49 protein-coding genes and 4 pseudogenes (2 of these 53 running past the window's edge) are annotated in these 56,111 nt (G+C 72.6%); 26 read left to right on the top strand and 27 right to left on the bottom strand.

Annotation, left to right across the window (positions count from 1 at the left end):
* The 4 genes from ABZ386_RS10710 to ABZ386_RS10695 form a co-directional block, all read left to right on the top strand.
* Positions 1-308, top strand: partial view of a MarR family transcriptional regulator gene (locus ABZ386_RS10710; RefSeq protein ID WP_356670404.1) — the 3' portion only. It extends 118 nt beyond the left edge of the window; the window shows 308 of its 426 coding nt (coding positions 119-426); the start codon falls outside the window, past its left edge; the stop codon is at positions 306-308.
* Between the two features lie 79 nt (positions 309-387).
* Complete coding sequence (locus ABZ386_RS10705) at positions 388-1,734, top strand: MFS transporter (RefSeq protein WP_351334056.1); 1,347 nt, start codon at positions 388-390, stop codon at positions 1,732-1,734.
* On the top strand, positions 1,731-3,104 hold the full coding sequence (locus ABZ386_RS10700; RefSeq protein ID WP_358964583.1) for a prolyl oligopeptidase family serine peptidase: 1,374 nt from the start codon (positions 1,731-1,733) through the stop codon (positions 3,102-3,104). The genes ABZ386_RS10705 and ABZ386_RS10700 overlap by 4 nt, the downstream gene beginning before the upstream one ends.
* Positions 3,101-3,868: an IclR family transcriptional regulator gene (locus ABZ386_RS10695; RefSeq protein ID WP_358964581.1), complete on the top strand. Its 768-nt coding sequence runs from the start codon at positions 3,101-3,103 to the stop codon at positions 3,866-3,868. Before ABZ386_RS10700 ends, ABZ386_RS10695 begins: the two co-directional genes overlap by 4 nt.
* Before the next feature lie 58 nt (positions 3,869-3,926).
* Here ABZ386_RS10695 and ABZ386_RS10690 read toward each other — a convergent pair whose 3' ends face one another.
* Positions 3,927-4,382, bottom strand: a complete 456-nt coding sequence (locus ABZ386_RS10690; RefSeq protein WP_355716461.1) for a VOC family protein — start codon at positions 4,380-4,382, stop codon at positions 3,927-3,929.
* Positions 4,383-4,526: 144 nt separating this feature from the next.
* Here ABZ386_RS10690 and ABZ386_RS10685 point away from each other — a divergent pair, with 144 nt between their 5' ends.
* Complete coding sequence (locus tag ABZ386_RS10685) at positions 4,527-4,760, top strand: hypothetical protein (protein ID WP_351334063.1); 234 nt, start codon at positions 4,527-4,529, stop codon at positions 4,758-4,760.
* Positions 4,761-4,930: 170 nt separating this feature from the next.
* Positions 4,931-6,328: a glycoside hydrolase family 16 protein gene (locus tag ABZ386_RS10680; RefSeq protein WP_358964579.1), complete on the top strand. Its 1,398-nt coding sequence runs from the start codon at positions 4,931-4,933 to the stop codon at positions 6,326-6,328.
* Between the two features lie 50 nt (positions 6,329-6,378).
* Here ABZ386_RS10680 and ABZ386_RS10675 read toward each other — a convergent pair whose 3' ends face one another.
* The gene (locus tag ABZ386_RS10675) at positions 6,379-7,281 is read right to left on the bottom strand and encodes an AraC family transcriptional regulator (protein ID WP_351334069.1); all 903 of its coding nucleotides are present in this window, start codon (positions 7,279-7,281) and stop codon (positions 6,379-6,381) included.
* A 157-nt stretch (positions 7,282-7,438) separates the two neighbouring features.
* Here ABZ386_RS10675 and tkt point away from each other — a divergent pair, with 157 nt between their 5' ends.
* From tkt to ABZ386_RS10635, 8 genes are read left to right on the top strand one after another with little or no spacing between them, the layout of a single operon-like run.
* Positions 7,439-9,514 carry a transketolase gene (gene tkt / locus ABZ386_RS10670; RefSeq protein ID WP_356501650.1) on the top strand — a complete coding sequence of 692 codons (2,076 nt, stop codon included), beginning with the start codon at positions 7,439-7,441 and terminating at the stop codon, positions 9,512-9,514.
* Between the two features lie 19 nt (positions 9,515-9,533).
* Positions 9,534-10,679, top strand: a complete 1,146-nt coding sequence (gene tal, locus ABZ386_RS10665; RefSeq protein WP_356615588.1) for a transaldolase — start codon at positions 9,534-9,536, stop codon at positions 10,677-10,679.
* A complete protein-coding gene (zwf, locus tag ABZ386_RS10660) occupies positions 10,676-12,391 on the top strand; it encodes a glucose-6-phosphate dehydrogenase (RefSeq protein ID WP_358964578.1) in 1,716 nt (571 codons plus the stop codon). Before tal ends, zwf begins: the two co-directional genes overlap by 4 nt.
* Complete coding sequence (gene opcA / locus ABZ386_RS10655) at positions 12,388-13,323, top strand: glucose-6-phosphate dehydrogenase assembly protein OpcA (RefSeq protein ID WP_355716476.1); 936 nt, start codon at positions 12,388-12,390, stop codon at positions 13,321-13,323. The genes zwf and opcA overlap by 4 nt, the downstream gene beginning before the upstream one ends.
* Positions 13,316-14,980 (top strand): glucose-6-phosphate isomerase, encoded by a 1,665-nt coding sequence (gene pgi, locus ABZ386_RS10650; RefSeq protein ID WP_356501648.1) that lies wholly within the window; start codon positions 13,316-13,318, stop codon positions 14,978-14,980. Before opcA ends, pgi begins: the two co-directional genes overlap by 8 nt.
* A 1-nt stretch (position 14,981) precedes the next feature.
* Positions 14,982-15,866, top strand: coding sequence for a phosphogluconate dehydrogenase (NAD(+)-dependent, decarboxylating) (gene gnd / locus ABZ386_RS10645; RefSeq protein WP_351334086.1), 885 nt, complete (start codon positions 14,982-14,984; stop codon positions 15,864-15,866).
* A gap of 3 nt (positions 15,867-15,869) precedes the next feature.
* Positions 15,870-16,457, top strand: a complete 588-nt coding sequence (locus tag ABZ386_RS10640; protein WP_351334090.1) for a histidine phosphatase family protein — start codon at positions 15,870-15,872, stop codon at positions 16,455-16,457.
* 58 nt (positions 16,458-16,515) lie between these two features.
* On the top strand, positions 16,516-17,982 hold the full coding sequence (locus ABZ386_RS10635; protein ID WP_356501646.1) for a membrane-associated oxidoreductase: 1,467 nt from the start codon (positions 16,516-16,518) through the stop codon (positions 17,980-17,982).
* Here the strand turns inward: ABZ386_RS10635 and ABZ386_RS10630 are convergent.
* Positions 17,969-19,768: a TIM barrel protein gene (locus tag ABZ386_RS10630; RefSeq protein ID WP_351334096.1), complete on the bottom strand. Its 1,800-nt coding sequence runs from the start codon at positions 19,766-19,768 to the stop codon at positions 17,969-17,971. The genes ABZ386_RS10635 and ABZ386_RS10630 overlap by 14 nt on opposite strands.
* 15 nt (positions 19,769-19,783) lie before the next feature.
* On the bottom strand, positions 19,784-20,659 hold the full coding sequence (locus tag ABZ386_RS10625) for a shikimate dehydrogenase (RefSeq protein ID WP_356501645.1): 876 nt from the start codon (positions 20,657-20,659) through the stop codon (positions 19,784-19,786).
* Between the two features lie 139 nt (positions 20,660-20,798).
* Here ABZ386_RS10625 and ABZ386_RS10620 point away from each other — a divergent pair, with 139 nt between their 5' ends.
* From ABZ386_RS10620 to ABZ386_RS10610, 3 genes and pseudogenes are all read left to right on the top strand, one after another.
* A complete protein-coding gene (locus ABZ386_RS10620) occupies positions 20,799-21,464 on the top strand; it encodes a TetR/AcrR family transcriptional regulator (protein WP_114256441.1) in 666 nt (221 codons plus the stop codon).
* A gap of 162 nt (positions 21,465-21,626) precedes the next feature.
* Positions 21,627-22,985, top strand: coding sequence for an MFS transporter (locus ABZ386_RS10615; RefSeq protein WP_351334103.1), 1,359 nt, complete (start codon positions 21,627-21,629; stop codon positions 22,983-22,985).
* Between the two features lie 57 nt (positions 22,986-23,042).
* Positions 23,043-23,129 (top strand): annotated as a pseudogene (locus ABZ386_RS10610) (VOC family protein); the annotation flags it as partial.
* Here the strand turns inward: ABZ386_RS10610 and ABZ386_RS10605 are convergent.
* The 3 genes and pseudogenes from ABZ386_RS10605 to ABZ386_RS10595 all read right to left on the bottom strand — a co-directional run.
* Positions 23,128-23,223: pseudogene (locus ABZ386_RS10605) on the bottom strand (VOC family protein); the annotation flags it as partial. The pseudogenes ABZ386_RS10610 and ABZ386_RS10605 overlap by 2 nt on opposite strands.
* Positions 23,224-23,238: 15 nt before the next feature.
* Entirely contained in the window at positions 23,239-23,628 is a 390-nt protein-coding gene (locus ABZ386_RS10600) for a VOC family protein (RefSeq protein ID WP_351334106.1), read from the bottom strand.
* Positions 23,625-23,918, bottom strand: coding sequence for a metalloregulator ArsR/SmtB family transcription factor (locus ABZ386_RS10595; RefSeq protein ID WP_114256437.1), 294 nt, complete (start codon positions 23,916-23,918; stop codon positions 23,625-23,627). The genes ABZ386_RS10600 and ABZ386_RS10595 overlap by 4 nt, the downstream gene beginning before the upstream one ends.
* A gap of 173 nt (positions 23,919-24,091) precedes the next feature.
* On the opposite strand from ABZ386_RS10595, the gene ABZ386_RS10590 reads away from it, so the two are divergent.
* Positions 24,092-25,321: a serine hydrolase domain-containing protein gene (locus ABZ386_RS10590; RefSeq protein WP_358964575.1), complete on the top strand. Its 1,230-nt coding sequence runs from the start codon at positions 24,092-24,094 to the stop codon at positions 25,319-25,321.
* Between the two features lie 7 nt (positions 25,322-25,328).
* Here the strand turns inward: ABZ386_RS10590 and ABZ386_RS10585 are convergent, their stop codons facing one another.
* From ABZ386_RS10585 to ribA, 3 genes are all read right to left on the bottom strand, one after another.
* Positions 25,329-26,486, bottom strand: a complete 1,158-nt coding sequence (locus ABZ386_RS10585) for a saccharopine dehydrogenase family protein (RefSeq protein WP_358964574.1) — start codon at positions 26,484-26,486, stop codon at positions 25,329-25,331.
* Positions 26,476-27,537, bottom strand: coding sequence for a saccharopine dehydrogenase (locus tag ABZ386_RS10580; RefSeq protein ID WP_351334116.1), 1,062 nt, complete (start codon positions 27,535-27,537; stop codon positions 26,476-26,478). Before ABZ386_RS10580 ends, ABZ386_RS10585 begins: the two co-directional genes overlap by 11 nt.
* Before the next feature lie 159 nt (positions 27,538-27,696).
* Complete coding sequence (ribA, locus tag ABZ386_RS10575; protein ID WP_114256433.1) at positions 27,697-28,356, bottom strand: GTP cyclohydrolase II; 660 nt, start codon at positions 28,354-28,356, stop codon at positions 27,697-27,699.
* Positions 28,357-28,397: 41 nt separating this feature from the next.
* On the opposite strand from ribA, the gene ABZ386_RS10570 reads away from it, so the two are divergent.
* Positions 28,398-29,126 carry a creatininase family protein gene (locus ABZ386_RS10570; RefSeq protein ID WP_351334119.1) on the top strand — a complete coding sequence of 243 codons (729 nt, stop codon included), beginning with the start codon at positions 28,398-28,400 and terminating at the stop codon, positions 29,124-29,126.
* Positions 29,127-29,281: 155 nt separating this feature from the next.
* On the opposite strand, the pseudogene ABZ386_RS10565 reads toward ABZ386_RS10570, so the two are convergent.
* The 5 genes and pseudogenes from ABZ386_RS10565 to ABZ386_RS10545 all read right to left on the bottom strand — a co-directional run.
* Positions 29,282-30,526 (bottom strand): annotated as a pseudogene (locus ABZ386_RS10565) (lysylphosphatidylglycerol synthase transmembrane domain-containing protein); the annotation flags it as partial.
* Complete coding sequence (locus ABZ386_RS10560) at positions 30,523-31,491, bottom strand: class I SAM-dependent methyltransferase (protein ID WP_351334235.1); 969 nt, start codon at positions 31,489-31,491, stop codon at positions 30,523-30,525. The gene ABZ386_RS10560 and the pseudogene ABZ386_RS10565, both read right to left, overlap by 4 nt.
* A gap of 251 nt (positions 31,492-31,742) precedes the next feature.
* Positions 31,743-32,948, bottom strand: a complete 1,206-nt coding sequence (locus ABZ386_RS10555) for a glycosyltransferase family 4 protein (RefSeq protein ID WP_358839184.1) — start codon at positions 32,946-32,948, stop codon at positions 31,743-31,745.
* Positions 32,945-33,343: a 6-carboxytetrahydropterin synthase gene (locus ABZ386_RS10550; protein ID WP_010043117.1), complete on the bottom strand. Its 399-nt coding sequence runs from the start codon at positions 33,341-33,343 to the stop codon at positions 32,945-32,947. Before ABZ386_RS10550 ends, ABZ386_RS10555 begins: the two co-directional genes overlap by 4 nt.
* Before the next feature lie 173 nt (positions 33,344-33,516).
* Positions 33,517-34,497: a zinc-binding alcohol dehydrogenase gene (locus ABZ386_RS10545; protein WP_351334122.1), complete on the bottom strand. Its 981-nt coding sequence runs from the start codon at positions 34,495-34,497 to the stop codon at positions 33,517-33,519.
* A 108-nt stretch (positions 34,498-34,605) separates the two neighbouring features.
* On the opposite strand from ABZ386_RS10545, the gene ABZ386_RS10540 reads away from it, so the two are divergent.
* On the top strand, positions 34,606-35,367 hold the full coding sequence (locus tag ABZ386_RS10540) for a CDP-alcohol phosphatidyltransferase family protein (protein ID WP_351334124.1): 762 nt from the start codon (positions 34,606-34,608) through the stop codon (positions 35,365-35,367).
* Between the two features lie 12 nt (positions 35,368-35,379).
* Here ABZ386_RS10540 and ABZ386_RS10535 read toward each other — a convergent pair whose 3' ends face one another.
* Entirely contained in the window at positions 35,380-35,760 is a 381-nt protein-coding gene (locus ABZ386_RS10535; protein WP_031118543.1) for a helix-turn-helix domain-containing protein, read from the bottom strand.
* Between the two features lie 113 nt (positions 35,761-35,873).
* Here ABZ386_RS10535 and ABZ386_RS10530 point away from each other — a divergent pair, with 113 nt between their 5' ends.
* Positions 35,874-36,275, top strand: a complete 402-nt coding sequence (locus ABZ386_RS10530; RefSeq protein ID WP_351334128.1) for a RidA family protein — start codon at positions 35,874-35,876, stop codon at positions 36,273-36,275.
* 9 nt (positions 36,276-36,284) lie between these two features.
* On the opposite strand, the gene ABZ386_RS10525 is transcribed toward ABZ386_RS10530, so the two are convergent.
* Complete coding sequence (locus tag ABZ386_RS10525) at positions 36,285-37,799, bottom strand: ABC transporter substrate-binding protein (protein WP_358964572.1); 1,515 nt, start codon at positions 37,797-37,799, stop codon at positions 36,285-36,287.
* A 152-nt stretch (positions 37,800-37,951) separates the two neighbouring features.
* Here ABZ386_RS10525 and ABZ386_RS10520 point away from each other — a divergent pair.
* Both ABZ386_RS10520 and ABZ386_RS10515 read left to right on the top strand, forming a co-directional pair.
* A pseudogene (locus ABZ386_RS10520) lies at positions 37,952-38,892 on the top strand (ATP-binding protein).
* A gap of 68 nt (positions 38,893-38,960) precedes the next feature.
* Positions 38,961-39,353 carry an SCO5389 family protein gene (locus ABZ386_RS10515; protein WP_351334136.1) on the top strand — a complete coding sequence of 131 codons (393 nt, stop codon included), beginning with the start codon at positions 38,961-38,963 and terminating at the stop codon, positions 39,351-39,353.
* Here the strand turns inward: ABZ386_RS10515 and ABZ386_RS10510 are convergent.
* Positions 39,340-40,194 carry an alpha/beta hydrolase gene (locus ABZ386_RS10510; RefSeq protein WP_358964570.1) on the bottom strand — a complete coding sequence of 285 codons (855 nt, stop codon included), beginning with the start codon at positions 40,192-40,194 and terminating at the stop codon, positions 39,340-39,342. The two genes, ABZ386_RS10515 and ABZ386_RS10510, sit on opposite strands and share 14 nt — an antisense overlap.
* A gap of 280 nt (positions 40,195-40,474) precedes the next feature.
* Between ABZ386_RS10510 and ABZ386_RS10505 the strand changes: the two genes are divergently transcribed.
* Positions 40,475-40,603 (top strand): DUF6408 family protein, encoded by a 129-nt coding sequence (locus ABZ386_RS10505; RefSeq protein ID WP_232840675.1) that lies wholly within the window; start codon positions 40,475-40,477, stop codon positions 40,601-40,603.
* A 79-nt stretch (positions 40,604-40,682) separates the two neighbouring features.
* On the opposite strand, the gene ABZ386_RS10500 is transcribed toward ABZ386_RS10505, so the two are convergent.
* The 8 genes from ABZ386_RS10500 to ABZ386_RS10465 form a co-directional block, all read right to left on the bottom strand.
* A complete protein-coding gene (locus tag ABZ386_RS10500; protein ID WP_358964720.1) occupies positions 40,683-42,812 on the bottom strand; it encodes a DUF2075 domain-containing protein in 2,130 nt (709 codons plus the stop codon).
* Positions 42,813-43,004: 192 nt separating this feature from the next.
* Positions 43,005-44,891, bottom strand: coding sequence for a DUF2075 domain-containing protein (locus ABZ386_RS10495; RefSeq protein ID WP_358964569.1), 1,887 nt, complete (start codon positions 44,889-44,891; stop codon positions 43,005-43,007).
* A 370-nt stretch (positions 44,892-45,261) separates the two neighbouring features.
* Positions 45,262-47,304, bottom strand: coding sequence for an elongation factor G (gene fusA / locus ABZ386_RS10490; RefSeq protein WP_358964567.1), 2,043 nt, complete (start codon positions 47,302-47,304; stop codon positions 45,262-45,264).
* A 362-nt stretch (positions 47,305-47,666) separates the two neighbouring features.
* Positions 47,667-48,581, bottom strand: coding sequence for a YceI family protein (locus ABZ386_RS10485; RefSeq protein ID WP_351334154.1), 915 nt, complete (start codon positions 48,579-48,581; stop codon positions 47,667-47,669).
* Positions 48,582-48,719: 138 nt separating this feature from the next.
* Positions 48,720-49,562, bottom strand: coding sequence for an NAD(P)H-binding protein (locus tag ABZ386_RS10480; RefSeq protein WP_358964565.1), 843 nt, complete (start codon positions 49,560-49,562; stop codon positions 48,720-48,722).
* A 46-nt stretch (positions 49,563-49,608) separates the two neighbouring features.
* Positions 49,609-50,700 (bottom strand): maleylacetate reductase, encoded by a 1,092-nt coding sequence (locus ABZ386_RS10475; RefSeq protein WP_358964563.1) that lies wholly within the window; start codon positions 50,698-50,700, stop codon positions 49,609-49,611.
* Positions 50,697-51,566, bottom strand: a complete 870-nt coding sequence (locus tag ABZ386_RS10470) for an intradiol ring-cleavage dioxygenase (RefSeq protein ID WP_351334163.1) — start codon at positions 51,564-51,566, stop codon at positions 50,697-50,699. Before ABZ386_RS10470 ends, ABZ386_RS10475 begins: the two co-directional genes overlap by 4 nt.
* A 45-nt stretch (positions 51,567-51,611) precedes the next feature.
* A complete protein-coding gene (locus tag ABZ386_RS10465; protein ID WP_358964562.1) occupies positions 51,612-53,375 on the bottom strand; it encodes an FAD-dependent monooxygenase in 1,764 nt (587 codons plus the stop codon).
* 130 nt (positions 53,376-53,505) lie between these two features.
* On the opposite strand from ABZ386_RS10465, the gene ABZ386_RS10460 reads away from it, so the two are divergent.
* A complete protein-coding gene (locus tag ABZ386_RS10460; protein ID WP_358964560.1) occupies positions 53,506-55,278 on the top strand; it encodes a helix-turn-helix domain-containing protein in 1,773 nt (590 codons plus the stop codon).
* A 19-nt stretch (positions 55,279-55,297) separates the two neighbouring features.
* Here the strand turns inward: ABZ386_RS10460 and ABZ386_RS10455 are convergent, their stop codons facing one another.
* The gene (locus ABZ386_RS10455) at positions 55,298-55,807 is read right to left on the bottom strand and encodes a MarR family transcriptional regulator (protein WP_358964558.1); all 510 of its coding nucleotides are present in this window, start codon (positions 55,805-55,807) and stop codon (positions 55,298-55,300) included.
* Between the two features lie 157 nt (positions 55,808-55,964).
* Between ABZ386_RS10455 and ABZ386_RS10450 the strand changes: the two genes are divergently transcribed.
* A protein-coding gene (locus ABZ386_RS10450; protein ID WP_358964557.1) for an ABC transporter ATP-binding protein crosses the window boundary here: on the top strand, positions 55,965-56,111 show its beginning. The gene runs 1,578 nt beyond the window's last position; the window shows 147 of its 1,725 coding nt (coding positions 1-147); its start codon is at positions 55,965-55,967; its stop codon lies off the right edge, out of view.

Genomic DNA, 56,111 nt, shown 5'->3' with positions numbered 1-56,111 from the left:
TGCGCTTCCTCGCCACCTCCGACGGCACCCTCCAGCGCGAGCTGAGCGCACGGCTCGGCTACGACCCGAGCGCGATCGTCGGCCTGGTCGACGACCTGGAGAAGCTGGGCTTCGCCGAGCGCCGCCCCTCCCCCGACGACCGCCGCAGCCGGATCGTCGTGCTGACCGGGAGCGGCCGTGCGTTCCTTCGCGACACCGACGAGGCCGGGCAGCGGGTGACCGGCGAACTGCTGGGCCCCCTGGACCCGGCCGAGCGGGAGACGCTGCACGCGCTGCTGCTGCGGATCGCGGAGGACGGCCTGAACTGATGTTGTGCAAATGATTGACGGCTGCACGTCTGATGCCTAACTTCACGGGGCAACCGAGACCCGTCCCCAGGGAGCTCCCGTGCAGCCATCCGTCCCCGCCGCTCAAGTCGCCCCCGATCCCCGGCAGTTGCGCCGCGTCGCCGTCTCCGGCCTGCTCGGCACGGCGGTCGAGTTCTACGACTTCCTCGTGTACGGAACCGTCGCCGCGCTCGTCTTCGGCGAGCTGTTCTTCCCGCAGGCCGACCCGGCGGTCGGCACCATCGCGGCGTTCGGCACCTTCGCCGCGGGCTATCTGGCCCGTCCGCTGGGCGGCATCGTCTTCGGCCACTTCGGCGACCGGATCGGCCGCAAGTCGATGATGCTGCTGACCATGGTCCTGATGGGCTGCGGCAGCTTCCTCATCGGCCTGCTGCCCACCTACGACGCCATCGGGGTCTGGGCGCCGGTCCTGCTCGTGGCCCTGCGTGTCGTGCAGGGCATCGCGATCGGCGGCGAGTGGGGCGGCGCGATGCTGATGGTCGTCGAGCACGCCGAGCACGCGCAGGGGTCCCGGCGCGGCCTGTGGTCCAGCTTCACCCAGCTCGGCGCCCCGCTCGGTTCCGTGCTGTCGGCCGGCGTGGTCACCCTCGTCGCCGCGCTGCCCGACGACGACTTCCGCTCCTGGGGCTGGCGGGTGCCGTTCCTGCTGAGCATCGTGCTACTGGCCGTCGGGCTGTTCGTGCGCCTGAAGGTCGCCGAGAGCCCGCTGTTCGCGCAGGTCAAGCGGGAGCCCGTGGACAAGCCGCCGATCGTGGAGGTGCTGCGCCGCCCGAAGCCGGTGCTGCTGGCCGCGTGCGTCGGCATCGGCGCGTTCACCACCCAGTCGCTGCTGACCAGCTTCATGATCTCCTACGCCGTCGACCAGGGGTACACCCGCCCGCAGGTGCTGACCGCGGTGACCGTCGCCTCCTGCGTGGCCCTCGCCGTGCTGCCCGCCGCGTCCGCGCTGTCGGACCGGGTCGGCCGCCGGCCCGTCGTGCTCGCCGGTGCCCTCGCCTCGGCGGCGCTCGCCTTCCCCGTGCTGGCCCTGGTCGACTCCGGCTCGCCCGGCCTGCTGATCCTCGCCCTGGCCCTCGGCCACGGCGTCGCCCAGTCCACGATGTACGGGCCGCTCGGCGCCCTGCTCACCGAGATGTTCGGCACGCGTGTCCGCTACACCGGCGCCTCCCTCGGCTACCAGGGGGCGACCCTGATCGGCGCCGGGTTCTCCCCGCTGATCGCCGGCAGCCTCCTCGCCTCCTTCGGCGGCGGCAGCACGCCGGTGTCGCTGCTGCTGTGCACGGGCGCGGCGATCACCGCCGTCACCGTGTGGCGGCTGCGCGAGACCCACACGGACGCCCTGGACTCCCCCACCGCCACCCCCACCCTGGAAGGGACCCCCCGTTGAGGATCCGCCTCGCCTTACTGACCGCCTGCCTGTCCCTGGCGGCGACCGCGCTGACCTCCCCGTCGGCCGCGGCCACCGGCACCCACCTGGAGGGCCGGCTCCCCTCCGGCGCCGCGTACGTGATGGACGTTCCCGCCTCCTGGAACGGCACGGTGCTGCTGTACAGCCACGGCTACAGCCCGGCCGGATCCCCCAACCCGGCCCAGAACACGCCCGGTCCGGCCGCCCGGGACAAGCTGCTGGCCGAGGGGTACGCCCTCATCGGCTCCTCGTACGCGACGACCGGCTGGGCGGTCACGGAGGCGGTGCCCGACCAGCTGGCCACGCTGGACCTGTTCACGCAGCGGTTCGGGGCGGCGCGGCGGACCCTCGCCTGGGGCACCTCGTACGGCGGCTTCGTCACCACGATGCTCGCCGAGCGGCACGCCGCCCGCTTCGACGGCTCGCTGTCCATGTGCGGGCTGGTGCAGGGCGGCGTCGCCAACTGGAACAGCACCCTGGACCCGGTGTTCGCGCTGCGCACCCTGCTCGCCCCGGGCTCCGGTGTCCCGCTCGCGGACTTCGCGGACCAGGCGGAGGCGGTCGCCGCCGCGAAGTCCCTCACCGCCAAGGTCGACGCCGCCCAGCGGACCCCCGAGGGCCGCGCCCGGATCGCCCTGGCCGCCGCCCTGCACAACATCCCCGGCCACAACGACCCCGCGCAGCCGAAGCCGGGCCCCACGGACTGGCAGGCCCGGCAGTCCCACCAGTACACCGCCGTCCGGGGCCTGCTCCAGATGCCCGCGTTCAGCTGGCGGCAGGAGGCCGAGAGCCGGGCGGGCGGCAACCCGTCCTGGAACACGGGGGTCGACTACGGGGTGATGCTCGCCCGGTCCCCCCTGTACAAAGAGGTGACCGAGCTCTACAAGGAGGCGGGACTGTCCTTGCGCACCGACCTCACGGCCCTGGACCGGGCACCCCGGATCTCCGCCGACGCGCCGGCCCTGCGGTGGATGCGGAACACCAGCGTGCTCTCCGGCCGGCTGGCCGACCCCCAGCTGAACATCCACACGACCGGTGACGCGCTGATCCCGGTGCAGGCGCAGAGCGCCTACCGGCGGGCGGCCACCGCCGCGGGCTCGGCGGGGCTCCTGCGCCAGGCGTACGTGGACGGCCCCGGCCACTGCACCTTCACCCCCGGCGAGACGCTGGCCGCCCTGCGCACCCTGGAACACCGCCTGGACACGGGCCGCTGGGACGCCTCCCCCGAGGCCCTCAACGCCCGCGCGCGGGCGGCGGACCCGGCGGCCGACCCCCGCTACGTCCCCTACCGCCCGGCCGCCTACCCCCGCCCCTACGACCTCGCCCACCCGGGAGACACCCGGCCATGACCGTGCTGCCCCGGGGCGTTCCCACCGCCGCCGACCGGCTGCTGTCCGTGCTCGCGGCCTTCGACCACGAGCACCCGGCGCTGAGCCTGACGGACATCAGCCGGCGGGCCGGGCTGACCCTGACCACCGCGCACCGGCTGGTCGGCGCGCTCACCGAGTGGGGCGCCCTGGAGCGGGACGAGTCCGGCGTCTACCACGTCGGGCTCCGGCTGTGGGAGGTCGCCGCACTGGCGCCCCGGGGCCTCGCCCTGCGGCAGCTCGCGCTGCCGTACCTGGAGGACCTGTACGAGTCGACGCACGAGAACGTGCAGTTGGCCGTGCGGGACGGCCGGGACGTCGTCTACATCGAGTGGCTGTCGGGGCGGTCGGCGGTCGGCGTGCACATCCGCGTCGGCGCGCGCTGGCCGCTGCACGCCACCGGGGTCGGGCTCGCGCTGCTGGCGCACGGCGAGCCGGAGTTCCAGGAGGAGTACTGCGCGGGCGGCCTCGCGTCCTTCACCGCGTACACGATCACCGATCCGGGGCGGCTGCGGCGGGTGCTGGCCGAGGTGCGGCGGTCGGGTGTGGCCGTGAGCGACCGTCAGGTCACGGCGGACGCCCTGTCGGTGGCCGCGCCGGTACGCGGTGCGGACGGCACCGTGACCGCCGCCGTCTCGATCGTGGTGCCCCACGCGGACGCCCAGGTGCCGGTGCTGGCCCCGGCGGTGCGGATGGCCGCGCGCGGGATCTCACGTGCGCTGGGGTGGCAGCCGGAGCGGGCCTGAACCGCGCCCGCGGCCGCCGGGGCGGCGTCGGTTCTGAGGCTCCTTCCGCGGACATCCCCTAGGCCACGCAGAACTCGTTGCCCTCCGGGTCGCGCAGCACGACCCCGTAGTAGTCCATGTCCGGCTCGTCCATGGTCCGCACCACCGTCGCGCCCGCCGCGACCAGCCGGTCGACCTTCGCCGCGATCCTCCGGGTGCGCTCCGGCAGGGGAACGCCCCGGCCGCCGCCCACCTTGAGGTCGAGGTGCACCCGGTTCTTGACGGTCTTGCCCTCCGGCACCCGCTGGAACCAGATGCGGGGCCCCTGCCCCTCCGGATCGACGATCGACTCGGGTGTCTCCCCCGCGCCCTCGGTCAGTTCCTCAGCCGGCACCCCCATGGCCTCCCAGTAGGCCCGCCAGCTGGGGTGCCCGCCCGGAGGCGGCTCGGGTTCGTAACCGAGGGCCTGTGTCCAGAAGTTCACCAGGGTCGCCGGGTCGGCGCAGTCGATGGTCACCTGCAACGTCACATCCATGCCGAGAGCATCGCAGGAGGGTCTGACAACGGCCCGGTACGCCGTGCCCCGAACGGACCGTCGGAGGAGACGCAACCGTTCCCCGCCGCCGGCAGTCGGACTCCGCGGAGGGCTCGACGAGCCCAGCGACGGGGGGAGTCGGCGATGAAGCGGCACGGGGGACGGTGGCCGGCGTCGCGCGTCGGGCGGTGGGGGCTGCTGCGGCTGCTCGTGCTGGTCGTGCTCGCGATGCTGACGGGACTCGTCGCGGCCGTGGCCGCGCTGCCCCCATGGACGCCGGGGATCGGGATCTTGCTGCTCCTGTTCATCGACGACCTGCTGAAGTCGCAGGGCAAGAGGCGGGCCGCCCAGCGGGACGGTGGACGCCGAGACTTGTAAGAGCGCTCTCAACCCCGGTGTCCCCGCGTCCCGTTCAGGCTCTGCATCCAGAAGCAGCCCCGCACTTTTCCTGGCTTTACCTCTTGACGCCCCGGGTGAGGTGGAGCACATTGACGGCACTTTGAGAGCGCTCTCAGCGCTCTCGCTCTCCTTCCCCGAGAGGCCCCCACATGAGCGAAACCTCCGGCACCCCCCGCAGACCCCGCCCCTTCCGGCGGGCCTTCGTCGCCGTCGCGTGCACGCTCGGACTCGCGGCGGCCGCCGCCACCGTCGCCACCCCGGCCGCGAACGCCTCCGCACCACCGCCCCCGTCGGGCTGGACGCAGGTGTTCGTGGACGACTTCAACGGCCCGGCGGGCAGCGGCGTCAACACCTCGAACTGGCAGTACGCCACCGGCAAGGGCTACCCGGGCGGCCCCGCCAACTGGGGCACCGGCGAGATCGAGACGATGACGAGCAGCACCGACAACGTCTCCCTCGACGGCAACGGCAACCTCCGCATCACGCCCCGCCGGGACGCCGCCGGCAACTGGACCTCCGGCCGCGTCGAGACCAACCGCACCGACTTCCAGCCCCCGGCCGGCGGAAAGCTGCGCGTCGAGTCGCGGATCCAGGTGCCGAACGTCACGGGAGCGGCGGCCAAGGGCTACTGGCCCGCGTTCTGGATGCTGGGCGCCCCCTACCGCGGCAACTACTGGAACTGGCCGGCCGTCGGCGAGCTGGACATCATGGAGAACACCCAGGGCCAGAACACGGTGTTCGCCACGATGCACTGCGGCACCTCCCCGGGCGGCCCCTGCAACGAGACCAGCGGCATCGGCGGTTCGACCACCTGCCAGGGCACCACGTGCCAGGCCGGCTTCCACACGTACCGGATGGAGTGGGACCGCTCGACGAGCGTCGAGGAGATCCGCTTCTCCCTCGACGGCGTCAACTTCCACACCGTACGGGCCAATCAGGTCGACGCGACGACCTGGCGGAACGCCACCGACCACGGGTTCTTCATCATCCTCAACGTGGCGATGGGCGGCGGCTTCCCGGACGCGTTCGGCGGCGGCCCGGACGCGGGCACCCAGCCCGGCCACCCGATGGTCGTCGACTACGTGCAGGTGCTGTCGTCGGGCGGTGGCGGCACCACACCTCCGCCCACCGGCAACCGCGACGCCTACGGCACCCTCCAGGCCGAGTCCTACGACGGCCAGTCCGGCGCCATGACCGAGACGACCACCGACACCGGCGGCGGCCAGAACGTCGGCGCCCTGGCCAACGGCGACTGGCTGCAGTTCAAGGGCGTGAACTTCGGCTCCACGGCGGCCCGGCAGTTCAGCGCCCGGGTCGCGAGCGGCGCGGCGGGCGGTGTCAGCGGGCTGGTCGAGGTGCGGCTGGACAGCCGGAGCAACGCGCCCATCGGGAGCTTCGCGGTGGGCAACACCGGCGGCTGGCAGTCGTGGCGGACGATTCCCGCCAACATCAGCTCCGTGACGGGCACGCACGACGTCTATCTGACCTTCACCAGCGGGCAGCCGGCGGACTTCGTGAACGTCAACTGGTTCACCTTCGGGCGCTGACCGCACCCGGAAGGGGCTCCACGCGCGCGTGGGGCCCCTTTTCGCTGCCCTCAGCGCAACTCCGCCCGGAACGCCGCCGGCGTCAAGTCCGTGTGCTGGTGGAAGAACTTGGAGAAGTTCGCGGCGTCGGGGAAGCCGACCGCCGCGCCGACCCGGCCGATCGGCAGGTCGGTGTGGGCGAGGAGCCGTTTGGCCTCCAGGACGACGCGCTTGTCGATGAACGCCTTGGGGGTGTCACCGGTCGCGGCCCGGACCGCGCGGACCAGGGTGCGGCGGGAGTAACCGAGCGCGTCGGCGTAGGCGCTGACGCTGTGGTTGGTGGCGAAGTCCTTCTCCACGGCGTCCCGGAAGAGCGTGAAGGTGGAGTCGGACTGCCGGCGCACCGCGTCCGCGGAACTCGTGGCGAGGTGGGCGAGGCGCAGCAGGAACGCCGTCAGGGTGTGGCGCAGGACGGCGGTGTGCAGGCTGAGCGGCAGCGTGGCCGTGTCCTCGTACTCGCGCCGCAACTGGCCGAGCGCGGCGCGCAGGGCGGCGCGCTGGCCCTCGTCGGGGCGCAGCAGCGGCGGCAGGTCGTAGCGGTACAGGCCGGTTGCTTCCACGGTCGCGCGGGGCAGGAAGCCCGGCTGCATGGTGAGCACGGTTCCGCGGTACTCGCTGGTCGGCGAGAAGCGGTGGACCTGCCCCGGGCGGATCCACAGCAGGTCCCCGGCGCGGGCCTCGTACTCGGTGAAGTCGACCATGTGCCGGACCGGGCCCTCGCCGAACAGCATCACGACGTGGAACTCGATGCGGTGCACGCGCTCCAGCGGCGCTTCGGCGTGCCAGGTGCGGCCGGTGCCCATCGGGCCGACCTGCATGCCGACGCCGCCGACGCTCAACTCGACCGGGAAGGGGAACGTTCTGATCCCGTCGCCGCCTTGGATGTCGCCGCCTTGGATGCTTCTGTCCGCCATGTCCGCCTCGTACCGCCCCGCTCGCGCCTCGTGCTGCTTCTGGGTGTCCCACTTTCACCACAGGCTGGCACACGGCGACCTTCCGTCGAAAAAGTCAGACTTTTAATTTTGAACGCGTCAGACCAGCCCCTTCGCTCCTATCGAGGACTTCTTGAAGATGAGCACGCAGACAGCGGACAGCTTCGAATGGACCGACCTCGACCGGCGTGCCGTCGACACCGCCCGCCTGCTGGCGGCGGATGCCGTGCAGCGGGTCGGCAACGGCCATCCCGGCACCGCGATGAGCCTGGCGCCGGCCGCCTACACGCTCTTCCAGAAGGTGATGCGGCACGATCCCGCCGACCCCGAGTGGATGGGCCGTGACCGCTTCGTCCTCTCCCCCGGGCACACCTCGCTGACCCTCTACACGCAGCTGTACCTCGCGGGCTACGAGCTGGAGCTGGACGACCTGAAGGCGTTCCGCACGCACGGCTCGAAGACGCCCGGCCACCCCGAGTACGGCCACACGGCGGGCGTGGAGACCACCACCGGCCCGCTGGGCCAGGGCGTCGCCAACGCGGTCGGCATGGCGATGGCCGCCCGCTACGAGCGCGGCCTGTTCGACCCGGACGCCCCCGAGGGCGAGTCGCCCTTCGACCACACCATCTGGGCGATCGTCTCCGACGGCGACCTCCAGGAGGGCGTCTCCGCGGAGGCCTCCTCGCTCGCCGGCCACCAGAAGCTCGGCAACCTGGTCTTCCTCTACGACGACAACCACATCTCCATCGAGGGCGACACGGCGACCGCGTTCTCCGAGGACGTGCTGAAGCGGTACGAGGCCTACGGCTGGCACGTGCAGCGGATCGAGCCGCAGGAGGACGGCGACATCGACGTCCGCGCGCTGTACGCGGCCCTGAAGGCGGCGCAGGCCGAGACCGGGCGCCCGTCCCTCATCGCGATGCGCACGATCATCGCCTGGCCCGCCCCGAACGCCCGGAACACCGAGGCCTCCCACGGCTCGGCGCTCGGCGAGGAGGAGGTCGCCGCCACCAAGCGCGTCCTCGGCTTCGACCCGGAGCAGACCTTCGAGGTCGCCGACGAGGTGCTGGCCCACACCCGCACGGCCCTGGACCGGGGTGCCGAGGCGCACGCCGCCTGGGACAAGCGGATCGCCGCCTGGCGCGGCGAGAACCCCGAGCGGGCCGCGACCTTCGACCGCGTCAGCAAGGGCGAGCTGCCCGAGGGCTGGGAGGACGCCCTGCCCGTGTTCGAGCCGGGCAAGGCGGTCGCCACGCGCGCCGCGTCCGGCAAGGTGCTCCAGGCGCTCGGCGCGGTCCTGCCCGAGCTGTGGGGCGGCTCCGCCGACCTGGCCGGTTCGAACAACACCACCATCGACAAGACGTCGTCCTTCCTGCCGGAGGGCAACCCGCTGCCGGAGGCCGACCCGTACGGCCGCACGGTGCACTTCGGCATCCGCGAGTTCTCCATGGCCGCGGAGATGAACGGCATCGCCCTGCACGGCAACACGCGGATCTACGGCGGCACCTTCCTGGTGTTCTCCGACTACATGCGCAACGCCGTCCGCATGTCGGCCCTGATGCAGCTGCCGGTGACGTACGTGTGGACGCACGACTCGATCGGCCTCGGCGAGGACGGCCCGACCCACCAGCCGGTGGAGCACCTGGCCGCGCTGCGGGCCATCCCGGGCCTGAACGTCGTACGCCCGGCCGACGCCAACGAGACCGCGGTCGTCTGGGCCGAGATCCTGCGGCGGCACAGCACCGACCCGGCCCCGCACGGCCTCGCGCTGACCCGCCAGGGCGTGCCCACCTACGCGCCGAACCCGGACGCGGCGCGCGGCGGTTATGTCCTCGCGGACTCCTCCACCGAGGTGCCCGAGGTGGTGCTGATCGCCACCGGTTCCGAGGTGCAGCTCGCGGTCGAGGCGCGCGAGGCGCTGGAGGCCGAGGGGGTCGGCACGCGCGTGGTGTCGATGCCGTCCGTGGAGTGGTTCGAGCAGCAGCCGCGCGCCTACCGCGACAGCGTGCTCCCGCCGTCCGTGAAGGCCCGGGTCGCGGTCGAGGCCGGGATCGGCCTGACCTGGCACCGGTTCGTCGGCGACGCGGGACGCATCGTCTCCCTGGAGCACTTCGGCGCCTCCGCCGACGCCAAGACCCTGTTCGCCGAGTACGGCTTCACCCCCGAGAACGTCGTCGCCGCGGCCCGGGAATCCCTCACCGCCGCGCGCGGCTGACCGCACCGCCCGAAAGAAGATGATCACTGTGACCGAAGCGACCGCGACCGCGGGAGCACTCAAGCGCCTGTCCGACGAGGGCGTGTCGATCTGGCTGGACGACCTGTCCCGCCGGCGCATCGAGTCCGGCAACCTGGCCGAACTCGTGGAGACGAGGAACGTCGTCGGCGTCACCACCAACCCGTCCATCTTCCAGGCCGCCATCGGCTCCGGCGAGGGCTACGAGGAGCAGCTCGCCGACCTGGCCGTGCGGGGCGTGACGGTCGACGAGGCCGTCCGGATGATGACGACCGCCGACGTACGGGCCGCCGCCGACGTGCTGCGGCCGGTGTACGAGGCGACGGGCGGCCGGGACGGCCGGGTCTCCATCGAGGTCGACCCCCGGCTGGCGCACGACACGGCGGCGACCGTCGCCGAGGCCCGGCAGCTGGCCTGGCTGGTGGACCGCCCCAACGTGATGATCAAGATCCCGGCGACGAAGGCGGGCCTGCCCGCGATCACCGAGGCGATCGGCGCGGGTATCAGTGTCAACGTGACGCTGATCTTCTCGCTGGAGCGCTACCGCGAGGTGATGGACGCCTATCTGGCGGGCCTGGAGCGGGCGCAGGCGGCCGGCCTGGACCTGTCGGCCATTCACTCGGTCGCGTCCTTCTTCGTCTCCCGCGTCGACGCCGAGATCGACAAGCGGCTGACGCTGCTGGGCACGGACGAGGCGCTCGCCCTGAAGGGCCGGGCGGCCCTGGCCAACGCGCGGCTCGCCTACCAGGCGTACGAGCAGGTCTTCGCCGGGCCGCGCTGGCAGGCCCTGGGAGGCGCCCGAGCGAACCGGCAGCGCCCCCTTTGGGCCTCCACCGGTGTGAAGGACCCCGCCTACAAGGACACCCTGTACGTGGACGAGCTGGTCGCCCCCGGCACGGTCAACACCATGCCGGAGGCCACGCTGAACGCCGTCGCCGACCACGGCGACGTCCAGGGCGACACCGTCACCGGCGGCTACGCCCAGGCCCGGGCGGACCTGGCGGCCGTCGAGCGGCTCGGGATCTCGTACGACGAGGTGGTGCGGCAGCTGGAGAACGAAGGTGTGGCGAAGTTCGAGGTGGCCTGGCAGGACCTGCTGGACGCGGTCACCAAGTCCTTGAACGACAAGGGAGTTGACGCGGAATGAGCGAGGGGATCCCCCAGACCGCCGAACAGGAGACCAAGGGGAGCAAGGAGGACAAGGAGGCCCGGGCCGCCCAGGACGCGGCCGGGGTCGAGCAGACCGGGGTGAGCGGCACGACCGAGCCGGCCGGGGACGAGCGGGCCGGCTCCGACGGGCAGACGCAGGCCGCCCCGCGCACGCACCACGCCGACGCCGACTTCGCCAACCCGCTGCGCGACGCGCGCGACCGCCGTCTGCCCCGGATCGCGGGCCCGTCCGGGCTCGTCATCTTCGGCGTGACCGGCGACCTGTCCCGCAAGAAGCTGATGCCGGCCGTGTACGACCTGGCCAACCGCGGCCTGCTGCCGCCGGGCTTCTCGCTGGTGGGTTTCGCCCGCCGGGACTGGGAGGACCAGGACTTCGCGCAGGTCGTGCACGACGCCGTCCGCGAGCACGCCCGGACCCCGTTCCGCGAGGAGGTCTGGCAGCAGCTCGCCGAGGGCATGCGGTTCATCCCCGGCGACTTCGACGACGACACGGCGTTCAAGCAGCTGCGCTCCGCCGTCGAGGAGCTGGACGCCTCCCGCGGCACCAGCGGCAACTACGCCTTCTACCTCTCGGTGCCGCCGAAGTTCTTCCCCAAGGTCGTCCAGCAGCTGAAGAAGCACAAGCTGGCCGACGCCCCGGAGGGCTCCTGGCGCCGCGCGGTCATCGAAAAGCCGTTCGGGCACGACCTCGACAGCGCCTGCGAGCTGAACGCGATCGTGCACGACGTGTTCGATCCGGAGCAGGTCTTCCGCATCGACCACTACCTCGGCAAGGAGACCGTCCAGAACCTCCTGGCGCTGCGCTTCGCCAACCAGATGTTCGAGCCGATCTGGAACCGGTCGTACGTCGACCACGTGCAGATCACCATGGCCGAGGACATCGGCATCGGCGGCCGGGCCGGCTACTACGACGGCATCGGCGCCGCCCGTGACGTCATCCAGAACCACCTGCTCCAACTGATGGCGCTCACCGCGATGGAGGAGCCGGCCGCCTTCGACGCCGCCTCGCTGCTCACCGAGAAGCTGAAGGTCCTGCGCGCCGTGAAGCTGCCGGAGGACCTGGGGCTGCACACCGTGCGCGGGCAGTACGCGGCCGCCTGGCAGGGCGGTGCGAAGGTGCGCGGCTATCTGGAGGAGGAGGGCATCGACCCGGGCTCCACGACCGACACCTACGCCGCGGTCAAGCTCCAGGTCGACAACCGCCGCTGGGCCGGCGTCCCGTTCTACCTGCGCACCGGCAAGCGGCTCGGGCGGCGGGTCACGGAGATCGCGGTGGTGTTCCAGCGGGCCCCGCACTCCCCCTTCGACTCGACCGCGACGGAGGAACTGGGCGCCAACGCGATCGTCATCCGCGTGCAGCCGGACGAGGGCATGACGGTCCGGTTCGGCTCCAAGGTGCCGGGCACGTCGATGGAGATCCGGGACGTGACGATGGACTTCGCCTACGGCGAGTCGTTCACCGAATCGAGCCCGGAGGCGTACGAACGGCTGATCCTGGACGTGCTCCTGGGCGACGCCAACCTGTTCCCCCGTCACCAGGAAGTGGAAGAGTCCTGGAAGATCCTCGACCCGATCGAGCAGTACTGGGCCACGCACGGCCGGCCCGCGCAGTACGCCTCCGGCAGCTGGGGACCCGAGGAAGCCGACGAGATGCTCGCACGAGACGGACGGAGCTGGCGCAGGCCATGAAGATCGACCTGACCGACACCACGGCAAGCAAGATCAACAAGGCGCTGGTGCAGGGTCGCCGCGCCATCGGCACGCCGGCCGTGGGCATGGTCCTGACGATGGTGATCGTCACGGACGAGGAGAACGCCTACGACGCGATCAAGGCGGCCGAGGAGGCCTCCCACGAGCACCCCTCGCGCACCCTGGTCGTCATCAAGCGGCACGCCCGCACCCCGCGCGACCGCCAGTCCTCCCGGCTGGACGCGGAGGTCCGGGTGGGCGCCGACGCGGGCACCGGCGAGACGGTGATCCTGCGGACCTACGGCGAGGTGTCCGACCACGCCGACTCGGTGGTGCTGCCGCTGCTGCTGCCGGACGCGCCGGTGGTGGTGTGGTGGCCGGTGGACGCCCCCGAGGTGCCCTCGAAGGACCCGCTCGGGGCCCTGGCCCAGCGGCGGATCACCGACCTGTACGCCGTGGAGAACCCCCTGCAGACCCTGGAGTCCCGGGTCCGCTCCTACGCGCCCGGCGACACGGACCTCGCCTGGACCCGGCTGACGCCCTGGCGTTCGATGCTGGCGGCGGCGCTGGACCAGGCCCGGGCGAAGGTGATCTCGGCGGCCGTGGAGGCCGAGGCCGAGAACCCGGCCGCCGAGCTGCTGGCCCGCTGGCTGGAGGCCCGGCTGCACGTCCGCGTGGACCGCGTGGTCACCGCCGGGCCGGTCGTGACCGCCGTGCGCCTGGGCACGGAGAACGGCGAGATCGTCATCGACCGCCCCGAGGGGCCGCTGGCCACGCTGACCCTGCCGGGCCAGCCGTCCCGGACCCTCGCGCTGAAGGTCCGTGCCACCTCCGAACTCATCGCCGAGGAGCTGCGGCGCCTCGACGCGGACGAGATGTACGCCATCGCCCTGAACGGCGAGGCAACCGAGGAGACCCCCGCCCATGTCTGACTCCCCCTCCGGCTCCCCCCTGCTCACGCGGCGGCCCGAGTGGACCGCCCTGGAGGACCACCGCAAGGACGCCCTGCCGCAGCCGAACCTGCGGGAGCTGTTCGCGGCGGACCCCGGGCGCGCCGAGCGCTACGTCGTGCACGTGGGCGACCTGCGCATCGACTACTCCAAGCACCTGGTCACCGACGAGACGCTGGCCCTGCTCCAGGAGCTGGCGACCGCCACCGACGTGTTCGGGCTGCGGGACGCCATGTTCCGCGGCGAGAAGATCAACACCACCGAGAACCGGGCCGTGCTGCACACCGCGCTGCGCTCCGCCCGGGACGCGGTGATCGAGGTCGACGGCGAGAACGTCGTCCCGGGCGTGCACGCCGTGCTCGACAAGATGTCCGACTTCGCGAACCGGGTGCGCTCGGGCGAGTGGACCGGCCACACCGGCAAGCGCATCCGCAACGTCGTCAACATCGGCATCGGCGGCTCGGACCTCGGCCCGGCGATGGCCTACGAGGCGCTGCGGCCGTTCACGGACCGCTCGCTGACCTTCCGCTTCGTGTCCAACGTGGACGGCTCCGACCTGCACGAGGCCACGCGCGACCTGGACCCGGCGGAGACGCTGTTCATCGTCGCGTCCAAGACGTTCACCACCATCGAGACGATCACCAACGCGACCTCGGCGCGCTCCTGGCTGCTCGACGGGCTCGGCGGTGACGAGAAGGCGGTGGCGAAGCACTTCGTCGCCCTGTCGACGAACGCCGGGAAGGTCGCCGACTTCGGCATCGACGTCGACAACATGTTCGAGTTCTGGGACTGGGTCGGCGGCCGCTACTCCTACGACTCCGCGATCGGCCTGTCCCTGATGATCGCGATCGGCCCGGACCACTTCCGGGAGATGCTCGACGGCTTCCGCATCGTCGACGAGCACTTCCGCAACGCCCCCGCCGAGGCCAACGCCCCGCTGATCATGGGCCTGCTCGGCATCTGGTACGGCAACTTCCACGACGCCCAGTCGCACGCGGTCCTGCCGTACAGCCACTACCTGTCCAAGTTCACCGCCTACCTCCAGCAGCTCGACATGGAGTCCAACGGCAAGTCGGTGGACCGCGACGGGCGTCCGGTCCAGTGGCAGACGGGTCCGGTGGTGTGGGGCACGCCCGGCACCAACGGGCAGCACGCCTACTACCAGCTCATCCACCAGGGCACCAAGCTCATCCCGGCCGACCTGATCGGCTTCGCCCGGCCGGTCGCCGAGCTGAGCGACGAGCTGAAGGCTCAGCACGACCTGTTGATGGCCAACCTGTTCGCGCAGGGGCAGGCCCTCGCCTTCGGCAAGACCGCCGAGGAGGTGCGCGCCGAGGGCGTGCCCGAGGAGCAGGTGCCCCACCGCACCTTCCAGGGCAACCACCCGACCACGACGATCCTGGCCACCGAGCTGTCCCCGTCGGTCCTGGGCCAGCTGGTCGCCCTCTACGAGCACAAGGTGTTCGTGCAGGGCGCCGTCTGGAACATCGACTCCTTCGACCAGTGGGGCGTGGAGCTGGGCAAGGTCCTCGCCAAGCGCGTCGAGCCCGCCCTGACCGAGGGCGCCGACGTCCCCGGTCTCGACCCGTCCACGGCCGCGCTGGTGGCCGCCTACCGCAATCTTCGGGAAGTGAACTGACATGCAGATCGGACTTGTGGGTCTCGGCAAGATGGGCGGCAACATGCGCGAGCGCCTGCGCAACGCCGGCCACACCGTCGTCGGCTACGACACCGACCCCGAGAAGTCGGACGTCGCCAGCCTCGCCGACCTGGTCAACGAGCTGGAGGCGCCCCGCACGGTCTGGGTCATGGTCCCGGCCGGCGACCCCACCCAGCACGTCATCGACCGACTGGCGGACCTCCTCAAGCCGTACGACACGGTCGTCGACGGCGGCAACTCCCGCTGGACGGACGACGAGAAGCACGCCGAGGAGCTGAGCAAGCGCGGCATCGGCTTCGTCGACGCCGGCGTCTCCGGCGGCGTGTGGGGCCTGAAGAACGGCTACGCGCTGATGGTCGGCGGCGAGAAGGAGACCGTCGACCGGCTGCGCCCGATCTTCGACGCGCTCAAGCCGGAGGGCCCGTACGGCTACGTCCACGCGGGCAAGGTCGGCGCCGGGCACTTCGCCAAGATGGTCCACAACGGCATCGAGTACGCCATGATGCAGGCCTACGCCGAGGGCTGGGAGCTGCTGGAGGCCGTGGACTCCGTGGACAACGTCCGCGAGGTGTTCCGCTCCTGGCAGGAGGGCACCGTCATCCGCTCCTGGCTGCTGGACCTCGCGGTGAACGCGCTCGACGAGGACGAGCACCTGGAGGGCCTGCGGGGCTACGCCCAGGACTCCGGCGAGGGGCGCTGGACCGTGGAGGCGGCGATCGACAACTCCGTGCCGCTGCCCGCGATCACCGCCTCCCTGTTCTCCCGGTTCGCCTCCCGGCAGGACGACTCGCCGCAGATGAAGATGATCGCGGCGCTGCGCAACCAGTTCGGCGGCCACGCCGTCGAGTCCGCGAAGAAGGCGTAGGACGTGGGCGATCTGCTGCTGGTCCGCCACGGCGAGACGGAGTGGAGCCGGAGCGGACAGCACACCAGCTTCACCGACCTGCCCCTCACCCGGCGCGGTGAGGAACAGGCGAAGTCACTGGCCCCGCTCCTGGCGGGCCGTCCCTTCGCGCTGGTCCTCACCAGTCCGCTCGGCCGCGCGGCGCGCACCGCCGAACTGGCGGGCCTGACGGGTGCCGTGACGGACCCGGACCTGCACGAGTGGTACTACGGCGCCTACGAGGGCATCACCACCGACGAGATACACCGCGGCCGCCCCGGCTGGGACCTGTGGACCGACGGGGGCCCGGCCGGTCCCGACGGCGAGCCGGGCGAGTCCCCCGAGGAGGTCGGCGAGCGTGCCGACCGGGTGCTGTCCCGGGTGGCCGAGGCGCTGCCCGACGGCGATGTGGTGCTGGTGGCGCACGGCCACTTCCTCCGCGTCCTGACGGCCCGCCGGCTGGGCCTGCCGCCGTCGGAGGGGCGGTTGTTCCGGCTGGAGACGGGCACGGTCTCCCGGCTGTCGACCGAGCACGGCCGGCCGGTGATCCAGGAGTGGAACATCAGGGCGTGACTGAGCCGGGCCGGAGGTGAGTTGACACCTCCGGCCCGGCGCGTCAGAGTCCCCGTCGATGCAGATCGACGACATGACGCCCGCCGAGGAGCGGGTGTGGCGCGCCTTTCCGCGCGGGGCGGACGTGGACTTCCGGGGGCCGTCCGATGAGCACCCGGCGCGGGGCGCGGGCTGGGGACCCGAACGGACCGTACGGGCGGCCGTGTTGCGGTCCCTGCTGTTGAGCGCCCCGCAGGAGGACGGGGAGACGGCCGCACTCCGGCTGGCGGGAGCGCGGATCACCGGCGTGCTGGACCTCAAGTACAGCGAGGTCGACCACGCCGTGCGCCTCAGCGAGTGCTGCTTCGAGGAGGTCCCCGTCCTGTACGGGGCGCGGCTGCGGCAGCTGAACCTGCGCGACTCCGTCCTGCCCGGGCTGGACGCCGCCACCCTGCGCGTGGACGGCGTGCTGCGTGTGTCGGACTGCCTGTTCGGCGGGCCGGTGCGGCTGGGCGGGGCGCAGATCTCCGGGGCGCTGTTCCTGGACGGGGCCGGCATCGACGGACCATCCGGCGGACCGGCCGCGCTGCAGCTCAACCATGTGACCGTCGGCGACGGCCTGTCGGCGCCGGGGCTGCGCACCCGCGGCGAGGTGCGCCTGACGGGTGCCTCGATCGCCGGGACGATCGACCTCAACGCGGCACGGCTGGCCGCCGGGGCCGGAAAGGCCGCCCTCGACGCGGTCACCCTCACCGTGGAGGGCGATGTCCTGCTGCGCGGCGCGGACGTGAGCGGCTGGATCGGCCTGCGCGGCGCCCGCGTCGGGGGTCGTCTGGACTTCTCCCGCGCCCGCCTGGAGAACCCCGGAGGCACGGCGCTGCGGGCGAGCAGTTGCACGATCGGGGAGCTCTGGCTGCGCAACGGCCCGCCCGTGTCGGGCGCGCTCAACCTGCGCCGCGCCCAGCTGGACGTCCTGTTCCTGGAGCCGGACGTGGTCCCCGGGGAGGTCCTGCTCGACAGCCTCGTCTACACCTCCCTCACCCCGCACGAACCCGCCGAACGGCGCCTGGCGATGCTGGAACGGGACCGCGAGGGGTATGTCCCGCACGCCTACGAGCAGTTGACCGCGGCCTACCGCCGGATCGGGGACGACGACGCCGCCCGCGTCGTCCAGCTCGCCAAGCAGCGCCGCCGGCGCGCCACCCTGCCGTGGTACGGCCGGCTGTGGGGCCAGGTCCAGGACGCCACCGTCGGCTACGGCTTCCGGCCCCTGCGCGCCGCCGGCTGGCTGGTGTCACTGCTGCTGATCGGCTCCCTCGCCTACGCGCTGCACCACCCGCGGCCGCTGAAGCCGGACGAGGCCCCGGAGTTCAACCCGGTCTTCTACACCCTCGACCTGCTGCTGCCGGTGATCTCCTTCGGGCAGGAGGGCGCGTTCGCACCCACCGGCTGGTACCAGTGGCTCTCCTACGCCCTCGTCCTCACCGGCTGGATCCTCGCCACCACGGTCGTCACCGGCGTCACCCGGACCGTCAGCCGCCAGTGAGCGCCCGCACCGCGTGCTGCGCGGCCAGCCGCACCGGGGCGTTCGCGGCGCCGTAGCCGCGGTAGCCGCCGTCGCGCTGGGCCAGTTCGAAGAAGACGCGGCCGATCGTGCGCGTGTAGCAGTGGCGGAACACGCCGTGGGCGTCCCGGTCGTAGAGGATGCCGAGCTCGCGGTAGGTCTCCAGCTCGCCGTCGGCGAACTCGAAGCGGGCGGCGAGGTCGTCGTAGTAGTTCGCGGGAACCGGCAGCAGGCTGCCGCCGGCCTCGCGGAAGCGGCGGGCCGCGGCGACCACGTCGTCGGTGGCCAGCGCGATGTGCTGGGCGTGGACGGTGTCGTCGGTGGGCGCGGCGCCGACCGTGAGGGCGATCCGGACCCGGCCGTCGGCGTCGGTGACGGCGCGGCTGCGCAGCAGGCCGTAGGGGTCGGCGACATCCACGCTCTCCTGGGCGTGCAGGCCGAGCACGCCGCGGTGGAACAGGGCCGCCTCGTCGAAGTGGTGCCAGGGCTGGGTGAGGGCGAGATGGTCGATGCCCCGGATGCCCGCGCCGCCGGTGGCGGGCCGGCCGGTGTCCTCGAAGTCGGCGCGCCAGTCGGGCGGTTCCGCGCGGCCGGTGGCGCAGAAGAACAGCTCCGTGCCGTCGGGGGCGGCGACCGCGTCGAGGGGGGCGTCCCCGGGGGCCCGGCGGCGGGGCAGCACGGGCGCGAGCAGGGCCTCGGCGCGCCGGGCCGCTCCAGCGGGGTCCGGTGATTCCAGCCCGATCGCGGCGAGCTGCGCGCCGTCACGGCGGACGGCCGGGCCGGTGTTGACGAGGATCCGGGCGTCCCCCTGCTCCCACAGGGCGACGGGCTTGCCGCGGTGCCGTGCGGTGCGGGTGAAGCCCAGGGCGCCGAGCAGCGCGGTGAGGGGTTCGGCGTCGGGCGTGACCAGCTCGGCGAAGGCGACGCCGGTGGGGACGACGGGCTCGGGCAGGGCGGCCCGGCCCACCGCCTCCTGGAGGACCAGCAGGGAGCGCCGGGCGTCGACGGCGGTCGGACCGGCCTCGGCCTGCCGGAAGACGTCGTTGAAGACCTCCAGGGAGAGCGGGCCGTCGTAGCCGGTGCGCAGGACGTGCCGCAGCAGGCCGGTGACGTCGAAGCCGCCCTGGCCGGGGAAGCAGCGGTAGTGGCGGCTCCACTGCAGAACGTCCATGGCCAGCAGCGGGGCGTCCGCGAGCTGGAGGAAGAAGATCTTCTCGCCGGGGATGTCCTCGATGCCCCGGGGGTCCGAGCCGCGCGAGAGGATGTGGAAGCTGTCCAGGCAGGTGCCGAGGGCGGGATGCCCGGCCGTCTCGACGATGCGCCAGGCGTGGTCGTAGGTGCTGACGTGCCGCCCCCACGCGAGCGCCTCGTAGGCCACCCGGACGCCGGACTCCCGTGCCGCGTCGGCCAGCCGGCTCAACTGCTCGGCGGCGAGGGCGTCGTCGTCCACCGCCAGCGGGGAGACGCTGGAGCAGACGAGGACCGTGTCGGCGCCGAGCCTGCGCATCAGCTCGAACTTGTGCCGGGCGCGCCGCAGGTTCCGGGCGAACTCGGCCTCGGGGACGGCCTCGATGTCCCGCATCGGCTGGTAGAGATCGATGCCGAGACCGAGGTCGGCGCAGCGGGCGCGGATGTCCTCGGGGGTGAGGGGGCTGGCCAGCAGGTCGTTCTCGAAGATCTCCACCCCGTCGAAACCGGCCCGGGCGGCGGCGTCGAGCTTCTCGGTGAGGGATCCGCTGAGGGAGACGGTGGCGATGGACGTTCGCAACGTCGGTGTCCCTTCCTAGTTCGATGCGCCTACGGCCCCGGCCAGCTCGGTCAGGTCCGTCAGCATCCGCGGGGCGTCGGGTTCCCGGCCGGTGAACAGGCGGAACGCGTCGGCGGCCTGGAAGGCGGCCATGCCGCCGCCGTCGAGGGTGGCGCAGCCCAGCGCGCGGGCGGTGCGCAGCAGTTCCGTCTCCAGCGGGCGGTAGACCACCTCGGCGACCCACAGGCCGGGGTGGAGCAGTCCGGCGGGCAGGGGCAGGCCGGGGTGGGCGGCCATGCCGGTGGGCGTGGCGTGCACGATGCCGTCGGCGTGCGCGAGCAGTCCGGCCTGCCGGCCGGGGGGCGCGGCGGCCGCACGGCCTGGGCCGAAGGCGCGGTTCAGGGAGTCGGCGAGCGCGGCGGCCCGCTCGGGCAGGGCGTCGACGACGGTGACCCGTCCGGCGCCGAGGGTGAGCAGGGCGTGCGCGACGGCCGCGCCCGCGCCGCCGGCGCCCAGCTGCACGACCCGCTCCAGCGGCGCGTCGGGCAGCCCGCGCGCGAAGGACGCGGCGAAGCCGGTGACGTCCGTGTTGTGGCCGACGGCCCGGCCGTCCTCGAAGACGATCGTGTTGACCGCGCCCAGCGCCTCCGCCTGCGGGGCGAGCGCGTCCAGGTGCTCCAGGACGAGCTGCTTGCACGGGTGCGTGATGTTCAGCCCGTCGAAGCCCAGGTCGCGGGCGGCCCGCACCAGATCGCCCACCCCCTCGGGCGGCACGCCGAGCGGGTCGATGTCGATGAGCCGGTACAGCAGGCGCAGGCCCTGGCGGTCGGCCTCTCTCTCGTGCAGCGCCGGGCTGAGCGACGGACCGATGCCGGAACCGATCAGTCCGACGAGATACGAGTCCTTGGGCACGCGTGCCTCCAGCGGCTGACGAATGTACGAACTAGTACGTTAGCTATATCAGCCGCGTACGGCCTCGGGAAGACCCGTGGGCGGACGGGCCCCTGCTTCTACAATCACCGGCACCGGACCCTCCGCCCGAAGGAACCTGATGACCAGCGTCGAAGAACCGGCACGCCCTGGCGAGCGCATCCGTGACGCCGCCCGCACCCGGGCCGAGATCCTCGACGTCGCCACGCAGGAGTTCGCCCGGGCCGGGTACGACGGGGCCCGGGTCGACGAGATCGCCGCCCGCACCCGCACCACCAAGCGGATGATCTACTACTACTTCGGCGGCAAGGAGCAGCTGTTCACGGCCGTGCTGGAGCGGGCGTACGGCGTGATCCGGGAGGCCGAGCAGCAGCTCGACGTCGACCACCTCGACCCCGTGGCCGCCATCCGGCGCCTGGCCGAGCTGACCTTCGACCATCACGAGCAGCACCCGGACTTCATCCGTCTGGTCAGCATCGAGAACATCCACGAGGCGCAGCACATCGCCGGCTCCGAGAAGCTCGGGAAGATCGGCTCCCCGGCCCTGGACGTGATCCGCCGGATCCTGGCGTCGGGCCGCGAGTCGGGCCTGTTCACGGCCGACGTCGACGCCGTCGACCTGCACGCGATGATCTCCTCGTTCTGCTTCTTCCGGGTCTCCAACCGGCACACCTTCGGCGCCCTGTTCGGCCGCGACCTGCTCGACCCGGCGCAGCGCGCGCACTACCGCGCCATGCTCGGCGACATGGTGATCGCGTACCTGACGGCGGAGCGCGCGGCGGACTGACGCCCGGCGCGCGACCCCTTGACACCGGCGACCCACGGGCGCAGCATCACTGGCCATCCCCTACTAACTACCCAGTGGGTTAATTAGCCGCGATCCGGCACGTCCCCCTCTGCTCGCCTTGTGTCCCGCTCCGCCTAGGGTGGAGCCCCCGAAGGAGCCGCCGTGTCCGTCCCCGCCCTGCCCGAAGGGGCCGCCGCCCCGCCCGGCCAGCCCAGGAAAGCCGCCACCGCCGCGTGGATCGGCAGCGCCCTGGAGTACTACGACTTCTTCATCTACGGCAGCGCCGCCGCGCTGATCTTCCCCGAGGTGTTCTTCGACGAGTCCGACCCGGCCACGGCGACCCTGCTGTCGCTGGCCACGTTCGGCGTCGCGTACGCCGCCCGCCCGGTCGGCGCGCTGGTCCTCGGGCACTTCGGGGACCGGCTCGGCCGCAAGAAGATCATGGTCTTCACGCTGATGCTGATGGGGTTGTCGACGTTCCTCATCGGATGTCTGCCGACCCGGGAGCAGGTCGGCACCCTCGCCCCGGTGCTGCTGGTGCTGTGCCGGGTGCTGCAGGGCATCTCGGCGGCGGGCGAGCAGGCCAGCGCCAATTCCATGACGCTGGAACACGCGCCGCCGGACCGGCGCGGCTTCTTCACCAGTTTCACGCTCAGCGGCACGCAGGGCGGGCAGTTGCTGGCCACGCTGGTCTTCATCCCGGTCGCCGCGCTACCCGAGGAGCAGTTGCTGTCGTGGGGCTGGCGGGTGCCGTTCTGGCTGAGCGTCGCGGTCGCCGTCGCCGGGTACGTCATCCGGCGCAAGCTGGACGAGACCCCGGCCTTCGCCCGGCAGGCGGCTGCCGAGGGCGTCGTGAAGATGCCGCTGCTGGTGCTGCTGCGCGAGCACTGGGCGGACGTGCTGCGGGTGATCGCGGGCGCGCTCATCGCCTCGGTCAGCACGATCTTCACTGTGTGGGCGCTGGCGTACGGCACGAGCGACGCGGTCGGCATGTCGCGTACGGCCATGCTGTGGGTCGGTGCTCTGGCCAATGTCGTCGCGCTCGCCGCGATCCCGCTGTGGGCGACGCTGTCCGACCGGATCGGCCGCCGCCCGGTGTTCCTGATCGGCGCGGCCGGCAGCGCGGTGACGATGTTCCTGTACCTGTGGGCGGTCTCCACGGGCTCCTACCCGCTGACCTTCCTGACCGGCGTCCTCTGCTTCGGCGTCGTCTACAGCGCGGCGAACGGGGTGTGGCCGGCCTTCTACGGCGAGATGTTCGCGACCCGGGTGCGGCTGTCCGGCGTGGCCATCGGCACACAGATCGGGTTCGCGGCGGCCGGGTTCGCGGTGACGTTCGCGGCGCGGATCGCCGGGCCGGGCGGGGACGACTGGTCGGCGGTGGCGCTGTTCACGGCGGCGTTGTGCGTGCCGCCGGTGGTGGCGGCGCTGTCGGCGCGGGAGACGCACCGGGTGCCGACGGAACTCTTGGGGGAACGTACCGCCCGGGAAGCCGTGCGGCCGGAGAAGGTGACGGCCTGAGACGATCGCGTGCTGCCGCCGGGTTCCTGCCGGGGCCCGGCGGCAGGGGCTCTCCGGGAACAGCACGGCGGCAAGCGGGTGGAGTCCCCCAACCCCCACTGGAACGAGTGGGGAGTCACGTTCGAGGACCCTGACGGCTACCGGGGCGGGGCTCGACCGGGCGGCCGGGCTCGTGTACCAGCTCCAGGTGCCAGGCGGCGTCGGGCCAGCCGAGCATCAGCAGGTCGTGGTGGCCCGGTCCTGCTCCCCGGGACTAGGCCTTGGTGTGGACGATCTGGATCAGGTTGCCGCAGGTGTCGTCCAGCACGGCGGCCGTGATCGGGCCCATCTCCAGCGGCTCCTGGGTGAACGTCACGCCCAGGTCGCGCAGGCGCTCGAACTCCGCCCGGACGTCGTCGACGGCGAAGGACGCGGCGGGGATGCCGTCCTCGACCAGGGCCGTCTTGTAGGGCGGGACCGCGGGGTGGCCGGAGGGTTCGAGCAGGAGTTCCGTGCCGTCCGGGTCCTCCGGGGAGACCACCGTCAGCCACCGGTCCGTGCCCATGGGGACGTCGTGCTTCTTCACGAAGCCCAGGACGTCCGTGTAGAAGCGCAGGGCCTTCTCCTGGTCGTCGACGAAGACGCTGGTGATGTGGATCCTCATGGGGTGTCCTCCGGTGGGTCGGGCCTGAGCCATCGGGTCATGATGCGCTCGAGGGGTTCGGTGTTCAGGTCGTGGAACTTGTAGCGGCCCTCGCGCCGGGTCACGACGAGACCCGCCGATTCCAGGACCGCCAGGTGCTGGCTGATCGCCTGGCGGGACAGCCCCAGACCGTGCTTGGTCACCAGCCGGGTGCAGATCTCGAACAGGCTCTGCCCGTCCCGTTCCACCAGCTCGTCCAGGATGCGCCGACGCGTGGGGTCGGCCAGGGCCTTGAAGACATCCTCCGCCATGACCCCACGATAGGCAAGTGACGACTTGCCTATCAAGCGCGGCTCCGAGCTGATGACACCCGCTCACCTGTTCCTGCGCGATCATGAAGGGTTCCTGGACGAGGATGGGATCGGAGGCGGTCCGGGCGGGGTATGCCGGATCTCACCTCGACGAGCGCGATGGAGGAAGAGCGATGGCACAGCTGCGACAAGAGGCGGACCCGGGTGAGGCGGGGCTGGATCCGGAGGCGCTGGGCCGCCTGGACCGGCACTTCGCAGGTCTGGTCGAGGCGGGGCGTCTGCCGGGCTTCCTCGTCTCCGTCGCCCGCGGCGGACGCGTCGCCCACCTCACCACGCACGGCCTGCGCGACATCGCGGCCGGGCTTCCCGTCGAGCCCGACACGCTGTGGCGGGTCTACTCCATGACGAAGCCCGTCACCGCGGTCGCCGCCCTGCTGCTGGTGGAGGAGGGCCGGCTGTCACTGGACGACCCGGTCGCCGACCACCTGCCGGCCTTCGCCGACCCGCGGGTGTACGTGAGCGGATCCGGGTCCGATGTGAAGACCCGCCCGGCCGCCGGGCCGATACTCGTCCGGCATCTGCTCACCCACACCTCGGGCCTGACCTTCGGCTTCTACCGCTCCCACCCCGTCGACGCCCTGTACCGCGCGGCCGGCCTGGAGTCGTCGGTGCCGCCGGGCGCGGACCTGGCCGAGACCATCGAGGTCTACGCGAGCCTGCCGCTGCAGTTCGAGCCGGGCACGGAGTGGAACTACTCGGTCGCCAGCAACGTCCTGGGCCGGGTCATCGAGGTGGTGTCCGGACAGCCGCTCGACGCGTTCTTCGCCGAGCGGATCTTCACGCCGCTCGGCATGACCGACGCGGGGTTCCACGTCACGGACGAGCAGGCGCCCCGGCTGTCCGAGATGTACGGGGAGAAGGAGGGCGGCGGCATCGAGCCGATCCCGGGGCTGCCGCTGCGGGGCCGGCCGCGGTTCCTGTCGGGCAGCGGCGGCATGGTCTGCTCCGCCCGCGACTACCACCGCTTCATGGAACTGCTGCGCCGCCGGGGCGAGTTGGACGGCGTCCGGCTGCTCGCCCCGGAGACGGTGGCGCTGATGACCCGCAACCACCTGCCCGGCGGGGCCGATCTGCGGGCCTTCGGCAGCCGGCCCGCCCATGACGAGCCCGGCAACGAAGGGGTCGGCTTCGGCCTCAACTGCTCCGTGGTGATCGACCCCTCCCGCACGCAGGCGCCGTCCGGGCTCGGCGCCTTCGGCTGGAGCGGGGTGGCCACGACGACGTTCTGGGTGGACCCGGGCCGCGACCTGACGGTTCAGTTCATGACGCAGGTGCGGCCCCGGACCTCGCACACGGTCTTCAAGGACCTCAAGCGGCTTCTCCACGAGGCCCTGACCGGCTGAACGCCGCTCACTTATCTACGCGGAGCGTGAACTCGATCCCGTCCCGGGCGAGTTCACGCAGCCACCGCTCGGACCGGTCGGCCGTCTCGGCGGCGCGGTTCAGGCCCGGCGGCAGGGAGCCGTCCAGGACGTGCCGGACGCCCAGGGCGAGGGTGCGCGACACGCAGCGGGCCATCGCGCTCTCCCCGGCGTCGCCCACCAGGTCCAGGAGGTAGCCGCCCGTCCAGGTCCGTCCCGCCTCGGCCCGCACCTCCAGGGACACGGCGAGCACGACCCGGTCGCGGTCGTCGTCCGTGGTGGGGTAGGCGGCGGCCAACTCCTGGGCCAGGGCCGTGATCCGGGCGTCGTCGCCGGTCTTCAGCTCCTCGAAGACGGCGTCCCAGGCGCGCAGCCAGCCCTCCAGGCGCAGGGTGCCGCGTACGAAGGTCCGCGGTGTCCAGGCGTCCGGCAGACCGTACTGGGCGACGAACGGGACGCTGTCGCGGTTGGGGTAGACCTCGAAGGTCTCCCCGTCGACGACGTGCCGCCGGGTCGCCTCCCACGGGCGCTCGGCGACGGTCTCGGCGCCGTCGTCGATGTAACGGGCCGGGGAGCGCAGGGCGTTGAGAACCCCCGTGGGTGCCCAGCTGAAGCGGTAGGTGAAGTCGTTCGGAACGGCGGGGACGCCGCCGCAGTACGAGGTGAGCGAGTACGAGGCGGGCGTCCCGTCGCCGACGGCCCGGCGGGCCCGGGCGACGAGGTCGTGCGCGAAGAGGTGGTCGATGCCCGGGTCGAGCCCGGCCTCGGTGAGGACGACGACCCCGGCCTTCTCGGCGGCGGGCACCTGCTCCAGCACCGCCTCCGACACATAGCTGGAGCACGCGAAGTGCGCGCCCAGCCGGACGCACTCGGCGAGCAGCGGGGCGTGTTCCGGCGCGGGCAGCATCGACACGACGACGTCGCCGGGCGCCAGTTCGGCGGCGAGGGCGGACAGCGTGCAGGCGCGGGGCTCGGCCCGCCCGGCCAGGCCCAGCCGGCCGAGGGCGTCGGCGGCGCGGCTCTCGGTGCGGTGCCAGAGCCGGACGCGCTCGGCCGTGTCGCACAGCGCGGCCAGGCCACTGCCGGTGGACAGTCCGGCGCCGATCCAGTGGACCGTGCCGCTCGCGGGTACCGGGTCAGAGGTCATGGGACTCCCCCTCGTCGAGACCGTGCTCGCGGGACGCCCGGCGGAACCGGTCCAGGCAGCGCGCCCACGCCCCGGAGACGCCGAAGTCGAGCAGGTGGGGCAGCAGCGCGGCCGAGAAGTCGGCGCTGGACTCCAGCGGCAGCAGGGAGGGCAGGTTGTCGATGGCGATCAGGTCGAGCGGCGGCTGTGCGCGCAGCCGCCGTACCGGCTCGTCCCAGCTGGTGGTCTCGTCGTACACCGGCAGGACGTTGAGCGGTGAGCCGACGTCGCACGTCACGTCGCACAGGGTGCGCAGCCGGCGGTCCGGGGTGTCGAGGTCCTGCTCGCGCAGGAAGGGCGGGACGGGGCTGGTGGCGAGCACCGCGTTCACCATCACGTCGTGCCGCAGCAGAGCGGCGCGGTCCAGGTCGCGGGTCTCGGCGAGGTCCCAGCAGGTGGGGTCCACTCCGGCGGTGGCGAAGGCCACGCGGGCGCCGCGGCCGCTGCGTCCCAGGGCGCCGACGACCAGGCCGGTGAAGTCGGCGTCGGCGTCGGCGGGCTTGAGGGTCTCGTCCAGTTCGTCCTTGGTGGTGGGCACGAGCGGCGCCCGCAGCCGGCCCCGGTGCTGCAGCACCGCCAGGGCCGCGCCCAGGTAGCCGGCCCAGAAGCCGAAGGCGGCGAGGCGCCGCCCGGAGTCGTCCACCAGGTACTCCAGGTCGAACAGCGCCCCGCCGCCGGCGGCGAACCGGCGCAGCAGGCCGGCCGCCCCCGGCTGCCCCTTGTAGGCGTGGCCGAAGAAGATGTGCCGGTGCGTCAGTCCGGCCGGTTCGTCGGGCAGTTCCTTCAAGCCGAGCACGACGGCGTCCGGGGGCGCCGTCACCCAGGAGCCCGCGGGGGCGACGCGGCAGCCGGCCGCCTGGTACTCCTCGATCGGGAAGACCCGCTGCGGGGACTCCTCGACGGTCAGTTCCACTCCGTTCTCGACGAGGCGCCGGGCGTCGTCGGGCACGACGGGTGTGCGTCGCTCGGTCGTGCGGGCCTCGTGGCGCAGCCACAGATGGAGCTCGGTCATACCGGGTGGGCCTCCGGACGTGAGGCGTCGGCCGCTGCGGGGCCGACGCTCAAGGGGCGGACGTCCACGAAGCGTACGCGGCCCGGCTAGGGGTCGCGCACGGATTCGCCCAGGTCACGTCGGGGAGGACCGGAACCTGCCGATTGCGGGTCCGGTGCCTCAGGAGGAGCTGACCACCGCGTCCAGATGGGGCAGGTGGTGGTCGAGGCGCTCCCGCTTGGTGCGCAGGTAGGTGATGTTGTTCTCGCACGGCGGGATCAGCAGCGGCACCTGCTCGGCGACGCGGATGCCGTGGTTCACCAGCGCCTCGCGCTTGCGCGGGTTGTTGGACATCAGGCGGACGGAGTTCACGCCCAGGTCGTCCAGGATCCGCGCGGCGACGCCGTAGTCCCGGGCGTCGACCGGCAGGCCGAGGGCGAGGTTGGCCTCGACGGTGTCCAGGCCCTCCGCCTGCAGGGCCATCGCGCGCAGCTTGGCCAGCAGGCCGATGCCGCGGCCCTCATGCCCTCTGAGGTAGACGACGACACCGGCGCCCTCGGCGACGACCGCGCGCAGGGCGGCGTCGAGCTGGTCGCCGCACTCGCAGTGCTGGGAGCCGAAGGCGTCGCCGGTCAGGCACTCCGAGTGCAGCCGGATGAGGACGTCCTCCGTGCCGATCTCGCCGTAGACCAGCGCCACCTGTTCGTCACCGCGGTCGTGGTCCAGGTAGCCGACCGCCTGGAATTTCCCGTACACGGTGGGCAAGGGGGCATTGACGACGCGTTCCACGCCGGTCCGCTGCGGGGACTTCTTGCCGAGTACGCCAATGTTTTCTGTCATGATTCTCGAGTTCCTAAGCAGAGACGAAAGGCCGTGGAGTTATGAGTGATCTGGTACCGGCGGACACCACGGAAGACATACGGACGCGAGGCGCCGGTGTCTCACGGCAGGTCGCGGTGCTTCCCGTGGGGAGCTTCGAGCAGCACGGTCCGTTCCTTCCGCTGGCGACCGACACGCTGGTGGCCTGTGCCGTCGCGCGGGAGATAGCCGGCGCGTACCCGGTGCACCTCCTTCCTCCGGTGACGATCTCGTGCTCGCACGAGCACGCGGCCTGGCCGGGGACCGTCAGCATCTCCTCGGTGACCCTTCATGCGGTGGTACGGGACATAGCGGATTCGCTCCGCCGGTCCGGGGTCGACGCCCTGGTGGTGGTCAACGGGCACGGCGGGAACTACGTGCTGGGCAATGTCGTTCAGGAGTCCTCCGCCCGCGGTGAGCGGATGGCGCTCTTCCCGGCCCCGGAGGACTGGGAGGCGGCGCGGGAGCGGGCGGGTGTGGTCACCTCGCTGCTCACCGACATGCACGCGGGGGAAATTGAGACCTCCATCCTTCTGCACGCTCATCCCGAAATGCTCCGTCCCGGTTATGAGACCTCCGATTTCGTCGCCGACGACCGGCGTCATCTGCTGACCCTCGGCATGTCCGGCTATACCGATTCCGGTGTCATCGGCCGTGCTTCGCTGGGTTCGGCGGAAAAAGGGAAGGAACTCCTGGCGAGCCTGGCGGAATCCTTCGGGGCGTATTTCTCGTTGCTGACCTCCGACGGGTAGTCACCTTCCGGTGCGGGGCCGGGTCCGAGGGCCGGTGCGGCGGCCCGGGGCCCGGTGCGCAGTCCGGCGTACCAGCGGGCGACGAGCACGATCAGGCCGGGCAGGCTGGCCACGAGGCTGAGCACCCCGTAGACGACCGCGACGGCGAGTCCCCGGCCGGCGCCGAGACCGGCGGCGCCGAACGCCCAGGCGGTGACGCCCTCCCGGGGCCCCCAGCCGCCGACGTTCAGCGGCAGCCCCATGGCCAGCAGCGCCAGCACCGCGAGCGGCACCAGGACGGCCACGGAGGCGGCGGCTCCGGCGACGCGGGCGGCGAGGACGAACATGGCGACGTAACCTGCCAGGACCACCACGGAGGAGACAACCACCCCGGGCCCGTTGCGCCGGGACAGCAGCCCTTCGCGCGCCTCGGCGAGGGTCGCGCGCAGCTTCCGGCCCCGGCGGGAGGGTGCCGCCCGGTTCATGCGCAGGGCGAGGACGACGGCGAGTGCGCCGAGTGCGGCCAGGGCCGCGAGCGGGGCGACGTGCCGGGCCTCGTCGAGCACCGGGGACGGCATGGTCAGCAGGACCACGGCCCCGACGGCGAACAGCGCGAGCTGCCCGGCGGCCCGTTCGAGTACGACCGCCTTCACGCCCCGCCGCAGATCCCCCTCGCTCTGCCCGTGCCGCACGGCCCGGTGCACGTCGCCGAGGACACCGCCGGGCAGGGCTGCGTTCAGGAACAGCGCGCGGTAGTAGTCGGCGACGGCCGGCCCGAACGGCAGCCGGATGCGCAGCCCCCGGGCCACGAGCGCCCAGCGCCATGCGCTGAACACCGTGGTGACGAGCCCGATCCCGAGCGCGAGCAGCAGCGTCACCGCGTCGATCCGGCGCAGCCCGTCCAGGAAGACGCCGGTACCGAGCCGCCAGAACAGCACACCGATGATGGCGACACCGGCGAGGGTCCCGAGGTGCGTACGGACCTGGCGCGAACCGAGCCGGGCGAGGGCGGCACGGAGGGAGCCGGGCGACGGGGAGCCGGCCGGGGCGCGGCCGGACTCCGGGGCGGTCGCGGGGGCTTCGACGGCGGTGACGTGGGTGGGAGATCCCGAGCCGGTGCGGGTGCCGGTGCTGCTGTCGATGCCGGTGCCGACACCGGTGGCCGGCGCTCGATCGGCACTCCGGCGCGACGGCTCGGGGGCCGACGCCGGTGCCAGGACCGAGGCCGAGGCCGGTGCCGGGACCGAGGCCGAGGCCGAGGCCGGGACCGAGGCCGAGGCCGGTGCCGGGACCGAGGCCGGTGCCTGCACCGATTCGGCGGCCGAAGCCGACGTCGGTGCGGCGGCCGGCGTCGGCCGCTCGCGCACCGGAGTCAGCACGCCCCGGGGGGCCACCCGCGTCCCCGTCGCCTGTGGACTCATGACGCTCCGCCCACCGGGCGGCACAGGGCCAGGAGGTCGGTGTGGTGGACGGTGACGCGCAACTCGCCCGCGGCGCAGGCGGCCAGACGGTCGGCCAGGTAGGCCTCGGCGGGCACGCGCAGGTCGGGGCGCTGCTCGACGGCGGCGCCGACCCAGCCGCGCAGCCACTGCTCGGTCAGCGCGGCCTGCTCGGGGCCGAGCCGCCAGGGGCTCGGGTGCAGCCGCACCGTGGCGCCCTGTTCGGAGAACGCCTCGGCCGCCGCCGTGACCGCGTCGGGGCCGAGCAGTCCGTCGCGGCGCTGGTGGTCGTTGAACGCCTGGGCGATCTCCGCGTCCAGCGGGTGGGACGGGGTCAGCTCCACGCGCCCGGCGACGGACAGCGTCAGCAGGGCGGGGCAGCCGGCTCCGGCGCAGGCGGCGGCGAGGGTGTCGAGTTCCTCGCGGGTGAGGACGTCCAGCAGGGCGGACGCCGTCACCAGGGACGCGCCCTGCAGGGCGTCCGGGGTGAGGCGGGCCACGTCACCGCGCCGCGTCTCCGTGCTGACCCGGCTGCCGTCGGCGGCGGAACGCGGGGAGGCGACGGCGGCGAAGTGCAGCAGATAGGGGTCGCGGTCGTGCAGGATCCAGTGCTGGGCGCCGTCCAGGCGGGGGGCGAGCCAGCGGCCCATCGAGCCGGTGCCGCAGCCCAGGTCGTGGATGACGACGCCGCCCGACTTGCCCGGCAGGTTGGCGAGCCGGATGCGCAGCGGGTCGAGCAGGTCGTGCGCCCGCGCGGCGGCGTCGGCGGGCTCCCGCAGCTCCAGCCACTCGGGCGCGTAGCGGGGCGGGTCGTCGGGCCCGGCCTCACGCAGCTTCACGGTGGGCCGCGATCCGGCTGCCGGGACACTGGGCCCGGCACCCGGGATGACCGCGCCGGGTGCCTGTCCCAGCGCCGAAGTACCGCCGGAACCCGCGCCCTCGGCCATCACGCCGACAGCCTGTCCCACCGCCGAAGTGCCACCGGAACCCGCGCCCCCGGCCACCACGCCGGGTGCCTGTCCCACCACGGACGTGCCGCCGGAATCCACGCTTCCGGCCACCGTCCCGACAGCCTGCCCCACCACGGACGTGCCGCCGGGGCCCGCGCCCGGCATCACGCCGTCCATCGACTCGGCGGTCTGCCGCGGCCCGGGCTGGGCCGGGATCGTGCCGCTCTGCTGGGTCGTCACCGGGTTCGTCATGCGGCCCTCCGGGGTTCGGTCGGGAGCCGGCGCAGGACCGCCGCCAGGCTCTGTGCGGTCGTCGCCCAGCCGTCGAGGGCGGCGCGGCGGCCGCGGGCGGCGGCCTTGAGGCGACGCCGTACGTCCGCCTCGCCGAACCAGCCGCGCAGTTCGGCGGCGATGGCGGCGGGGTTCTCCGGCGGGACGAGGATGCCGGGCACCCCGCCGTCGGGGGCTCGCCCGACCGCCTCGGGGACGCCGCCGACGTCCGTGGCCAGCACGGGGATGCCGCGGGCCAGCGCCTCGGTCACCGCCATGCCGTACGTCTCGGCGTACGAGGTGAGGACCATCAGGTCGGCGGTGGCATAACTGGCGTCGAGCGCCGGGCCGGAGCGCGGGCCCGCCAGCTCCAGCCGGTCCTCCAGGCCGTGCGTGCGGATGAGGGACCGCAGGTGGGCGACGTACTCCGGGTCCTGGGTGAGGCTGCCGACGCAGACGCAGCTCCACGGCAGGTCGGTCACCGCGGCCAGTGCCTCCACCAGCCGGTGCTGGCCCTTGCGCGGGGTCACGGCGGCCACGCACAGCAGCCGCGACACACCGTCGGTGCCGGGCGCGAGGGGCGCGATGTCGGCTCCGGGGGCGGCGACGTGGACGCGCTCCGGGGGCAGGCCGTGGTGGGAGACCAGGCGGCGGACGGCCCAGTCGCTGGTGGCGATCACCGCGGGCACGGCCCGCAGCACCGCCCGTTCCTTGGCGTCGAGTTCGGCGGCGACCGCCGCGTCGAGCCCGGTCTCGTCGCCGAGCGGGAGGTGGACGAGCACGGCCATGCGCAGCCGTTCCGCCTCCGGCACCACGATCTCCGGCACGCCGCAGGCCACCAGCCCGTCGAGCAGGACGGCGGCGCCGTCCGGCAATCCGGCCAGGGCGCGGGCGAGTTCGGTGCGGGCCGCCGCGGACGGCCGGGGCCAGTCACCGGCGACGGCGTGCTTGGTCACCTGCCAGCCGAAGCCGGGCAGGTCCAGGCACACGCGCCGGTCGTAGGCGTTGCCGCCGCTGGGTGTCGCCGGGTCGTCGACGCCGCCGGGCAGCACGAAGTGCACGGTGCGCAGGGACATGGGGATGATCTCGGCGTTCTTCAGGGCGGCGTGCTGCACGGGCACGTAGTTGAGCCGCGCCGGTGCCTCTCCGGCCGGCCCGGGCCGCTCGATGGTCGTGTCGGTCACAGCGCACGCTCGTAACTCGCCCAGGCGATGTGCGACTCGTGCAGGGTGACGGTGAGGCCCGCGATGCCCTTGGCGCCCTCGCCCAGCGCCCCCTTGTGGATGCGCTCGGCGAGCCGGTCGGCGATGACCTTGGCGAGGAACTCCGTGGAGGTGTTGACCCCGGCGAAGTCGGGCTCGTTGTCGAGGTTGCGGTAGTTCAGCTCGCTGACGACCGCCCCGAGTTCCTGGGTGGCCAGCCCGATGTCGACGACGATGTTGTCCTCGTCCAGCTGTTCACGCCGGAATGTGGCGTCCACGAGGAACGTGGCCCCGTGCAGACGCTGCGCCGGGCCGAAGACCTCGCCGCGGAAGCTGTGGGCGATCATGATGTGATCGCGGACGGTGATGCTGAACAACGGACGACCCTCCAGGTGCGGCGCGTCTGCTTCCCCGGTGATGGCCGCCGGGGATGCCGTGTAGTACGGCTGGCTGCCTTCCCTTGTTCAGCCTCGGGTACGTCTTTTCTCAGGTCAGGCGCTCTTGTCGTGGCCGATGTCGTACCGGATGGAACGAATCGTCAGCCGATGTGTCAATCGCTCTCGTCGTAGCGGACGCGGTGGCACAGGGCGGGGATCTCGCCCGAGGCGAGCTTCGGCAGCACGTCGGGCAGGTCCTCGAAGGCGGATTCGCCGGTGACGAGGGCGTCGAGCGCGGGGTCGGCGAGCAGGTCGAGGGCGAGGGCGAGCCGGTCGGCGTAGCTGCGGCCGGGGCGGGCCGGGGAGACGGTGCCGACCTGGCTGCTGCGGATGACCAGGCGCCGGGAGTGGAAGGCCTCGCCGAGGGGCAGGCTCACCTGCCGGTCGCCGTACCAGCTCAGTTCGACGACGGTGCCCTCGGCGGTGAGGAGTTCCAGGGAGCGGGCGAGGCCCTGCTCGGTGGCGCTGGCGTGGACGACCAGGTCGCATTCACCGAGGGCGTCCTGCGGGGAGGCGAAGCCGACGCCCAGGGCCTTGGCGATGTCCGCCCGGCCCGGGTCGGCGTCGACCAACTGGACGCGGACGCCGGGGAACCGGGCGAGCAGGGCGGCGACCGAGCAGCCGACCATGCCGCCGCCGACCACGGCGATCCGGTCGCCGAGCAGGGGCGCGGCGTCCCACAGGGCGTTGACGGCGGTCTCCACGGTCCCGGCGAGCACGGCCCGTTCGGCCGGCACGGTGTCGGGCACGGGTGTGACGGCGCTCGCCGGGACGACGTACCGGGTCTGGTGCGGGTAGAGGCAGAACACCGTACGGCCGGCGAGCGCCTCGGGTCCCTCCTCCACCACTCCGACGTTGAGGTAGCCGTATTTCACCGGGCCCGGGAAGTCGCCCTCCTGGAACGGCGCCCGCATGGCCGTGTGCTGGCTGACCGGTACGCCGCCGCGGAAGACGAGCGTCTCGGTGCCGCGGCTCACGCCGGAGAACAGCGTGCGGACCAGCACCTCGCCCTCGCCGGGCGCGGGCAGGGCGACGTCCCGGATCGCGCCTCGCCCAGGCGAGTCGATCCAGAACGCACGTCCGGTGTGCTTCATCGAAGTCCTCCTGAACGATCGGGAAGCTGCTTGCGTACCGAGGGGTGCACAGGCCGCGCACAAGGTAGCGGCGTTGATCGACTCTGTCACACGGCCGGAGGGTGTTCGGTGGCCCTGAACAACACTTACGACGCGAGGCTCGTCCAGCAGGAGACCGCCCTGGGGGCGGGTGTGCAGGTCCTGCTGCTGGCCCTGATCGGCACGGCGATCGGGATGGGCCCGGCGGGCTGGCTGACCGGCCTCGCGTTCGCGTTCGCCACCTGGGCGGTGCTCTCCCGGGCCCTGCACCGCTCGCGGCTGCGCTCCTTCGGCGCGGCGAACCGGGTCACCCTCGGCCGGGCCACCCTCGTCGGCGGCGTCACCGCGCTGGTCGCGGACTCCTTCCAGAGTTCGCCGCCCGTGTCGTTGTTCGTCGGTCTCACGGCGGTGGCGCTGATCCTCGACGGGGTCGACGGCAAGGTGGCGCGCCGCACCGGCACCTCGACGCCGCTGGGCGCGCGCTTCGACATGGAGGTCGACGCGTTCCTGATCCTGGTGCTCAGCGTGTACGTGTCCATGCAACTGGGCCCGTGGGTGCTGCTGATCGGCGGCATGCGGTACGTCTTCGTCGCCGCCGCCCGCGTCTGGCCGTGGCTGACCGCCGCGCTGCCGCCGAGCACCGCCCGCAAGACGGTCGCGGCGCTCCAGGGCGTGCTCCTGCTGCTGGCGGGTGCCGATCTGCTGCCGTACGCGGCCAACTTCGGGGTCGCGGCCCTGGCGCTGGGCCTGCTGGTGTGGTCGTTCGGGCGGGACGTGCTGTGGCTGTACCGGACCTCGCGGGTCGAGGAGGCCCCGGCTCCCCGGCAGGTGCGCGAGCTGGTCGCGGGCTGACGCCCGGGCCGGTCAGGAGTCGAACCGGCCGCGCGCCGACTCGATGTGCCCGAGGTACTGGTGGGTCCAGCCGCAGATCGCGTCGACCGTGGCGCGCAGGGCCCGGCCCGGCTCGGTCAGCGTGTACTCGACCTTGGGCGGCACGGTGGGGTGCACCTCGCGGTCGACCAGGCCGTTGCGCTCCAGCATCCGCAGGTTCTGGGTCAGCATCTTGTGGCTGACGCCCTCCACCTCGTTCCGCAACTCGCTGAAGCGCAGGGTGCGGTCGCCGAGGGCCTCGATGATCAGAAGCGCCCACTTGTTGGCCACGTCGGAGAAGATCTCCCGGGCCAGGGAGTCCGCCCGCCGGAGGTCCGCGTTCTCGGGCAGGTCCCTCAACTGCTTGGTCACCATCGGGTTCCCCAGTCACTGAAAAGTGCGTTCTTCCAGGTCGGCCGTCACTCTCCTACGGTTTCCGAGTAACCGCAAGAGAGCGCGGATACGCGCTCGACGGAAGGACGGGAACCATGACCACCCTCGACGTCTACGACCACGGCATACCGGCGGAGAGCCACTTCGGCTACGCGCAGGCGATCCGGTCCGGCGAGCTGATCCATGTCTCCGGCCAGCTCTCGTTCGACGAGGCGGGCGGCTTCGACCCGGCGGACGACCTCGCCGCCCAGCTCGAGCAGACGTATGTGAACATCGACCGGGTCCTGGCCCACTACGGCGTGACGCGCCGCCAGATCGTGTCCCAGACGCTGTACGTGGTGGACCTGGTGCGCAACGCCGAGGTGGTGGCAGAGGGCAACCGGGCGTACTTCGGCACCCACCGCCCGGTCAGCACGGCCCTGGGCGTCACCGAACTGACCTTCCCCGGGCAGCTCGTCGAGATCAGCTGCGTGGCCGACACCCGGCTGCCCGCCTGAACCGGCCGGTCAGCGTCGCGTTCCGGTGCCCACGAGGGTCCGCTCGTAGGGGTCGAGGAGGACGCCCCGGACCCTGGTGGAGACGCCGGCGATGATCCGCTGGTGCGCCAGCGGCACCACCGCGTCCGTGCCGAGGACGGCTGCCTCCGCGGCCATGGCGGCGTCCTGCCGCTCGCCGGTGCCGTCGGTCCGGTCGGCCGCGGCGACGGCCCGGTCGACCTTCTTGTCGCACAGCAGGGCGAGGTTGTAGCCGCCGTCGCAGGTGTAGTCACTGGCCAGGATGCCGACGGGATCGCCGGTGTCCAGGAGGCTGTTGCGGGCGCCGATGAACGCGTCGAACTTCCCGGCGAGCGCGTCGCTCTCCAGGCGCGAGTACTCGCGCACCTCCAGCTTCACCGTGAAGCCGGCCTTCTGGAGCTGCTGTTGCACGACCTGGGCGACCTCGGGGAGTTCGGGCCGGTTGTCGTAGGTGGCGAGGGTGATCGACGTACCGTCGGGCCGGGCGGGCTTCGCGCGTCCCGCCGGCTTCACCCGCTTGCTCTCGGCCCAGGTGACGGCGGGGCCGTAGATCCCGGCGCCCGGGTCGGCGTACCCCTCGAAGACGCCCTTGACGAGGGCGGCGGAGTCGATCGCGCTGCGGGCGGCGGCGCGCAGCCCCGGGTCCTTGAAGGGGCCGGTCCTGGTGTTGAGCTGCAGGCTGGTGGTCCGGGTGGTGCCGGCTTCCTTGAGGGTGGCCTTGTCGAGGGTGGCGGCCTGGGCCACGGGGATCGCCTCGGCGATGTCGACGTCGCCGGTGCGTACGGCGTTGGCGCGCGCGGTGCCGTCCTTGACGAAGCGCGCGTCGACGCCGGCGGCCTGGGCGCGGCCGCCCCAGTAGTCGTCGTAACGGTCGAGGGTGGCGGAGCTGCCGCCGTCGACCTTGGTGATCTCGAAGGGTCCGGTGGCGTGGCCGACCGGGTCGGGGCGGTCCGTCTTGCCGTACGCCTTCGGGGAGAGGATCGCCAGGCTCGGGCTGGACAGCCGCATGGGCAGCACGGGGTCGGGGGCCGCGGTGGTGATGCGCAGGCCGCGGTCGCCGTCGGCCCGCGCGCTGAGGGTGACGCCGGCGAGCGCGGCGGGCGCGGGCTTCGCCCGCGTGGCGTGGGTGAGGGCGGCGGCCACGGCGGACGGGGTGACGTCCGTGCCGTCCTGGAAGGTGGCCTCGCGCAGGGTGAAGCGCCAGGTGCGGCCGTTCTCACGGCGCCAGGAGGAGGCGAGCGCGGGGGCCGCGGCACCGTTGGCGTCCAGGGCGGTCAGGCCCTCGGTGACGCCGAGACGGCTGAGCAGCGTGGCGTCGGCGCCGTACGGCGAGAAGTTCTCGGCGGGCGGGAAGGCGAGGGCGACACGCAGCCGGGAGCCCGACCGGCCGTCGTCCGACGGCGACTCCCCTCCGGGGGAGGCGAAGCAGCCGGCCAGGCACGGGACGAGGGCGAGGGCGGCGAGGATCCGGGAACGGGGCTTGATGCTGAGGTCACGCACTTGCACAGCATATGCATCAAGGGGAAACCGCCGATCAACCGGGGGACGGACGAGGGAAGACGCCGCCAAATCCCATACGGCCGAAGCGATTTGACAGTCCGACACGCACTCCTCGAACCTAACCACATGACATCCATTTTCAAAAAGGCGGGTGGGTTGTGAGGGTCGCGTTCGTCGGCAAGGGAGGCAGCGGCAAGACGACGCTGTCGGCGCTGTTCTCCCGCCACCTGGCGCGCTCCGGCGCCCCGGTCCTCGCCATCGACGGCGACATCAACCAGCACCTGGCCGAGGCCCTCGGCGGCGAGGAGAAGCCCGCCCCGCCGCTGGGCGCCCACCTGCCCCGCATCAAGGACTACCTGCGGGGCACCAACCCGCGCATCCCCTCCCCCGAGGCGATGATCAAAACGACCCCGCCGGGCCGCGGCTCCCGCCTGCTGCGCCCGCTCGGCGACGACGAACTGCACGCGCGGCACCTCGGCCGGGCCGGCGGCATCCCCCTCATGGTCACGGGCGAGTTCGACGAGTCCGACCTCGGCGTGGCCTGCTACCACTCCAAGCTCGGCGCGGTCGAACTGTACCTGGGCCACCTGGTGGACGGGCCCGGCGAGTACGTCGTGGTCGACATGACGGCGGGCGCGGACGCCTTCGCCTCGGGCCTCTTCACCCGCTTCGACATCACCTTCCTGGTGGCGGAACCCACCCGCAAGGGCGTCTCGGTCTACCGCCAGTACCGCGACCACGCGGAGCAGTTCGGCATCCGCGTCGCGGTCATCGGCAACAAGGTGACCTGCGAGGACGACCTCCTCTTCCTCAAGGAGGAGGTGGGGGACGACCTGCTGACCCACCTGGAGCAGTCGCCCTGGGTCCGCGCGGCGGAGCAGGGCAGGGAGCGAGGCGAGCTGGAACCCACAACCGGCACGCCCTGAACATCCTGCGCGAGACGGTCGACTCCCACGTCCGCGATTGGACCCGGCTCCACCGCCACGCGGTCGAGTTCCACCTGCGCAACGCCCGCGCCTGGGCGGACGCCCGCACGGGCGAGGACCTGGCGGCGCAGGTGGACCCGGAGTTCGTCCCCGGCGGCCCAGCCACCGCCTGACCCCGCCCCCATCCCACACCCCGCTCCCCGCTCCCCGCTCCCCGACAACCAGACAGGAAACCCCCCTCATGTCTCTCGACGTATCCGACCGGCTCCTCGCCGAAGCCGAACGCGGCGACATCCGCGAGGAGGACTTCGTGGACACGGTCCGCACGTCCCTCCCCTACGCCTACGACCTGATCGCCTCCCTCGCCGCCGACCTGAACGCCGGTCAGGCGGAGTTCACGGACAACCAGACCCCTCCCCCGTCCGAGCAGGAACGCGGCCAGCTCCTGCGCGCCCTCGCCAGCGACGCGATCCGCTCCAGCCTGGAGCGCCACTTCGGCATCGCCCTGGCCTTCCAGAACTGCCACCGCGTGGCGGCGTTCCGCCCGGAGTCCCGGAACGGCGAGACGTACACCCGCTTCACGTCCGCCCGCTCCCAGATCCTGAACCAGTCACCGGAGTTCAGGGACTGCTGACGCCGTCGAGGAAGGCGACCAGGGCTGCCACGAACGCCCCCGGATCGTCCAACCAGGGGAAGTGCGCGACCCCGCTCTGCACCACCGCCTCAGCCCTCGGGAAGAGCCCCGCGTACTCCTTCATCACGCGCGCGGGCGCGGCAACGTCGTACTCCCCGGCGAGGACGAGCACCGGTGAGGGGAACGCGGCGAGGGCGGTCCGGGTGGCTCCGGGGTCGAAGGCGCCGTCGGAGGCGTAGCGGGCGGCGGCATCGCCGTTGCGCTGCTCTTCCTCAGCCGCGCGGAAGGCCCGCGCCCTTTCGTCCCACTGCCCGTACCAGAACGGCGCGACGGCCGCCCAGTCCCCGTCCGCCGCCCGGCCGGCCGTGATCGCCTCCATGGACGCGTACGCCGGGGCGAACCACGGTTCGCCCCGGCGCAGGCGAGCGGTCTCCAGCCGGTCCTCGGCGGTGATGTCGAGCCCGACGGCGAAGACGCTGGGCGTGACGAGGGCGAGGCGCCCCACGCGGTCGGGATGGCGGGCCGCGTACAGGACCGCCAGGTTCGCACCGGCGGAGTGCCCGAGCAGGTCCAGCCGCTCCAGGCCCAGTTCCTTCCGGAGCGCCTCGACGTCCTCGACCTGCCGGTCACAGCGGTACGACGCCGCGTCCCCCGGCACCGCCGACCGGCCCGTACCCCGGAGGTCCAGCCGGATCAGGGTCCGGTGGGCGGTCAGACCACCGAGGTCCCCCAGGTAGACGGAGTCCTGCATGGGGCCGCCCGGGAGACAGACCAGGGGCGGGCCGTCTCCCGCCACGTGGTAGGCGAGGGTGGTGCCGTCGGGGGCGGTGAAGGCGGGCATGGGCGGGAGACTGACAGTTGGTGGCGTGTGGGGCAACCGGATACCGGAAGGCCCCTGCAACTCCGGTGTCCGGTCTGCCGGTTGGCATGATCCAGCGCTCATCACTAGGCTCACACTCGCTGCGCACCTTCCCGGAGGGTACGAGGCGGTGTCCACGGTCCAGTCCGCTGGTCGTGAGTGACGAACGGTGAATCCACCACGTGGACCTCACTTCGGTGAGGGCGGATGCCCGGTAGGGCGATCCCTGCCATTCCGAACTCACACCCTGGAGTGGCTCTTCATGGAACCGGTCGAGTACAAGCCCGCGCGTCGTTCCTGGATTCGCGAGATCCTGGTCGGCGCCGCCGCAGGAGTTGCCTCCAACCTTGTGTGGGAGCTGCTGACGGCGGCAGCGCGCCTCCTCGTCTGAGGCAGGCATGTGGCGGGTCCGGTGAACCCGCCACTCTCCTCTCCCCCTTCACCCGCCGGCCGGCTCGCCGGAAGTGCGCTCAGAAGAGGGGCCGCTGCCCCTTGTCGGGCTTGTTCTGCTTCTTCCTGTTGCGCGAGCGGTTGCGTCCCCGCTGGGGCCGGGGCAGATGCGCCGCCCGCGCCACGGGCGGAAGGTTCTCCCAGGTGGGACGCAGGCCGTCGATCCGCACGTCCCCGACGATCTGCTTCAGGTATGCCTGGGTCTCCTCGTCGCGCGAGTAGAGGACGGTCGCCCGGCTCGCCCGGGTCATGAGCACGTGATACGCGTGCCGAATGCACCGGGCGAAGTCCTCGTCGTCCGGCTTCTTGCCCCGCAGACTCGGGTCGAAGGAGCCCGGGGCCGCCACTCGCTTGACCCCGGTTTCCGGATCCTTGCGCGCCTTGCCCTTCTGGAAGACCCAGCGACCGTCGCGGCGCACCATGTCCTCGCCGATGATCACGCCGCACCAGTCCCATTCGAGTCCCTGAGCGGTGTAGACGCAGCCGATCTGGTTGATCCCGGCAGGGTGCACGGACCAGATCTTGGAGGGCGGCACGGTTCCGTCCTCGCAGAAGCTCTCGCTGTAGGCGTTCCACGGCTTGTGCCAGCCACCGATGCGGACATCGGCTTCCAGCCACCTCCCCGCGCCCTTGCCCCGCGGCTTGGTCCAGGGCCAGCAGAATCCGGCGACCATACGGGCGGAGGCCCCTGCCTCCGCCTCAGCCCTGATGATCCGCTCCATGTCCGCAGCGCTGTCGGCGACCTCGACGTGCATGAGTCCGTCAGGGGTCCAGGGCTCCGGCTCGTTCCCGGTGAGTCCCAGGACATCCCGCACCCAGTGCACGTACCCGTCGCTTCCTCCGCACCGGTACTGGGCCGACAGTTCGTAGCGAGCCGGAGTGATACCACGGGCTTTGGCGGCGTTCGTGATGAGGTCAGCCGTGCCCACTTCGTTCGGCCGTACCGACTGGCTTCCGTCCAGGAAGAACACCGTGAGGCGGGAGGCGTCGAGCAACTCGTCCACCTGAGGTTTCGTCCCCTGCGCCTCGGCCGGCAGATAGTGGTTGGTGGTCCTGTCCCGCAGCCGGTGCGCCTCGTCGCAGATGAGGACGTCGAGCGGCGGGTCGGGCGGTGTGACGAAGCTGCTGAAGTAGGTGAAGCTCTCCTTGAACTCCCTGTCGCCGTACCCCACGTGCTCCTGCAGCGCCCCGTTGAAGGCCCTGCTGCCGCTGGCGTACCGGACCGTCCGTCCGGCGGCTTCCAACCGGGCTTTGAGCTGCAGTCCGACAGCGCTCTTGCCCGTGCCCGCGCCGCCGGTCACGACGAAGACGGCCCTTCGGTCGTCCGGGACGAGGGTCGGCTGGTCGGGGTCCCCGAGTATCAGGGACGCCTTCTCCATGACGTCGTCGGCGATCTCCTTCTGCTTCCTCCGCAGGGTGAAAACGGTGTCCTCGCCCCGGGACCTGATCATCGCGTCGAGCAGGGGCGTGTTGCGGAGGTTCATCTTCTTCAGCAGCAGCTCGGCGGCGTGGTCGCCGCCGTTCTCCGCGAAGTGTCGACGAAGGTCGGCGAGCAGTTTCGCGCGGCGGTCCTTGGTGTACGTGCGCGCGTAGATCCCCGTGGGCGCGTCGGCGTCGAGCAGGGGCTTCGCGGATTCCTCCGTGGCGTTGTGGAGATAGGCGAATCCGCCGCACTCGACCTGGAGGCCGTCCAGCGGACCTTTGTCACCGGTGAACAGGTCGAAGCATTCGCGCAGTTGCAGGGCGGGGTGTCGCTTCGGCTCGATGATTCCCGGCACGTGAACCAGTTCGGCTGTCGCGGCCTCGACCCGGGTGACCGTCGACCAGCGCTTCAGCTCGACGAGCTGGAACGAAGGGTGGTGGGTTTCGGGGTGGCGGCCGGCCAGGACGACGTCGATCAGGCGCTGGTCGTTGCGGTTCTCCGGTTCCTCGACCGTCGCCGCGCACTCGACGATCATCTCCACACCGCCGCGGTCCGCCGCCACGAGGTCCTTCGCCAACTCGACCAGGCTCTCCGCCCACGCGGTTCGTTCGGAGAGGGAGGCTTCCGTGCCCCGGAAGTGCTTCCATCTGGCTGCGAGGTGGGGCACCATCCGGCGCCGGGAGTTCAGGGCGAGCAGGTCCTGCGCGGACAACCTCAGCAGGAGCATGGACACGAGGAGGTTCCCCCAGGGCACGAGTGACTCGTGCGGGTGGGGGCATGTCCTCGTGCGGAGGAAGCCCGTCGGGCCGCGACCGGTACCGGTGATCTTAGGTGCGTGGCCTCCCCGGCAGCCGTTTCCAAGCCACCGTGCCCACGTCACGGACGAATCGTCGCGAGGTCACGGAAGCGGACAGCCCGTTCACGCCCCCACGGCTGTGAGGCGCGGCCGGCCCGTCAGCTCCCGTAGCTTGTGCTGGGTCTCCGCGTCCGTGGAGTAGACGACCGTGCCCACCATGCCTCGGGTGAGGAGAACCTTGTAGGTGTTGCGGATCAGGCGGTCGACGTCCGCGTCGGGAGTCGACCGCTTGAAGACCGGGTCCTTGGATGCCGTACGGTCGGTGATCCAGCGGTCACCGCGCCACACCAGGTCGGGTCCGATGATGACGCCGGACCAGTCGTACTCGAAGCCCTGGGCCGTGTAGACACAACCGATCTGACCGAAACCCGCCGGGTCCGTCGCCCACAGGGCGGAGGGCGGAGCCCCGGACACGGAGCGGTCGCCCCGCAGGTTCCACGGACGGGCCCAGTCGCCGATGCGCACGTCGGCCGGAAGGGGCTCTCCCGGCTTGGGTTCGGGAGACCAGGGCCAGCAGTAGCCCGCGGACATCCGGGCACCGTAGCCCTGGCCGCGCCGGCCGTCCAGGAAGGACTCCATCTCCTGCGGGCTCTCGGCGACCACCAGTTGCATGCGGTCGTCGGGGTCCCACACCACCGGCCCGCCAGGCTCCAGTCCCAGCAGGCGTACGACCCAGCGCAGGTAGGCGTCGCTCCCGCCGCAGCGGAACTGGCTGTCGAGCGGTACGACGTGACAGGTCAGTCCCCTGCGCGCGGCTGCCGCCTTGATGTCGTCGACCCGGCCCATCTCCCCGGGGCGGACGACCTGGTGTTCGTCGAGGAGGAAGACGGGCACCTTGGCGACGTCCAGCAACTCGTCGATCTGCCGTTTCCCGGTCCGGTGCGCGGCCGGCGTGTACCGGTTGGCGGACGTCTCACGGATGCGGTGTGCCTCGTCGCAGATCACGACGTCCAGGCTGTTCTTCTCGGCCGTCATGAAGCTGTTGAAGTACTTGAACAGCTCCTGTACCTCCCGCTTGCGGGAGCCGGCCACCTTCCGCATGGTCTTGGTGAACGACTGGGACCCGGTGGCGTGCAGGGCCGGGACGCCCTGCCGGTACAGCTCGCCGAGCAGGGAGAGAGCGATGACGCTCTTGCCGGTGCCGGGGCCGCCGGTGACGACCACGACCTCCTTGTGGTCCGACCTCTTGGCCCTGCGCACGGCGTTCAGCACCATGCGGTACGCGACCTGCTGTTCGTCGAGGAGGACGAACTGCTCACGCTCGCGGACCTCCTGCGCCGCCACCGACATGAGCTGCTTGGACGGTACTGTCTTCCCGGCCAGCAGTTCGTCGGCGGCCCCGGCGCCGGGCCGCTTGTCACTGAGCCTCGTACGGAGATGGTCGAGGAACTCGCCGCGCCGGTCCCCGGTGAACAGCAGGCCGTGCTCGTCGGACTCGATGGCGCGCAGGCCACCCACCCCGAATTCGGTCGCGTTGTGCAGGAACGCGGCTCCGCTGACCCGACGTGGATGCTCGGCCACCGCGCCATTGAAGTTGACCAGGTACTCGCAGTAGCGGCGTACCTGCTCGATGGGGTTGAGGACCGGATGACGGTAGGCGTCCACGTGACACAGTGCCGGGTCCTCTTCGTCCGGCTCGGCCTGGCTCCACTGCTTCAGCTCCACCACGACGTACGACGGCTCGCCCGTCACCGGGTGGACACCGGCGAGGACGGCATCGGCGCGCTTGCTGTTCAGCGGGAGCGCGTACTCCAGCATGATCTCCACGTCACCGAGCCCCGCGTCGTTGAGCGCGGCCGACAGGGCGGGGATGCTCCGCTCCCAGGAGCGCGCCTCCGAGGGGCCGGGCCGGTAACCGTGCACGTGGGTGAACTGCTCGGTGAGATGGAGGTAGAGCGAATGGTCGAGCGCCATGGCGGCGACCGATGCGGCAGACGCGCGGAACAGCAAGGACTTCCCCCGGGCAGCACGAACTGACTCGTGCGGGTGGGGGCATGTCCTTCGAGACTCCACCGAGGTGGAGCGGAAGCCCGTCGGGCCGCGATGACTACGCTTCCGAGGTTACCTGGGAGGCGGAGGCCGTCCGTACCGCCCCTGCCCGCCACCCCGCCGTTCATGGATCGCGTCGATCTCCCAGCCCATGCCGGTGTGTGGGAGGCCATCGCCGCGGACGGCTCGGGCGTAGGAGGCCGGGCCCTCCGGGTCGTCGGCACACGGGGCGCCGACGTCGGGGACGTCCACGGTGCCGTCGACGGTGGTTGCGTACCCGTAGAGCGGGTCGGCCCCTCCCCCACACGAAGGGAAGGGGCCGGCCGCCGTCCTACCGGACCGCGGTGGCGGTCGGCGCCGGCGCGTAGCCCGTGGGCCGGGCCGTGAAGGTGCCGCGGCCCTGGGTGCGGCTGCGCAACCGGGTCGCGTAGCCGAACAGTTCGGCCAGCGGCACCGTGGCGGTGACGACCGCCGCGCCCGCGCGGGTGGCCGAGCCGGTCACCCGCCCGCGCCGGGCGGCGAGGTCGCCGAGCACGCCGCCGACCGCGTCCTCGGGCACCGTGACGGTGACCTCGGCGACCGGCTCCAGCAGGACCATCGCGCAGGCGCGCAGGGCCTCGCGGAGACCGAGCCGGCCGGCCGTGCGGAACGCCGTGTCCGAGGAGTCCTTCACATGGGTCGCCCCGTCGGTGAGCGTCACGCGCAGCCCGGTCACCGGGTGCCCGCCGAGCGGCCCCTCGGCGAGGGCGTCCCGGCAGCCGGCCTCGACCGCCCGGACGTACTCCTGCGGCACGCGCCCGCCGACGACGGCCGAGCGGAAGTCGAAGCCTCCTTCCGCGTACGGCTCCACGTCGAGGACGACATGGGCGAACTGTCCCGCGCCGCCGTCCTGTTTGACGTGCCGGTACACCAGCCCGGACACACCCCGGCCGACGGTCTCCCGGTAACTGACCCTCGGTCGGCCCACTGCGACCTCCAGCCCGAGGTCGCGCCGGAGTTTCTCCACCGCCACCTCCAGGTGCAGTTCGCCCATGCCCGACAGCAGCGTCTGCCCGGTCTCCGGGTCGGTCCGCACGACCAGCGACGGATCCTCCTCGGACAGCCGTGCCAGCCCCGATGCCAGACGGTCGGTGTCGCCGGCCCGGCGGGACTCGACCGCGACCGACACCACCGGCTCGGGCACCCCGGGGGGTTCCAGGACGAGCGGGGCGTCCGGCGCGCACAGCGTCGAGCCGGCCCGGGCCGACTTCAGCCCGACGACGGCGACGATGTCACCGGCGACCGCCCGGTCCAGGGGTGCGTGCCGGTCGGCCTGGACGCGCAGGATCCGTCCGATCCGCTCGGTGCGCCCCGCACTCGCGTCCCACAGTGTGTCTCCCTTCTCGATCGTCCCCGAGTAGATCCGCAGGTACGTCAGCCGCCCGGTGGGGGTGGCGTGCACCTTGAACGCGAGCGCGGCCGGCGGCGCCGCCGGGTCGGCGGGCCGTTCCCGCACCTCGCCGCCGTGCGTGCCCCGGACCGGCGGCACGTCCAGCGGCGAGGGCAGGTAGGCCACCACGGCGTCCAGCAGCGGCTCGACTCCGCGGTCGCGGTAGGCGGAGCCGCACAGCACGACCACGCCCTCGCCGCTCCGGGTCAGGTCCCGCAGCGCCGCGGAGAGGGTCCGCTCGCCGAGCGTGCCCGTGTCGCAGAACTCCTCCAGCGCGCCGGGGTGGAGTTCCGCCACGGCCTCCTCCAGCGCCCGGCGGCGGGCGCCGGCCTCCTCTCGCAGGTCGTCGGGTACCGGCCCCTCCTCCAGGGTGTCGCCGCCGGGCCACCGCAGCGCGCGCATGCGCACCAGGTCGACGACGCCGGTGAAGGCGTCCTCCGCGCCGATCGGCAGCTGTACCACCAGCGGGGCGGGGTGCAGCCGCTCCCGGATCGACGCCACGGCCGCGTCCAGGCCGGCACCGGCGCGGTCCATCTTGTTGACGAACGCGATCCTCGGCACGCCGTGCCGGTCGGCCTGCCGCCACACCGACTCGCTCTGCGGCTCCACCCCGGCCACCGCGTCGAACACGGCCACCGCCCCGTCGAGCACCCGGAGGGCACGCTCCACCTCGTCGGCGAAGTCGACGTGCCCCGGGGTGTCGATCAGGTTGATCCGGTGGCCGTCCCAGGCGCAGCTCACCGCCGCGGAGAAGATGGTGATGCCCCGGTCCCGCTCCTGCGGGTCGAAGTCGGTGACGGTGGTGCCGTCATGGACCTCGCCGCGCTTGTGCGTGGTTCCGGTGGCGAACAGGATCCGTTCGGTGACGGTGGTCTTGCCGGCGTCGACGTGGGCGAGGATGCCGAGGTTGCGGACGACGGCGAGCGGGTTGTGGTGGGTGCGCACGGCCCAGGGCCTTTCGAGGCGATCGGGAAAGGGGCAGCGCGATTCCGGGCGAAAGAGATCCACAGAGATCCAAGAAGATCCAAGGAGATCCGACGACACGCACGCCTCGGTCTGCTGACGGCATGTCAGCAGACCGAGGCGCTGTTCAGGCGTTCGTCCCGGTCATCCGGCGCCGGCCGCGCAGCGGGCACCGGAGCGACGAGGACACGAGGATCACCTCGTAGCGCGGCAGGGAGACGGCGGCAACGGTGTGGTCACGCATGGCCGTCTCCCTTCGTCGTCACGGTGGCGCGTCGCTCGGTCGTGGGCGGCGCCGGGTCTGTGCCGAGTGTAGGAAGGGCGGAAGGGGCGGGGCCAGGGATTTATTCCGGCGGGGTCGGGGTGTCGTGGGTGCGGTACATCGCCTGGACGTCCAGCTCCAGTTGCACCGTCGGGCCGACCACCGCGATGCCCCGGGCCAGCATGGAACGCCAGTTGAGGGTGTAGTCCTCGCGGTGCAGCTCCGCCGTCGCCAGGGCCGCGCAGCGCAGTTCCTGTCCGTAGCCGCCGTTCACCGTGCCCAGGTACGTCGTGTCCAGCGCGACCGAGCGGCTCACGCCGTGCATCGTGAGCGAGCCCTGCAGCGTCCACTTGCTGCCGCCCCGGTAGGCGAAGCGCGCGCTCGTGAAGTCGATGTACGGGAAGCGTTCGACGTCCAGGAAGTCGGCGGACCGCAGGTGGTTGTCGCGGGTGGTGTTGCCGGTGGTGATGCTGGAGGCGTCGATGCGGACGTGGACGCGGGAGTGCGTCATGTCCTGGGCGATCTGGATGCCGCCCTCGAAGCGTTCGAAACGGCCGTGGACGTTCGCCATGCCGACGTGCTTGGCGATGAACCGGATCGCGGTGTGCGGCGGGTCGAAGAGCCAGGTCCCGGGGGTCGGCAGCTGGAGGGCCTCGGCCGGTGCCAGCCAGACGCGCTCGGTGGGCGTCGACGCGCCCGCCACCGTCTCGATGGTCTCGCGGTGCGGCCGCAGGCCCTCCGCCGAGATGAGCAGGCTGTAGCGGCCCGGCGGCAGCGCCGCGAGGAAGTAGCCGTACGGGTCGGTCGTCCCGCGGGCGACGACACGGTGGGTGTCCAGGGCGGTGACGGTGACGTCCGCGGCCGGCAGGGGCGAGCCCATCGGGTCGACGACCTCGCGGGCCACGGCACCGGCACCGGACGGAAGGGGGAGGGCGAGGCCCGCCGCTGCGGCGGAGGTGCTCTTGAGCCACCGGCGCCGGAGCAGTGCGAGGGCCATGTGGTTCACCTTTCTTCGGGTGTGCGCCCGTACGGCGCCGGTTCAGCGCACGCCGCACGGCCGCACCTTGCTGCGGTCACACCCCCTCGTCGATCCTGACGGACCGGGCTCCGGCACGGGTGTCTCATTACGAGACAGTCAGGACCGCTCCCGGAAGGCGTCCGCGTGCTCGGCGGCCCACTGGGCGAAGGTCCGCGCCGGGCGGCCGGTGACCTTCTCGACGGTGCCCGCGACCGTACGGCCCGCCTCGGGGGTGTTGCCGTACACCTCCAGCAGGAAGCCGATGACGTCCTCGGGGAGGTACGCCGCCCGCCACCGCGCGACGGCCTCCTCCTCGGTCAGCTCGACCAGGGTGATCTCCCGGCCCGCGGCGGCCGCGATCGTCTTCACCTTGTCGCCGACGGTGAGCACCTCGGGGCCGGTGATCACGTACTCCTGGCCTGTGTGCCCCTCCTCGGTGAGCGCGACGGCGGCGACGGCGCCGATGTCGGCCTCGTGGACCATGGCGCTGAGCCGGTCGACGAACGGCTCGCGGACCTCGCCCGAGGCGACGATGCCGTCCGCCCACTCCAGGGCGTTGGCCATGAACTCGACCGGCATGAGCACGGTCCAGCTCACCCGGTCGTCGGCGCGCACGGCGTCCTCCAGCGGGGTGGGCCCGCCGCCGTGCAGCACGGTGATCCGGCGGACGCCGGCCGCGTGGGCCAGTTCCAGGATGCGCGGGCCGGTCTCCAGCGGGGTGAAGGCGGCCCCGCCGAAGGTGATCAGGTGGAGGCCGGTGATCCCCTCCAGGGCCGGGGCCAGGCTGTCCGGTGCGGTCAGGTCGCCCTCGGCGAGCTCGACACCGGCGGGGAGGTCGGCCTTCGCGGCGTCGCGGGTGAGGGCGCGGACCTCGTGGCCCCGGGCGAGCAGTTCGGCGACGACCTGGCGGCCGACGGTTCCGGTGGCGCCGGTGACGAGGATCTTCTGCGTCTGAGTCATGCCACGACCGTAAAAGGCCTTGCGGTCACCTTCTGTCCGCAAGGGGCTATTCGGCGATCCCGTCGGCGGGCTCCGGAGGACTTCCCCGGTACGCCGCCCGCAGTACGGACCGCACCCCGTCCGCCGTCACCGGGCGCGGGTTGGCGTACGGCTCGCCGGCGATCCGGTCCGCCGCCGGGGCCACGTCGTCCTCCGCCAGGCCGAGTTCGGCGAGGGACCGCGGTGCGCCGAGGCGGCCGGACAGCTCCCACAGGGCGCGGGGCACGTCGTCGGCGCCGACCGCGCGGCGCAGTACGGTCAGCGCCCGCGGGGCGGCGGGGGCGTTGAAGGCGAGGGCGTACGGCAGGACCACGGTGTGCGTCTCGGCGTGCGGCAGCCCGTAGCCGCCGCCCAGCACATGGCAGACCTTGTGGTGCAGCCCCATCGTGGTGGCGCCCAGGCACGCGCCGCACAGCCACGCCGCGTACAGCGCCCTGCCGCGCGCGTCGAGGTCGTCGGGGGCGGCGGCCAGCCGCGGCAGCGCCTCGGCCATCGCCCGCACGCCCTCCTCGGCCATGACCGAGACCAGCGGTGAGGCGTCCGGGGCGTACAGCGCCTCGACGGCGTGGGCGAGCGCGTTGACGCCGCTGGTCACGGTCAGCGACGGGGGCATGGAGAGGGTGAGCCGCGGGTCGTAGACGACGCTGCGGGGCTGGACGACCGGGTCGCGGCCGGTGCGCTTGGTGCCGTGCTCGGTCAGGCCCCAGACCGGGGTCATCTCCGAGCCGGAGTAGGTCGACGGCACGGCGATCAGCGGCAGTCCGGTGCGCAGGACGACCGCCTTGCCGAGCCCGATCGCGGAGCCGCCGCCGACGGCGACGCAGCCGTCCGCCCCGGCCGCCCGGACCGCCGCGATGGCCCGGTCGGCGTCCTCGACGGGTACGTGCATCCGGGCCTCGGCGTGCACTCCCACGCAGCTGTCGCCGAGCGCGTCCGCGACGGCCCGGGCGACGGGCTCGCCCCGGCGGCCGCACACCACGAGCAGCCGCCGCAGCCCGAGGCGCGCGGCCTCACCCGGGGTCGCGGTGACGGCCGCGCCGGGCCGGAACACGACCCGCGCGGGCCGGGTCTCGTAGGTGAACTCCTCCTGGAACGTCATGCCGTGCGCTCTAGTACGAGGTCGAAGTCGGCGTGCCGGAAGGGGTTCGGGACGCCGAACTCCCGGGCGAGGGCCGGGTCGTCGGTCTCCGCGAAGTCCTGGACCAGGCTCTGCTTCACCGCGAACACGGCGTCGGAGTCGAGGTAGTCGCCGCCGGCGACGAAGATGTGCGTGGTGACGGGCGTGTGTCCGCCGGCCGTGGCGATGAAGTGGATGTGCGCGGGGCGGTAGGGGTGCCGTCCGGTCGCGCGCAGCAGGCCGCCCACGGGTCCGTCGGTGGGGATGGGGTAGGCCGCCGGGACGCAGGTGCGGAACCAGAAGCGGCCCTCGGCGTCGGCGGTGAACAGGCCGCGTCCGTTGCCGGGGGGCTGCACGCCGGGCTGCTGGACGTCGTAGAAGCCCTTGTCGTCGGCCTGCCAGACGTCGACGCGGGCACCGGGCAGGGGTGTGCCGTCCGCGGAGCGCACCCGGCCGCTGACCACGCAGGGCTCGCCGCCGCCGACCAGGTCGATGTCGGCGCCGAGTTCGCGGACCGGCGACTCGGTCAGGTGGAAGGGGCCGAGCACGGTCGACTCGGTGGCGCCGGGCGCGCGGTGGCCGTGGAGGGTCTCCACGAGCATGGAGAGGCCGAGCACGTCCGACAGCAGGATGAACTCCTGCCGGGTGTCGGTGCAGGCCTGCCCGGTCGCGGTGAGGAAGCCGATCGCCTGCTCCCATTCCTCCTGGGTGAGGCGCGTCTCGCGGGCGAAGTCGTGCAGATGGCGGACGAGCGCGGTGAGCAGCTCGCGCAGCCGCGGGTCGGCGGTCGTGCGGAGGCTGGCCAGGGCCTGCTCGGTGACGCCGGTGCCGGTCGCGTCGGTGGTCATCCCCGCTCCTCGTCGTCGACGTGCGCTTCCTCCATGATGGCGCGCTCAGGTGTGCCCGAGGATCCGCCGCAGCGCGTCGGCGAGCCGTTCCGCGGCGTCCGGGGCGGCGGTCGCGTGGCGGAAGGCGACGAAGCCGTCCGGGCGTACGAGCAGGGCGCCCGCGTCGGAGGTCTCGCGCAGGCGTGCCCAGTCGCCGTAGGGGTCCTCGTACTCCTGCCCCGGGCCGATCACCACGGTGGCGATCTCGATGTCCTGGGCCTCGGCCGCCCGTACCCAGTCCTCTCCCCCGATGCCGGTCAGCAGGGTGAAGCGGCCGCGGCCGACCGTGTCGAGGGTGGAGAGGGTGCGGGTGCCGGAGGTGATCCAGGCGTGCGGGAGCCGGGCGCCGGGGCGGGAGGACGGCTGGTGGTGCAGCTCCGGGTCGCGGGTGAAGCCGGGGTCGGGCGTGCCGTCCGGGACGATCGCGTCGGAGGTGTAGCGCTGGTTGAGGTCGACGCCGTGCGCGTTGAACTCGTACACCTTGAAGGCGATCGCCTCCCGCAGCCGGGTGCGCTGCTTCTCGGCGGCCTCGGTGGCGTCCTTGCGTGCGGCGATGTTGGCCCACAGTTGCTCGGGGGTCTGCGGGGAGAGCCCGTCGAGGGCCTCGAAGACCGGGGCGGTCTCGCGGATCGACTGGTTGGCGCGGGTGACGATCTGCCGGCCGACCGGGGCGCGCTCGGCGGTGTAGCTGTCGAGCAGCCGGGGGTGGGCGGTGCCGTCGAGGACGAGCTTGAGCTTCCAGGCCAGGTTGTAGGCGTCCTGGATGGAGGTGTTGGAGCCGAGGCCGTTGGACGGCGGGTGCCGGTGCACGGCGTCTCCGGCGCAGAAGACCCGGCCGTTCGCGTACCGCTCGGCGTACATCTCGTTGACGGTCCACGCCGAGGACGACTTGATCGTCACCGGGATGTCGTCGTCGCCGACGAGCTTGCGGACGATCGACTCGGCGTACTCGGCGGTCAGGTCGGGCGCGCCCGCGCCGACGTCGTAGCCCCAGACGATCAGCCACTCGTTCCAGGGGCGGACGCAGCGGACCAGGCCCGCGCCGATGCCGCCGACCGTCGCGCCGGGGGCGAGGACCCAGTAGAGGGTCGAGGGGCGGTGGGCGGTGTACTGCGCCAGGTCCGCCTCGAAGACGATGTTGATGCTGCCGGCCATGCCCATCTGGCCACCCATCGGCAGCCCGGCGTCCGCGGCGACCTTCGAGCGTCCGCCGTCGGCGCCGATCAGGTACTTGGCGCGGATCTCGTACGTGTCCCCGCGCAGCCGGTCGCGGACGGTGGCCGTGACGCCGTCGGCGTCCTGGGTGTGGGAGAGGTACTCGGTCTCGAAGCGCAGGCGGGTGCCGCGGGCGACGGCCGCGTTGACGAGGACCGGTTCCATGAGGTGCTGCGGCAGGTCGCACATGCGGGTGGGGCTCGCGAGTTCGTGCTCGGCCTGCACGAGCGGGTCGTTGCCCCAGGAGCGGACGCGGCCCAGTTCCTCGCCCGCCAGGCTGGTGCAGAAGGTGGTGTTGCCCATCAGGTGCTGCGGGGTCGCCTGGGCGACGACCTCCTGCTCCACGCCGAGGTCGCGCAGCACCTCCATGGTGCGCTGGTTGGTGATGTGCGCGCGGGGGGTGTCGGCGAGGCTCGCGTAGCGGGTGACGACGATGTTGGGCACGCCGTAGGTGCTCAGGGCGAGCGCGGCGGAGGCACCGGCCGGGCCGCTGCCCACGATCAGGACGTCGGTGTCGACGACGGGGGACACGGGGCGCTCCTGCGGGGGGGGCATGGGGGCGGACATCGAGCGCTCATGATCATGGAGTGGCCGGGCGGGCGGTGGGTGTCTCATTACGAGACACCTCGGAGCGACCGACCGGGGTTGTTGTCCGTTCAACCGAACCGGCTACGGTGTGTATGCCGTGACCACGACAGAGCCCTCCGCCCCAGCCGCCTCCGCAGCCGCAGCCGCAGCCCGACCCTCGCTGCGTCTCGCCCGCGAACGGTTCCTGGCGGGGGATCAACTGCCGGGGGGTGTGCCCGAGGAGGTCGTCGCGGCGTGGCGACGGGCCCGGTTCTTCGGCGTGCCGCACGACTTGGAGGAGCCGGCCGGGGGCCCCGGACGGCCGGAGGAGTCCGCGTTGCTCGTCGCCGCCCGGCCGGTGCTGGACCGGATCGTCCCCGCCCTGGGTGCGGGCCGCTCACTGCTCGTTCTCACCGACGAGCGGCTGCGCGTGCTGTGGACGGCGGGGAGCATGCCCGGGCTCGGTCCGTGCCCCGTACTGGCGGAGCAGGCGGTCGGCAACAACAGCGCGGCGCTCGCCCTGCGCACCCGGCGGCGGGCCGAGGTGCACGGGCCCGAGCACTTCCTCGACCGCTGGCAGGACGTGTCCGCCGTGAGCGTCCCGGTGCTCGCCCCGGAGAACGGCCAGGTGCTCGGCACGCTGACCGTCGCGTCGCGGCCGTGCACCGCGCGTCCGCCGCACCCGCAGGCGGCACTCGCCGAGGCCGCCGCCGCGGCGGTCGAGACGGAACTGCGGGCGCGGGCGGGGCGGGCCGAGCGGGTGCTGCTGGACGCGTATCTGCGGGCGGTGCGGGGCAGGGACCGCGCCGTGGCCGCCCTCGACGGCCGCAACCGGCTGATCAGCGACGCGGCGCAGGGGCTGCTGACGCCCGAGGTGCTCGGAGCGCTGGAGCGGGCGGCGGTCGGGGCGCGTCATGCGGAGGTCCCGGTCCGGATGGAGGCGGACGAGACCGTGCCGTCCGGCGGCTTCGCGGAGTTGCCCGACAGCGCCGGATGCACCGCGCGGATCACCCCGGTGCGTCTGGACGGCAGCGTCATCGGGGTCGTGGCCGTCCTGGAACCGTTCGACGACCCGGAGCCCTCGACGTCGGGCTCGTCGTCCCCGCCGGTCGCCCTGGCCGGTTCCTCGGTGCCGTGGCGGCACGCCGTCGGGCGGGCGGTCGAGCTGGCGCGTTCACGGGAGCCGCTGCTGCTGACCGGTGAGCGCGGGACGGGCAAGTCCGCGCTGGCACGGGAGTTGCTCGGGCCGGGCGACGTCCAGGTCGTCGATGCCGCGCAGGACGCCGGGCTCGACCGGGTCCTGCCCGCGTGGCGGGCCGACCGGCCGCTCCTGCTCCGGCACGCCGAGCGCCTCGCGCAGCCCGGCGTGGCGGCGCTCAACTCCCTGCTCGACACGCACCCGGACGCCCCGCTGCTGGTCACCTACACGCCCGGCGCACCGGCCGGCCCCTGCCTCCAGCGCCTGCTGGACAAGTTGTCCGCCCGCTCGGTGCCCCTGCCCCCGCTGCGGGAACGCGTCGAGGACATAAGGGAGTTGCTGTCGGCCCTGGCGCCCCGCCCGGCGCCCGGGCAGCCGCCGCTGACCTGGACCCTGGACGCCCTGCGCGCGTTGGAGCGCTACCCGTGGCCCGGGAACGTCACCGAGCTGGCCCACGTCGTCCGGGCCCTGGCGGAGCACCGGCGCGCGTCCGGTCCGGTACGCCGCGCGGAACTGCCGGATCCCGTACGGGACGGACCGGCCGCGCGGCCCCTCAGCCCGATGGAGCACGCCGAGCGCGCCGCGATCCTGGAGGCACTGCGCCGCCACGGCGGCAACAAGGCCCGCACGGCGGCGGCGCTGGGCATCGGCCGGGCGACGCTGTACCGCAAGCTGCGGGGATACCGGAGCTGAGGGGCCCGCCGGCGCCCCGTCACGAGCCGCCCCGCTCCTGCCTCCTGGTACCTCGGTCCGCCTCGGAGCCCCCGTGCCGACCGCTGGTTCCGGGCGCGGTCTCGGCCAGTCGCACCATCAGGCCGGCGGCGAGTTCGAGTACGCCGCGCTCCGTCGGGGTCAGGGTCGTCAGGGCCGACGCGAGCCAGCGGTTCCCCTCCTGCACGTGTCCGTCGAGCGCCTGGATGCCGAGGTCCGTGATGGCGATGTCCTGGCTCCGGCGGTCGTTGCGGTTGGTGGACCGGACGATGCGGCCGCGTTCCTCCAGTTCGTTCAGGACGCGGGTCAGGGACTGCGGCTGGAGCCCTTCGATCGCGGCGAGGGCCGTGGGGGTCAGCGGCCCGTCATGGCGCAGGTTGGCCAGCACCGAGGCGGACATGCGGGTGAGCGCCTGGCCGCGGCCCGGGTGTTGCGCGCGCAGGCGCGAGGCCAGACGCGACACGCCGAGCCGCAGCGTCTCGGCCGTACGCAGGTCGTCATCAGCTTCCACACTAACAAGTTAACACTTCTCATTCTCTCGCGAAGTGGCTTGATTTGATGGGCCACGGTGCGCATTTAGGAAGCATTCACTTGTCATTCAGGAACGGGAGAGCCAGGGTGGGGCCACCGGCTCCGCCCAGCGTGGTCGCCGTTCTCGGGAGGACCTCTTGCTCTTGCACGCCGTCAGCCGTCCCCTGCGGTTCCGCCTCGGTCTGGTGGCGCTGCTGCAGACCGGGCAGGTGCTGGCGACGCTCCGGCTCCCCGCACTGAACGCGGACGTCATCGACGACGGCGTGCTCGCGGGCGACGGTCAC

The sequence above is a fragment of the Streptomyces sp. NPDC006140 genome (assembly GCF_040628815.1).
GTDB lineage: Bacteria > Actinomycetota > Actinomycetes > Streptomycetales > Streptomycetaceae > Streptomyces.
Note: the sequence above shows the minus strand (reverse complement) of the source record. Positions and strands in the feature narration are given on the sequence as shown.

What these genes read in the sequence shown, in the direction of transcription:
- ABZ386_RS10695 (WP_358964581.1), top strand. Translation starts at nt 3,101, where the DNA reads ATGACCGTGCTGCCCCGGGGCGTTCCCACCGCCGCCGACCGGCTGCTG.
- ABZ386_RS10690 (WP_355716461.1), bottom strand. Translation starts at nt 4,382, where the DNA reads ATGGATGTGACGTTGCAGGTGACCATCGACTGCGCCGACCCGGCGACC.
- ABZ386_RS10685 (WP_351334063.1), top strand. Translation starts at nt 4,527, where the DNA reads ATGAAGCGGCACGGGGGACGGTGGCCGGCGTCGCGCGTCGGGCGGTGG.
- ABZ386_RS10680 (WP_358964579.1), top strand. Translation starts at nt 4,931, where the DNA reads ATGAGCGAAACCTCCGGCACCCCCCGCAGACCCCGCCCCTTCCGGCGG.
- ABZ386_RS10675 (WP_351334069.1), bottom strand. Translation starts at nt 7,281, where the DNA reads ATGGCGGACAGAAGCATCCAAGGCGGCGACATCCAAGGCGGCGACGGG.
- tkt (WP_356501650.1), top strand. Translation starts at nt 7,439, where the DNA reads ATGAGCACGCAGACAGCGGACAGCTTCGAATGGACCGACCTCGACCGG.
- tal (WP_356615588.1), top strand. Translation starts at nt 9,534, where the DNA reads ATGATCACTGTGACCGAAGCGACCGCGACCGCGGGAGCACTCAAGCGC.
- zwf (WP_358964578.1), top strand. Translation starts at nt 10,676, where the DNA reads ATGAGCGAGGGGATCCCCCAGACCGCCGAACAGGAGACCAAGGGGAGC.
- opcA (WP_355716476.1), top strand. Translation starts at nt 12,388, where the DNA reads ATGAAGATCGACCTGACCGACACCACGGCAAGCAAGATCAACAAGGCG.
- pgi (WP_356501648.1), top strand. Translation starts at nt 13,316, where the DNA reads ATGTCTGACTCCCCCTCCGGCTCCCCCCTGCTCACGCGGCGGCCCGAG.
- gnd (WP_351334086.1), top strand. Translation starts at nt 14,982, where the DNA reads ATGCAGATCGGACTTGTGGGTCTCGGCAAGATGGGCGGCAACATGCGC.
- ABZ386_RS10635 (WP_356501646.1), top strand. Translation starts at nt 16,516, where the DNA reads ATGCAGATCGACGACATGACGCCCGCCGAGGAGCGGGTGTGGCGCGCC.
- ABZ386_RS10620 (WP_114256441.1), top strand. Translation starts at nt 20,799, where the DNA reads ATGACCAGCGTCGAAGAACCGGCACGCCCTGGCGAGCGCATCCGTGAC.
- ABZ386_RS10600 (WP_351334106.1), bottom strand. Translation starts at nt 23,628, where the DNA reads ATGAGGATCCACATCACCAGCGTCTTCGTCGACGACCAGGAGAAGGCC.
- ABZ386_RS10595 (WP_114256437.1), bottom strand. Translation starts at nt 23,918, where the DNA reads ATGGCGGAGGATGTCTTCAAGGCCCTGGCCGACCCCACGCGTCGGCGC.
- ABZ386_RS10590 (WP_358964575.1), top strand. Translation starts at nt 24,092, where the DNA reads ATGGCACAGCTGCGACAAGAGGCGGACCCGGGTGAGGCGGGGCTGGAT.
- ABZ386_RS10585 (WP_358964574.1), bottom strand. Translation starts at nt 26,486, where the DNA reads ATGACCTCTGACCCGGTACCCGCGAGCGGCACGGTCCACTGGATCGGC.
- ABZ386_RS10580 (WP_351334116.1), bottom strand. Translation starts at nt 27,537, where the DNA reads ATGACCGAGCTCCATCTGTGGCTGCGCCACGAGGCCCGCACGACCGAG.
- ribA (WP_114256433.1), bottom strand. Translation starts at nt 28,356, where the DNA reads ATGACAGAAAACATTGGCGTACTCGGCAAGAAGTCCCCGCAGCGGACC.
- ABZ386_RS10570 (WP_351334119.1), top strand. Translation starts at nt 28,398, where the DNA reads ATGAGTGATCTGGTACCGGCGGACACCACGGAAGACATACGGACGCGA.
- ABZ386_RS10560 (WP_351334235.1), bottom strand. Translation starts at nt 31,491, where the DNA reads ATGGCCGAGGGCGCGGGTTCCGGCGGTACTTCGGCGCTGGGACAGGCA.
- ABZ386_RS10545 (WP_351334122.1), bottom strand. Translation starts at nt 34,497, where the DNA reads ATGAAGCACACCGGACGTGCGTTCTGGATCGACTCGCCTGGGCGAGGC.
- ABZ386_RS10535 (WP_031118543.1), bottom strand. Translation starts at nt 35,760, where the DNA reads ATGGTGACCAAGCAGTTGAGGGACCTGCCCGAGAACGCGGACCTCCGG.
- ABZ386_RS10530 (WP_351334128.1), top strand. Translation starts at nt 35,874, where the DNA reads ATGACCACCCTCGACGTCTACGACCACGGCATACCGGCGGAGAGCCAC.
- ABZ386_RS10515 (WP_351334136.1), top strand. Translation starts at nt 38,961, where the DNA reads ATGTCTCTCGACGTATCCGACCGGCTCCTCGCCGAAGCCGAACGCGGC.
- ABZ386_RS10510 (WP_358964570.1), bottom strand. Translation starts at nt 40,194, where the DNA reads ATGCCCGCCTTCACCGCCCCCGACGGCACCACCCTCGCCTACCACGTG.
- ABZ386_RS10505 (WP_232840675.1), top strand. Translation starts at nt 40,475, where the DNA reads ATGGAACCGGTCGAGTACAAGCCCGCGCGTCGTTCCTGGATTCGCGAG.
- ABZ386_RS10500 (WP_358964720.1), bottom strand. Translation starts at nt 42,812, where the DNA reads ATGCTCCTGCTGAGGTTGTCCGCGCAGGACCTGCTCGCCCTGAACTCC.
- ABZ386_RS10485 (WP_351334154.1), bottom strand. Translation starts at nt 48,581, where the DNA reads ATGGCCCTCGCACTGCTCCGGCGCCGGTGGCTCAAGAGCACCTCCGCC.
- ABZ386_RS10480 (WP_358964565.1), bottom strand. Translation starts at nt 49,562, where the DNA reads ATGACTCAGACGCAGAAGATCCTCGTCACCGGCGCCACCGGAACCGTC.
- ABZ386_RS10475 (WP_358964563.1), bottom strand. Translation starts at nt 50,700, where the DNA reads ATGACGTTCCAGGAGGAGTTCACCTACGAGACCCGGCCCGCGCGGGTC.
- ABZ386_RS10470 (WP_351334163.1), bottom strand. Translation starts at nt 51,566, where the DNA reads ATGACCACCGACGCGACCGGCACCGGCGTCACCGAGCAGGCCCTGGCC.
- ABZ386_RS10465 (WP_358964562.1), bottom strand. Translation starts at nt 53,375, where the DNA reads ATGCCCCCCCCGCAGGAGCGCCCCGTGTCCCCCGTCGTCGACACCGAC.